Source organism: Sulfitobacter sp. SH24 (assembly GCF_965641895.1).
GTDB lineage: Bacteria > Pseudomonadota > Alphaproteobacteria > Rhodobacterales > Rhodobacteraceae > Sulfitobacter > Sulfitobacter dubius.
The window spans coordinates 229,449-284,347 of sequence record NZ_CBFFKK010000002.1 but is presented as its reverse complement, the minus strand read 5'-3'; the positions used below and the strand labels follow the sequence as shown (position 1 = coordinate 284,347).

The following is a 54,899-nucleotide window of genomic DNA, read 5'->3' as shown; positions in this document are numbered from 1 at the left end:
GCCTCGCCCGACATCAAAGGAGGGAATGAAAGCCCTTCGCTCATGCTGCGCCGGCGTCGATCAAGTGTTTCGCAATCGCGTGGAAAGCCGCGGCTTGTTTGCTGTCCGGTTGACTGACCGTAATCGGCGCGCCGCCATCCGACGCAAGCCGGATTTGCAAATCAAGCGGCACTTCGGCCAAGAGCGGCACGCCCCATTTTTCGGCCTCAGACGCGACACCGCCGTGGCCAAAGACATGTTCTTCGTGACCGCATTGGGTGCAGATATGGGTCGACATGTTTTCGATCATCCCAAGGATTGGCACCTTGAGTTGATTAAACATATCGATCCCCTTGCGGGCGTCGATCAGAGCCACATCCTGCGGTGTAGAGACGATTACCGCCCCGTCCACATGGGCCTTTTGCGCCAATGTCATCTGCACGTCGCCGGTGCCTGGTGGCAGGTCCACGATCAGTACGTCAAGCGCACCCCATTGCACCTGCGTCATCATCTGTTGCAAGGCGCCCATAAGCATCGGACCACGCCAGACGACGGCTTGATCTTCGTTGGTCATCAGGCCAATCGACATCATGGTGACGCCGTGGTTGCGCATCGGCAGGATGGTCTTGCCATCGGGCGAGGCGGGGCGGCCCGATACGCCGAGCATACGAGGCTGGCTAGGGCCGTAGACATCGGCATCCAGCAGACCAACGCGGCGGCCTTGCGCGGCGAGCGCGCAGGCGAGGTTTGCCGATACGGTGGATTTTCCGACGCCGCCTTTTCCCGAGGCGACGGCGATGATCCGGTCGACGCCGGGAATCTTCTGCGGGCCGGTTGGCTCCGCTTTACGCTGCGGCTTGAGGTCGGGCGGCGGGGCTTTCTCACTATGCCCAGTCAGCACGATGGAAACTTTTGAGACTCCGTCGACCTGCGCCAGCGCTGCTTCGGCTAGCGCTTTGGCTTTCTCATAGGCTTTGGCTTGGGCGGGCGGGATTTCCATCACGAAACGTACCGCGCCCGCGTCGTCCACATTCAGTGCACGCATCACGCCACTGGCCACGATGTCAGTCCCCGTGGCCGGATCCGTCACGGTCTTCAAGGCGGTTAGAACCGCTTCCCTGCTGGCTGTCACGTCGCTTATGCCTCGCCCTTATCCGCGCCGGCGATGGTGCCGTCGATTTCATGCTCCAGCCCAAGCTCGGGGATGGAGATCACGGCCTTAACCGGGAATGTTTTGCCGCTGGTGTCACCTTCGCGCATGGCCTTTTCGATGGCCTGCTGCGAGGTCACGCCGACCTGTTTGAGAAACTTGCGCATCGACATGTTGAAGTCTTCGCTCATGGGAGGCTCCTTTTTCTGGGGGCGGCGACCTAGTGGTCGCGCCGTTTGGAGAGGTAATCGTCGGTGGTGCGGGGGCGCGGGCGCTCATTGCCCGTCATCGGGTTGTTGGTGCTGTGATATTGCGCATTGATCCGGCAGTCATCGCACATCTGGATCATCCGCAGTTTTGCGTCATCGGCAAACATCGAATGGCTGCGCAGCTTGTCGGTGATCTTCTCAACAGTGGATTTCACCCCAAAGAGCGTGCCGCATTCGACACAAGGAAATGGCTCTTCTTCGTTCAGCACCCGTTGGCTCAATGCGGCATCAGTCAGATCAAGCTGCGGCTTGAGGCTTATGGCGTCTTCGGGGCAGATGTGCTCGCACAGACCGCATTGCAGGCAGGCGTCCTCCTGAAAGCGCAGCTGCGGCAAATCAGGGTTATCGCCAAGCGCACCCGACGGGCAGAGTGAGACACAAGACAAACACAGCGTGCAGGCACCTTTGTCCACCAGCACCGCTCCATAAGGTGCACCTTGAGGCAAGGGTAGAACTTGGGCTTCTGGTTGCAACGCGCGGGCAGCCTGCCGGGCAATCTGGCGGCGGCTGCCCATCGGGCGCACGGGCTGCGCGACCGGCGTGGGGGCTGTGCCGTCATAAAGCAGATCGGTCAGCGCGTCCGGATCAGGGGTATCGATCAACATCATCCGTGCGTCGCCTGCAATGGCACGGGCGAGGGCGATCTGGGCCTCAATTGCATCGCGGTCGGCCTTGGGGCCAAGCAGTAGGGAGACATCGGCGAAACCAGCGGCCAGTGCGGCCAGCGCTTCGGCGTGACCAAAGGCCGCGAGTGCGGGCAGGTGCATGGGGATCACATCGGCAGGCAAGCCGCGCCCGTGACGCGCGGCAAGGCGGATCATCTCAGCACCGTGGTCGTCATGCACCAAAAGACGTGGCGCTTCGCCATTTGCCTCAAGATAGGCGCGCGCAAGGGTCTGGACTCGCCGCATCGTGAAATCCACAGGTGGCGCGTCATAGCTGATCGCCCCCGAAGGGCAGGCAGAGGAACACGCCCCACAGCCCGCGCAAATCATCGGGTCCACGGTCACATGATCGCCGTCCGGTGTAATTGCCCCGGTGGGACATAGATCGAGACAGGCGGTACAACCTGTCTGCCCGGCGCGGCTGTGCGCACAAAGCAATGGCTCGGTGCGCACATAAAGCGGCTGCTCGAACGTGCCGACCAAATGCGATGCGGCCAGTACGGCGGCGGCGACAGCGGGCGGATGCGCAGGATCGGCGCGGAGATAGCCTTCGCGTTTCTCATGGGCCGGGAACAGCGGCGTGTCGCCGCGCAGGTCAAGGATCAGGTCACATTGGCTGCGTGCGCCGTCGCGCGGATCGGTCCACGTCAGGGGGCCACGACCCCGCGGGTCAACCTGCCGCAATGCGTCGATCACCACTTCGAATTGGCCAAGCGCTCCTTTGGCGCGGCGCAACTTGCCAGAGATCAGATCATAGCCGCGCAGTTCGGGGAGGTTGTCGTCGGCCTCGGTCATGCTGTCTTCGATCAGCAGGGTTACGCTGAGGTGGTCTTTAAGCTGGGCTGCGGCCTCCAACGCTGCCGGTCCACGTCCAAGGATCAGGCAAAGCCCTTCGGATCCAACATCGATGGTTTTCTCGGCGGGCGCCTCTAACAGCGCCTCTGTAGCGAGCGCGGACATTTTGGGCAGTTTATCGCGGGGGTCATCTGACCATCCGGCCCGGTCGCGCAGGTCCAAGAGGGGGGCAGAGGGCTGTCCCAGTTCTTCGGCCAATTCGGTAAAGACACGCTCTTCTTGGGTGCAGCATAAAATCGCATCCCCGGTGTTCAGTGCCTTGGCCGCGCGGTCGATCTGGGTGGTGCAGAGGGCCGAACAGGGCTGCATGACCGTCAAACCGGTGCTTTCGGCCAGCGCATCGGAATCGATACGCTGCGACCCTGCGCAATCGCATGTTATCAATGTCTTGGCCATGAATTTTCCCTTGTTTCGCGCGCCAATCCGCCGCCCCTGAGGGCGCGGTTGAGGCCCCAAGCTAGACGGGATTTAGCACCGCCCACAACCGGAATCGGGCAACTCAGAGCCATGACCTTCCAAGGCCACGCAGCTCGTAAAGCGCGCGGCGCGGCGCAGTGATTCGAAATCGGCCAACCCCGCAAATTCTTAGTGAAATACTCAAGTTAGACAAAACGTCCAAAGCATCATTGACGGCGCGAGGTCGCGGGTCATCTTGTCTGAATAGCCCGGTTTTTCAGGGGATCACGCGGTTTTACGCTTCCCCCTCGAGGGGGTTTGGGGCGAAGGTCTAAGCAACGGAGGAGCCAGTTGATTCATAACCCGAAAATGTACCGGACGATGCCCTTGGGTATTGTGCTGCGGCGCGCGCCGGGTGTGACCCGGTGGGCTAAGTGGAGCTGGAAAGCGACCGCTGTGCTGCCCGGTGCCGGGGAAGCGGATTGGCGTGAGCTGCGCCGTGAGGGCGATATCGTCGAATACCACGCCGCCACACTTCAGATTGAATTACACGGTGCCGAAACGGAAGCCTATGTTCACGGGCTGGGGGCTGACGTCCCCTGTGTCTATGTGGTGATGCGCCCCATTCCTGGCGCGACCGATAAACCGTTCAAATTGGCGCTGGTCACTGCCTCTCCCTATGAGGCGCAGGATTATTGCGACAGTGCCGAAGAAGTGGTCGAAAAAATCGCGATGACGCCCGGTTTGCTGGCATGGGTGCAAGAGTTTGTTGAAGAGTTTCACCAAGAGGAGGAGTTCGTAAAGCGGCGCCGTGACCGCCTGCGGACAGACCGCCAGCAAGACGGCATCGGTGATCCGCGTGTCAAGAAACCAGCAGACGTCTACGCCTCGCCTACACTGAAACGAAAGCGTCTGGCATGAGCAGCTTTTGGCAAAAACGCCGTGCCGCCGTGGCAGCAGAGGCCAGGGCCGAAGTCCGCGTGCAAGAAGCCCGCGTGGCAGAGGCCGAAGAAGCGGCATTGGCCGAGCGCAGCGATGACGATTTGCTGGCCGAGTTCGATCTGCCCGCGCCGGAGGATCTGGTCAGCGGCGAGCAACTCCGGGCTTTCCTCAAGGCGCAACTGCCGCAACGGCTCAAGACCCGTGCGCTGCGCAGCTTCTGGCGGACCAACCCGGTGCTTGCCTGTCTTGACGGGTTGAATGACTACGACGACGATTACACAGCCGCCGCGACTGCTGGCAAACCTGTGAATACGATCTATCAAGTGGGCCGCGGCATGGTGGCCAAGGTCGAAGAGATATTGACGGCTGAGACCGATGCTCCTGAGGCGGCGGACGAGGCGGTTGCGGAAGATGCGCCCGTTCTTGCATCGACCCATGATGTGGTCGTGCCTGCCCCGCGCCGAACAGAGACAGCACTGGCGCAAACAGCCCCTCAGCAGACCTATAGCGTACCTGTAGATCATGCCGAGGAAGAGGCCGAGCAACCCGCGCCGACCCACCGCCGGATGCGGTTTCAATTTGCCAGCGATCTGGCCGATGACATGGAAGGTAGCAGTGCATGACCCAATTGGCCGCGACAACCCTACTCGAAGAGGACCGCCTGCGTGCGGACCTCTATAACTTCATGGGGCTTATCCTTTCCGGCCCTCCGGATCAGATGCTACTGGATCAATGTGCGGGACTTTCCGGCGACGACAGTGATCTGGGGCAGGGGTTCAAAGCCTTGTCGCGGCTGGCATCTAGAACCAAACCGGCGGGGGCAGAGAGCGAGTTCAATCGGCTTTTCATCGGTCTGGGTCGGGGCGAATTGCTGCCCTATGCAAGCTTTTACCTTACTGGCTTCCTGAACGAAAAGCCGCTGGCTGCTTTGCGTCAAGACATGATCGCACGCGGACTCGAGCGGGCGTCGAATGTGTTCGAGCCTGAGGATAACATCGCCTCACTAATGGAAATGATGGGCGCAATGATCGCGGGCCGCTTCTCGGCTCCGGCCACGTTGGCGCAGCAAAAGACATTCTTTAATCGGCACATTGCCCCATGGGCCGGGCATTTCTTTGCTGACCTCGAAGGCGCGAAAAATTCGGTCTTCTACGCCCCCGTGGGCAAGATTGGCCGCGCTTTTATGCAAATCGAAGCCGAGGCGTTTCGCCTCAGCAAAGACAATTAACACATGCCGAGACCGCTGGGGCGCCCCGCCCTTGAACAAGAGACGTAACAGGAGAGACAACATGACACGCAAGCCAGAGGGTTCCACCGAAGCACCGGTTCGCAAAGATCGGCGCGATTTCCTGAAGTTCGCGGGTACCGCCGCGCCACTGGCCGCCGTGGCCGTGGCAACCACCGGGACTGCAGCCGAGGCGGCCAAAACGCCTGACCTGTCGTCGGACCGCATTCAAGACACCGAGCATACGCGCGCTTATTACGCCTCTGCTCGGTTCTAATCAGATACCAAGGGGCGCTGCCTCTTAAACTTGGCCGGGCGGGAAACGCTCGCCGTTCAATAGCCACCTCAGGCGGGGACCAGCCCGCGCACAGGGAGTGAAGATATGTTGAGGAAAAAGACCAATGGGGTCGCGCGGTCTGCGCAGCGGACAGGCATCATGTCCGACGTGGCGCGCAGCGGTATTGACCGGCGCGCATTTCTGCGCGGCTCGGGCCTTGCCATCGGCGGGTTAAGTGCCATCGCCGCAACCGCAGGCAGCGTGCAACAGGCATCTGCCGCCACTGCCGCAGTCAGCGGAAAGATGGAGATCAAGAAATCCGTCTGCACCCATTGTTCGGTCGGTTGTACAGTCATCGCGGAAGTGTCTGACGGTGTGTGGTTGGGGCAGGAGCCCGGTTGGGACAGCCCGTTCAACCTTGGCGCTCACTGTGCCAAAGGCGCGTCGGTCCGCGAACACGCCCACGGCGAACGCCGACTGAAGTACCCGATGAAGAAAGTCGGCGGCGAATGGCAGCGGATTTCCTGGGAACAGGCGATCGACGAGATCGGCGACAAGATGACCGCCATCCGCGACACCTCTGGCCCGGACTCGGTCTATTGGCTCGGCTCGGCGAAACACTCCAACGAACAGGCCTATCTGTTCCGCAAGTTCGCCGCCTACTGGGGCACCAACAACGTCGACCACCAGGCGCGGATCTGTCACTCGACCACCGTGGCGGGCGTGGCCAATACATGGGGCTACGGCGCCATGACCAACAGCTACAACGACATCCACAAGTCCAAGGCGATCTTTATCATCGGCGGCAACCCCGCCGAGGCGCACCCGGTGTCGCTTCAGCACTTGTTGAAATCGAAAGAAGAGAACAACGCGCCGCTGATCGTTTGTGATCCGCGTTTCACCCGCACGGCGGCCCATGCCGATGAATATGTGCGGATGCGTCCCGGTTCTGACGTGGCGCTGGTTTGGGGCATTCTCTACCACATCTTCGAAAACGGTTGGGAAGACGAAGAATTCATCCGCACCCGTGTTTGGGGCATGGATGAGATCCGCAAAGAAGTCGCCAACTGGACACCAGATGAGGTTGAGCGCGTCACCGGCGTACCGGGCGAGCAGCTTCAGCGCGTGGCGCGGACCTTGGCCAACAACCGTCCGGGCACCGTGATCTGGTGCATGGGTGGCACACAGCACACCAACGGCAACAACAACACCCGCGCCTACTGCATCTTGCAACTGGCTTTGGGCAACATGGGCACCGCCGGCGGCGGCACCAATATTTTCCGTGGCCATGACAACGTGCAGGGCGCGACTGACCTTGGCGTTCTTGCCGATACGTTGCCGGGCTACTATGGCCTGTCCGATGGCTCTTGGGCGCATTGGGCGCGGGTCTGGGATGAGGAACTGGAATGGCTCCAAAGCCGTTTCGCCTCTTGGACCGATGGCGCGGGCGAAGAGCAGAAAATGATCAACCTTACCGGCATTCCGGTATCGCGTTGGATCGACGGTGTGCTTGAGGACCGTGAGAACTTAGAACAGCCCGACAACACCAAGGCGATGGTGCTGTGGGGCCACGCGCCGAACTCGCAGACCCGCCAAAAGGAAATGAAGACGGCGATGGAGAAGCTGGACCTGCTGGTCGTGGTCGACCCATACCCAACCGTCTCTGCCGTTCTGCACGATCGGACCGACAACACCTACCTGCTCCCGGCCTGTACGCAGTTCGAAACTTCCGGTTCTGTGACCGCATCGAACCGCTCGCTCCAGTGGCGCGAAAAGGTTGTCGAGCCGCTGTTTGAAAGCCTGCCGGACCACACGATCCTCTATAAGTTTGCCAAGAAGTTCGGCTTTGAAGATCGCATGTTCCGCAACATTGAGGTGAATGGTGAAGAGCCGCTCATCGAAGACCTGACGCGCGAGTTCAACAAAGGCATGTGGACCATCGGCTATACGGGGCAGTCGCCCGAGCGGATGAAGATGCACATGCAGAACCAGCACACCTTCGACAAAACCACTCTGCGTGCCAATGGCGGCCCGGCGGATGGCGATTACTACGGCATGCCATGGCCCTGCTGGGGCACGCCCGAGATGAACCACCCCGGCACGGCGAACCTTTACGATATGTCGCTGCCGGTGGCCCAAGGTGGTCTGACCTTCCGCGCCCGTTTCGGGGTAGAACGTGACGGTGAGAACCTGCTCGCCGAAGGCGTCTATTCCGCCGGTTCGGAAATCAAGGACGGCTATCCCGAATTCACCATGCAGATGCTGATGGATCTGGGCTGGGACGGTGATCTGACAGCCGAAGAGCGAAGCATCATCGAAGCGGTCGCAGGCTACGAAGCGCCTGAGAACGCGGATGATGGTCAGGCGGAAGTTGGCGAAACCTCGCAACAGGGTGAGATCGATTCCGATTACGTGGCCCAAGTCGGCGGCATCAACTGGAAGACCGACCTGTCGGGCGGCATCCAGCGGGTGGCGATCGAGCATGGCTGCGCGCCCTTTGGGAACGCCAAGGCCCGCTGCGTGGTCTGGACCTTCCCCGACCCGGTGCCAAAACACCGCGAGCCGCTCTATTCCAACCGGCGCGATCTGGTGGCGGATTATCCGACCTACGAAGACAAGACCTTCTGGCGGGTGCCGACGCTTTACGCCTCGATCCAAAAGAACGACTTCTCGCAGGAATTCCCGATCATCCTCACCTCTGGCCGCTTGGTCGAATATGAGGGCGGCGGGGACGAGACCCGGTCGAACCCATGGCTGGCCGAGCTGCAACAGAACATGTTCATCGAGATCAACACCCGTGACGCCAACAACCTCGGCGTGCGCGACGGTTCAGATGTCTGGGTCGAAGGGCCCGAGGGCGGCAAGATCAAGGTGATGGCCATGGTCACCGAACGGGTGGGCGAGGGCGTGGCCTTCATGCCCTTCCACTTCGGCGGGCACATGGGCGGCGTCAGCCTGCGGGACAAATACCCCGACGGGGCCGATCCGATTGTTCTGGGCGAAAGCACCAACACGGTTCAGACCTACGGCTACGATTCAGTGACGCAAATGCAGGAGACCAAAGCGACTCTCTGCAAGATTATGCCAGCGTAAGGAGACAAGAGAATGGCAAGAGCAAAGTTTCTCTGCGATGCCGAGCGCTGCATTGAATGCAACGCATGTGTAACGGCTTGTAAGAACGAACACGAAGTCCCTTGGGGCATCAACCGCCGCCGCGTGGTGACCATTCAAGACGGCCAACCGGGCGAACGCTCGATCTCGGTCGCTTGTATGCACTGCTCGGACGCGCCCTGTATGGCGGTCTGCCCGGTGGATTGTTTCTACCAGACAGATGACGGCATCGTGTTGCACTCCAAAGACCTCTGCATTGGTTGCGGTTACTGCTTCTACGCCTGCCCCTTTGGCGCGCCGCAGTATCCCCAGGCTGGCAACTTCGGCAGCCGCGGCAAGATGGACAAATGCACCTTCTGCGCCGGGGGCCCCGAGGAAAATCACAGCCAAGCCGAATTCCAGAAGTACGGCCGCAACCGGATCGCAGAAGGCAAACTGCCCATCTGCGCCGAGATGTGTTCGACCAAGGCGCTTCTGGCCGGTGACGGTGACATGGTGTCCGACATCTACCGCGAGCGTGTCGTCGCGCGCGGCTTTGGCTCCGGCGCTTGGGGCTGGGGCACAGCTTACGAGCAAAAGGGCCAGTAACGGCTTTCGGGGCGGCCTGACCGGGCCGTCCCTTTTCTCCATATCTGTCTAGCCGGGGGATTACCCATGCTGCGCCACCTGATGGCTCTTTTCATTCTCGCCTTGGCCGCGCTGCCGGTCAGCGCCACGGCGCAGGACGTGCGCCTGCCCGAGAACGCGACCCCCTCGGCCATTGACCGCGCCAACACCGGCGGCGCGCAGAACTTGGCCGACATCGAACGCCGCCAAAACGGGGCCGAGATTGACGACGGGTTCCGGCGCAACAATCTGGGGGGCGACGCCGCTACGGTGCCGGGCCTTGGCCCGCTTGGCGGACGGTCGGACCCGGACCTGTGGCGCGGCATCCGCTATAACGAATTGCCCGTTCGCGTCAGCACGATGAACAAGACCGGCCGCGTGCTGGTGCAAGACAACGGCATGTGGTGGCAGCAGTTCCGCGAAGGGCCGCTGGCAACCTACGGCGCTTGGCTTCTTGCCGGGACGCTGGCCGTGCTCTTGCTCTTTTACCTTCTGCGAGGCCGGATCCGCATCGAAGGCGGCAAGGTCGGGCGTACCGTCACCCGCTTTAAAGCGATCGAACGGTTTGCCCATTGGATGCTGGCCGGGTCTTTCATCCTGCTTGCTCTGACAGGCTTGGCCACGCTCTTTGGCCGTAAGGTGGTCATTCCGCTCTTGGGGCATGAGTTCAACTCGGTCCTGCTGACCGGGTCCAAGTTCATCCACAACAACGTCTCATGGGCCTTTATGATCGCGCTCGTCATGGTCTTTGTAATGTGGATTTGGCACAATATCCCGAACAAGACCGACTGGGTTTGGATCAAGCAAGGCGGCGGTTTCATTGGCGACAAACACCCGCCCGCGAAGAAGTTCAACTTCGGCCAAAAGATTGTCTTCTGGGCCGTGATCCTCTTGGGCTTCTCTGTATCGCTCTCGGGCCTGTCGCTGTTGTTCCCCTTTGAGATCCAGCTTTTTGGCCATACCTTCGGCCTTATCAACGACATCGGCGTGGCAGACGCGGCGGGCCTTGGTCCCTTGCAGGACGATCTGACGCCTCATGCGGAAATGCAATATGCCCAGCTTTGGCACGCGATCATCGGCTTTCTGATGATGGCGGTAATCTTGGGGCACATTTATATCGGGACACTCGGTATGGAGGGCGCCTTTGACGCCATGGGCAACGGCGAGGTTGATGAACGTTGGGCAGAGCAGCACCATTCGCTCTGGCTTGATGAAGTCAAAGATGACAAGCGGACCCCCGCAGAATGATGGGCGGCGTTCAGGTAAAAGGATACGCGCAATGAAAGCCATGCTGGCAGGGTTTCTGGGCGTCGCGGTGATCGGCGTTGTGGCCTATTTCGGACTGCATGAGATGGGCTTTTCCTCGGCTGAGGTCTATTCAGGTGAAAACGTCCGGCTGGACTGACACCGAAGAGGCATATCATGGCGGCAGGCGATGAATACGGCGGCACGCTCGAAGGCGCGTCGATCCTTGTGATCGACGATGAACCGGGGATGCGCCATTTCCTCACCAAGATATTGGAGCCGCGTGTCAAGCGCGTGGCACAGGCCGCGTCGCCTGCAGAGGCGACCAAACTCTTGGACGAGGCGCATTTTGATGTGGTCGTTCTGGACAATGTCATGCCCGGCAAAACCGGGCTGGAATGGGTGGTCGAGCAACGCCGTAAAGGGTTTTACGCCGACACGGTTCTGATCACCGCCTATGCCGATCTGGAAACCGCCATCGCCGCGCTGCGCGCGGGCGTTAGTGATTTCGTGTTGAAACCCTTTCGGGCGAACCAAATCCTCGGGGCGGTGTCCCGCACGCTGGACCGCAAGAACCTGCGCCGTGACAATACGCTGCTTCGGCGCGAGTTGCATGGCGGCGCTGCGGTTCAAATGCTCGGCAAGTCCGAAGTGCTGGCAAAGGTGCGCGGCATGCTGAGCCGCCTCGCCCCTGTGCCGACCCCGGTTCTTTTCACCGGAGCCAGCGGCACGGGCAAGGAGTTGGCCGCGCGGCAATTGCATCAGATGTCTGACCGCGCTGACAATCCCTTTGTCGCGGTGAACTGCGCTGCCATCACGCCGGATCGGATCGGGCCGGAACTCTTTGGGGCGGTGGAAGGGAATGAAACCCTGCAACCGGGTCTGTTCCTTTTGGCCGATGGCGGCACACTGTTCCTAGATGAAGTAGCGCAGATGCCCGAACAGCTTCAGGCGGCGCTGCTGCGGGTGTTGGAAGACCAGCGTATCCGCCCCGAGGGGGCCGAACGGGAGATCCCGCTGAACCTGCGGTTTCTTTTCGCCACCAATGCCAACCTGCCGAAGGCCGTGGAAGAGGGGCGTTTCCGCGCCGACCTTTATCACCGCATGAACGTTGTCGAAGTGGCAATGCCGCCGCTCAAGGACCGCTCAGACGATATCGTCGAACTGGCGGCAATGTTCATGCGGCAATTCTCAACTGCGCTTGGGATGCCCGCGCTCCGTCTGGATGCGGAGACTTTGCTCAAGCTCCGGCGTTACGACTGGCCGGGCAATGTGCGAGAATTGCGCAACCTAATCGAACGCTCGGTCATCCTTGGCAGCTTGCCCGAAGCCTTCGCAGGGCATGGCACGGTTGACGGACCGCGGGCGATTGAAGACCTCGAACTCGTCACACAGCGCCACATGCTGCACATTCTTGACCTTTCGGGCGGCAACCGGGCCGAGGCCGCGCGGCGCTTGGGCGTCTCGCGCAAAACCGTTGACCGCAAGCTTGCCGCTTGGGCCGCCGAGGGCTTGGATATCGAGGTACTCTGACTGATATAAAGCTATGCGAAATGCGCATATCTGTTCCGCATGTGTGGAATCCCCGTTAGATTCTCAGAATATCATTCCGCCCTGGGTGCTATGAAGCGGAGTGATATCCTTCACTCGGCGCTCCTCTAAACCCATTATTCCATCTGAACCGATCCCGCCCGCCAAACGTTCCTGTTTAAGCGACGGTGTTGAAGCGGGCGGCCCCCGGTGACATCTGATGCTCAAGCTTTACAGGAGTAAATTCAATGCTGAAACAGATCGTTACCGCAACCGCGCTCGCCGCGGTATCCGGCACCGCAGCCTTTGCCCAAGACAATGAGACGCTGCGCGTCGGCATGTCGGGCGGCTATTTTCCGTTCACCTTTGTGAAACTCGACGAGCTTCAGGGGTTTGAAGTCGACGTGATGAACGCCGTTGGCGAAGAGGCCGGGCTTGAGGTTGAGTTCGAAACTATGGCCTTTTCCGGTCTGATCGGTGCGCTAGATGCAGGGCGCATCGACACGATCGCCAACCAAATCACCATCACACCAGAGCGCGAAGAAAAGTTCGCCTTCACCGCGCCCTACGTTTTTGACGGCGCGCAGGTCGTCATCAAAGAGGGCAACGAAGAGATCGGCAGCGTTGAAGATCTGCGCGGCAAAACCGTTGCGGTAAACCTCGGCTCGAACTTTGAGCAACTGCTTAACGAACTTGATTTCGCTGATGAGATTGAGATCAAGACTTATGAATCCAACATCGCCCAAGATACCGCGCTTGGCCGTGTGGACGCATTTGTCATGGACCGCGTCTCCTCTGCGCAACTGATTCAGGAAAGCCCCCTGCCGCTGGAACTTGCTGGCAAGCCTTTCTCTGAGATTCGCAATGCGCTGCCGTTCCAAGACAACGACGAAGGTCGCGCCCTGCGCGACCGCGTAGACACCGCACTGGAATCGCTGCGCGAAGACGGTACATTGGCCGAAATCTCGGACAAGTGGTTCGGCACAGACATCACCAAAGCGGAGTAACCCATGCGGGCGCTAGACCTTGACTACATGCTGGGGCTGGTGCCCGTCATATCGGGCTATGTACCACTGACACTGTTAATGGCGGCGGCGGGGATGGTGTGCGCACTCATCCTCGCCTCGCTTTTGGCGGTAGAGCGGGTGGCGAAGGTGCCGGTGCTCGATTGGTTCGTAGTGCTTTTCATCAGCTTTTTTCGCGGTACGCCGCTGCTGGTGCAACTGTTCCTCTTTTACTACGGCCTACCCCAAGCGCTTTCGTTCTTAACCAAGATCGACGGTGTGACCGCGACGATCATGGGGCTGACGCTGCATTTCGCGGCGTATATGGCCGAGAGCATCCGCGCTGCCATTGCGGGTGTGGACCGCAGTCAATGGGAGGCCGCGCAGTCTATCGGCATGACTCAAGGCCAGATGATGTTGCGTATCATCTTGCCGCAGGCCGCCCGGATCGCTGCGCCAACTTTGGTGAATTACTTCATTGATATGGTCAAAGGCACTTCGCTGGCTTTTACGCTTGGCGTGACCGAGATGATGGGTGCCGCGCAGAAAGAGGCGGCAGGCAGCTTTCTTTATTTCGAAGCCTATCTTGTTGTCGCGATGGTCTATTGGGTCATCGTCGAAGCGTTAAGCCAAGGCCAGAAACGACTTGAAACCTATCTGAACAAGGCGTTCGTACGATGATTGATATTTCTGGCCTGACCAAGCATTTCGGCGGCACGCCTGTGTTGGATGGCATCGACTTGCAGATCGCGGATGGGGAGCGGGTCGTGGTGATCGGCCCTTCGGGAACGGGCAAGTCGACCCTGCTGCGCTGTCTTAACTTTCTCGACGTGCCGCAGGCGGGGCAGATTTCCATTGGTGATGTGACCGTTGATGCTGCAAAGGCGCGCAAGTCGGATATATTGGCGCTGCGCCGCCGCACTGCAATGGTGTTCCAGAACTACGCGCTTTTTGCGAATAAAACTGCCAAGCAGAACATCATGGAAGCACTGGTGACGGTGCACAAGCGCCCGGTTGAAGAGGCTGAGAAACGAGCAATGGCGGTGCTAGCCGAAACCGGTTTGGCGGATAAAGGGGATAGCTTTCCTTCCGCTCTGTCGGGGGGGCAACAACAGCGGGTTGGCATTGGCCGCGCCATGGCGCTTGAGGCGGAGCTGATGCTGTTTGATGAGCCAACTTCGGCGCTTGATCCTGAATGGGTAGGGGAGGTGCTTGATCTGATGCGTGCAGTGGCGGAACGCAAGCAAACGATGCTGATCGTCACCCATGAGATGCAATTCGCGCGTGAGATCGCAGACCGGATCATCTTCATGGATGGTGGCAAGATCGTGGAAAGTGGTTCCCCATCGGAGATTTTCGGTGCCCCAAAAGATGCAAGGTTGCAGAAGTTTCTTAAGCGGGTCGGAGAATAGCCGGGGACGGAGTGAAGCCGGAACTGCCGGTTCAACAGATCCAAAAAGGCCCGCCAATTGGCGGGCCTTTTCGTGAGATTCTTACTCAACTCATTCCGCGCAGGCGCGGATTTTTTCGATGTCCGGACCGTTGGGCGTGCGGCCCAAGTTGAACGGGGCCGATGCATCACGCCATTTGGCGTAGTCGTTCAGATACTCCAACTGGCTCAGGTAAACCTTTGCGGAATCGGGGTTCTCACAGGCGGTCTCTTCGATGGTCTCATTGGCCATTTCCTGAACGGTCGCCAGCGTTTCATCGTCGTAGCGGTTGATTTCGATGCCCGCGTCGAGGAACTGCTGATAGGCTTCGGTCGCGCGCTTTTCGGTGAAGGAGAGCGACCAGACGAGGTTGGCCTGTGCCGCGATTTCAAGTGCTTCGCGGGTTTCGTCCGACAGCGCGTCCCACGCGCCTTTGTTGATCATCACACCGAAGATCGACGCCGACTGGTGCCAGCCCGGTGTCGCCCAGTATTTGGTGACCTGCTGGAAACCGCCCGAGAAATCGACGTTGGGGGTCGAGAATTCCGCGCCATCGATCACACCGCGCTCAAGCGACTGATAGATTTCGCCACCGGCCATGGAGACCTGCGAACCGCCCAGTTTTTCCAACAGACGGCCCTGCTCCAGACCCGACAGACGCAGACGCTTGCCCTTGAGGTCTTCCAGCGTGACGATCTGCTCGTTGGTGCGGAAGCCGGATTCGTTGTTGGTCACGCCGTAGGGCAGGTAGACCATGCCGAACTTGCCGTAGATCTCGTTATAGAGCTCTTTGCCGCCCCACTGCTCGATCCAGTTGACGTAATCAACCGCGTTGAACAGGCTCGCCGTGGTCGCCAGCGGCGAGAAGGCAGAGTTGCGGCCAGCCCAGTAACCGGGCCAGTCGGCGCCAGCCTGCACCGTGTTGGATTCAACCGCGCCAAAGACTTCGCCTGCGGGGACGAGCGAGCCGCCTTCGAAGAATTCGATGGTCAGGTCTTCGCCGGTCAGCTTGTTGGCCAGATCAACGAAGTGTTTGTCGATCTCGATCAGTTCCAGCGAAGTGGGCCATGTGGTGGTCATGGTCCAGTTGTCTTGGGCCGCGGCCTGCGTGCCAAAGCCTGCGCAGAGTGCCAGACCGGCAAGTGTTGATTTCAATTTCATAATATTCTCTCCTCCGTTGGTTTATTTTGTATAGAGCGTTTCCGGGAGCCAGGTGACAAGCTGCGGGAACAGGGCGATGGCCACGCACATCATCAGGATCAACCCGATGAACGGCAGCACACCGACGATGATATGCGACGTCTTGACCTCACGTGGGGCGATGGCGCGCAGATAGAACAGCGCATATCCAAAGGGCGGCGTCAGGAACGACGTCTGCAGGACCACCGACATCAGGACGACGAACCACAACAGGCTCACGTCCATCTCCTGAACGATGGGCAGGAAGATTGGGAAGGACAGCAGCACGATGCCGGTCCAGTCGAGGAAAGCACCGAGGATGAAGACGATGAACATCATCATCGCGATCAGCAGCCAAGGCGCCATGTCGAGGTTGCGGATGATCTCTTGGGTGGCGCGCAGACCCCCCGTGATGTTGAACACCCCGGTAAAGGCCGTGGCACCAACAACAATGAACAGGATCATCGCCGAGGTACGCCCGGTTTCGAGCATCGCGCCATAAAAACTCGCCCAAGTGAATTTGCGCCGCATAATGACGATCACCAACGCGAGCGCGGCACCAATGGCCGAGGCTTCGGTCGCCGTGGCGATGCCCGCCAGCAGCGAGCCAAGGATACCAAGGATCAGCACAAGTGGCGGCACCGCTTCGATCAGCAACATGCGGAGCAGAGCGGGCTTGGAGATTTTCTCATCCGGCTCGACCGCGGGGGCCATATCAGGGCGTACAACGGCAACGATAAAGACCCAGACCGCATAAAGCAGGCCCAGAACCACGCCCGGCACCATCGCACCGGCGAACAGTTCACCCACCGACAGCGGCGAATAGGAGGCCATAAGGATCAACATGATCGACGGCGGGATCAGAATGCCAAGGCAGCCTGAAGCCGCGATGACACCGGTAGTAAGCGTCGGACTATAACCATATTGCAGCATCGGGCGTAGCGCCATGACACCCATCACGGTGATCGATGCGCCAATGATGCCGGTGGTCGCCGCCAGTAGGATCGAAATGAAGACCACTGCCAAGGCCAGACCGCCGCGGATGTTCGACATCAAAAGCCGCAATGATTCGAACATCTTATCCGTCACGCCCGAATCAGAGAGAAATCTGGCCATCAAGATGAACAACGGAATCGCGATCAGGGTGAAGTTATCCAGCACATCGCCAAAGATGCGGTTGATGACGATACCCAGCACCATCGGCTTGCCAGCAATAACAGCGCCCAGAACAGCGGTGCCGCCCAGAACAAAGGCCAGCGGGTGACCCATGAAAAGGCCCAGCAACAGCAGGCCAAACATGGTGAGTGCAATAAGTTCAGGCGTCACGGGGCAGTTCCTGACGGTTAAGTACGAGTTTCAAAAATTCCGCCACGCCTTGCAGCAACAGCAAACCAGCGGCGAGCGCCATGGCCATCTTTAGCGGGTAGACCGGCAGTTGGACGGAGCCATAGGTCGTCTCGCCCTGAGCATAAGAGCGCATGGCGAATTCATAAGAGCGGGTGGTGAAGACCCAAGCAAAGGGGAAGAAAAAGATCACATAGCCCGCCGCTTCGACCCAGCGGCGCAGGGTGGGGGCAAGGGTTTCGGTGATCAGGTCAACCCGCACATGGGCCTGATGACGCAGCGCATAGCCGCCCAGCATGACGAAATAAAAGCCATATAGCTGTTTAGTCACATCAAAGGCCCAGCGTGTCGGATCGTTCAGCGCATAGCGCATGAACACGTCATAGATGATGATCGCAGCAAAGATGACGGCAACGACCGACACAATGCGCCCGACGAATTCGTTCATCTGGTCGATGAATTTTAACAAGATCTGAGCCCTCCCTGGCAGCTCGCACATTATTCACCTTTCTGCCGAAAACAAGGCGAAAGACTAATAATACTACCGCTTTACGTAGCACTACGTATGCGGCTTCGGGGGAGATTGTCTAGCAAGAGGCAGGTTCAATTCGTGTAGACCATGGACATTTGCGAAAACCGACGATTATCTGCTGAACATAGCCCTCTGCGCCGACGTCGGAGGATGCTTAACAATTATCCTTTGGGAGGAAAAACATGGATCGTCGTTCATTTATTCGCAAAGCCGGTGTGATGGGAGCAGGTGCTGCTGCTACGACGCTTGCAGCGCCCGCAATTGCGCAGGGCAACATCACGTGGCGTATGGTTACCACATGGCCCAAGAACTTCCCCGGTCTGGGTGTCGGCGCACAGCGCCTGGCCGACCGGATCACTGCCGCTTCGGGCGGCGAACTGACCATTCAAGTATTCTCGGCTGGTGAGATGGTTCCGCCGCTGCAGTCGCTGGACGCGGTGATCGACGGCACCGCCGAGATGAGCCACGGTGCGGCTTACTACTGGCAGAACAAATCGCCCGCGCTGTCCTTCTTTACCGGCGTTCCTTACGGCATGACCACGCCCGAGCTGACAGCTTGGATGCGTTACATGGGCGGTCAGGAAATCTGGGACGAGATCTATGACCAGTTCGGCGTTCAGGGCTTCCTGTCCGGCAACACCGGCACCCAAACGGGTGGTTGGTTCCGCGATGAGCTGAAGAGCCTCGACGATGTCAAAGGGGTGCGCTTCCGTACGCCGGGCCTTGGTGGCCGCGTGTGGGAAAAACTGGGCGCGACCGTGACAAACATGGCGGCGGGCGAGATTTTCCAAGCGCTGCAATCTGGCACGCTGGATGCCGCTGAATTCGTTGGCCCTTACAACGATCTGGCGCTCGGCTTCCATCAGGTGGCCAAGAACTACTACATGCCATCCTTCGTGGAATCGGGTCTGGCGACCGAGCTCGTCGTCGACAAGAAGAAGTATCAGGAACTTCCAGAGAACCTGCAGGCGATCATCCGCGATGTGAGCCAAGCGGAATACGACCAAGTCGCCGCCGACTTCTATGCCAATGACCCGCGCGCGCTGAAGACGCTGGTGGATGAGCATGGCGTGACCGTGCGCAACTTCCCCGACGACATCATGGAAGCCGGTGCCAAAGCCTCGGTCGAAGTGGTCGAAGAACTGCGCAACAGCGACGATCCGCTGGTCAAGAAGACCGCCGAGAGCTTCGTCGAAGCGCTGAATCTTGTCCGTACCCGGACTGAGAACATTGATAGCCCCTATGTTCAGGCACGTCAGAAGTTCCTGAAGTACTGAGCTTTGCAGTAAGAGATGAGGAAAGGCCCGGTGGAGACACCGGGCCTTTTTCTATTGGGGTAGGGGCCTAGTCTCTGTCCCGCCCGGTTGCACAACGGGCATCGCCCTCCCTCCCCCCGGAGGGCGATTTTGCAACGCTTCGCCAGCCGGATCGGTCAGCGGTTGATGCACCGGGGCAGCTACTTTCAAACGCGCGGATCGCCCCCCAAGGGAGGGCGATACACTTAGCGCGTCAAAAGACACGGAGGCTTTTAGCCCGAGATCACCTTCGGCAACCATGTCACGATCTGCGGGAAGGCAAACAGGATCGCAATCGCCACCACCTGCAAGGCCACGAAGGGCAAAATGCCTTTGTAAATCGCACTGGTCGGCAGATCCTCTGGGGCCACCCCGCGCAGATAGAACAGCGCAAAGCCAAAGGGCGGCGTGAGGAAGGACGTTTGCAGGTTTACCCCGACCAATACACCAAGCCAGATCGGATCAATATCCAGCATCAAGAGCACAGGCGCGGTGATGGGGATCACGATGAAGATGATCTCGAATGTGTCAAGGATGAACCCAAGGAAGAACATGATAACCATGACCACCGCCACAGCTGCCAAGGGGCCGCCGGGCAGGTTGCTTAGGAATTCATGAACCAGATTGTCGCCGCCCATCATGCGGAACACGATGGAAAAGACCGATGCGCCCAGCAGGATGATAAAGACCATGCTGGTGATCGTTGCCGTGGCAATCATCGTCTCACGCAGGATGCGGAAGGACAGACGCCAGCGAAACGTAGCTAGAATCATCGCGCCGACTGCACCGACTGAAGCGGCCTCTGTCGGGGTGGCGATGCCACCGAGGATCGAGCCCAGCACAGCGAGGATCAGCAACAGCGGCGGAACCAACGCCACAAAGAAATCACGCAGCAATTCGCCCTTCTCATCGGCGGGTACAGGGGTTGCGGGGCAAGATTCAGGCGCGGTCACAGCTTTGAACAGCACATAGCCGAGGTAGAGCGACACCAACAAGATGCCCGGCAAAAGCGCCCCAGCAAAAAGGTCACCGACCGACACGGGCGAAGGCGCAAAGTTACCCTTGGCCATCTGCACCTGAGAGTTGATGCCCGCCAGCATATCGCCCATGAAAATCAACACGGTCGACGGCGGAATGATCTGCCCCAATGTCCCGCTTGCACAGATTACCCCTGTCGCAAGCTTTGGATCATAGCCGGCCCGCAACATCGCAGGCAAAGAGATCAGCCCCATGGTCACAACCGTCGCGCCAACCACGCCGGTCGACGCAGCAAGCATCGCGCCCACGATCACGACGGAAAAGCCAAGGCCCCCGCGCATATTGCCGAAAAGTTTGCCCATGGTCATCAGCAGTTGCTCGGCAATCTGGCTGCGTTCCAGCATCACCCCCATAAAGATAAACAGTGGCACGGCAACCAGCACTTCGTTGGTCATAAAGCCGATATAGCGGTTGGGCAGTGAGCCAAAGTTCGACGGATCGAACACACCAAAGCCGATGCCGACCAACCCAAAAAGCAGCGATACACCGGCAAGGGTAAAGGCCACCGGAAAGCCGAGCAGCAAAAAGCCGATCACGCCAAAGAACATAAGCGCGGCGAGCATCTCGCCAATCAAAATCGGATCCATCAAACGGCTCCCTGCGGGTGGTCTGCGGGGATTTGATCCCGGCTATATTGGATGGATTTGGGAACCAGCTCGGCATTGCCGCTTAGCACCAGAACGGAGCGGATGATCCACGCGATGCCCTGAAGGGCAATCAGCGCGGCGAAACCGATGATGAACGCCTTAAGGATGTAGAGCCCCGGCATGCCGCCCACATTGGCCGAGGCCTCGCTATAGCCCCACGCCCGCTGCACGAATGGCATGGAATAAGCGTAGACGACCCAGCAAAAGGGAAGCAAAAACACCACCACGCCGATCAGATCAATCAGCGCACGGCGCGCCATTTTGGCGGGGCGGTAAAAGATATCGACACGCACATGGTCATCACGCAGCAGGGCAAAGCCCGCGACCGCAGTGAACATCGCACCATTCAGCCAGATATAGAGATCCTGCATCCAGACAAAGCTAATCGCAAAGACATATCGCTGCACGACGACAGCGAAACAGACAAGCACGATGCCGAGTGACAGCCACGCAAAGACATTGCCGATGATAATATTCACCGCACAGATAAGTTTGGCAATTCCTGCTAGAAAACGCACCCTTGTCCCCTCTCCCGTCAAGTTCGCTTGCACGTCAATCAAAGGGAGGGGGGAAAATGTCAAGATTTAGATGCTCTACGCGGCCCAAGCCTGCCAGCTGTGTTTGTGCGGCGACATGGGGGGCGACCCATCAATAGATACTAGTTTCAGGTGCTAACCCCTTGCGAACCATCCCGCGGTACATGCCCTGAGAGTTGAAAGGCATCGCGATATTGCCTGCCGGGTCCACCGCGATGACCCCGCCCGAACCATCGTGATTGGCAAGATCCTGCATCACAACATGATTGGCGGCCGTGGCAAGGTCTTCGCCCGCGTGGCGCATCCGTGCGGCAATCTCTCCGGCTGCGTTCCAGCGGATGAAGATCTCGCCATGCCCCGTGCCAGAGACAGCGCAGGTCGCATTATCCGCAAAGGTGCCCGCCCCGATCATCGGCGTGTCACCCATGCGGCCCGGTGCCTTGGCGGTCATCCCCCCGGTCGAGGTTGCCGCCGCGATATTGCCAGCTTCATCACGCGCCACCGCCCCGACGGTGCCATGCCGCCGCGCCGGATCGTCCGACACTTCACCCCGCGCGCGCAGCTCCAGCGTTTCTTGCAGCGCATCCCAACGGGATTGAGTAAAGAAATAGTCGTGATCGCCAAAGGGAAGCTCTGCTTGCTGGGCGATTTCTAATGCGTTGGGGCCAATCAGCGTAACATGTTCCGTCCGCTCCATCACCGCGTGGGCCAGCCGGATGGGGTTCTTTGGGCCAAACACGCCAGCCACCGAACCTGCACGTCGGTCGCGCCCGTCCATCACGGCGGCGTCCATCTCCTGTTTACCCTCAGAGGTATAGACCGCGCCGCGCCCGGCGTTGAACAGCGGCTCATCCTCCAGCGCGCAGACCGAGGCGACAACCGCGTCCACCGCGCTGCCACCATCGCGCAGCACGGCTTCCCCAGCTTCCACCGCGCGGGCCAGTCCGGCGTGATAGGCGGCCTCTTTTTCTGGGGTCATATTCCGTTTCAAAAGGGTTCCGGCACCGCCGTGAATGGCTAGGGAGTAAGTCATTTGCGCCCTTTCACCCTGCCACCCGGTGCAGCATTTGGCGGCCCGGAGTCAGCCCCTGCACTTTCTCAACAATCGACCGCGCGTCGATGCCGAAGTGTTGGTAGAGGTCCGCGATGGTCCCGGTCTGTCCGAAATGCTCGACCCCAAGCGGTACCGTCTGATGTCCGACGACCGAGCCGAGCCACGACAGCGTTGCCGGGTGGCCATCAATCACCGTCACCATTTTGCAATCGCGCGGCAGATCGGCCAGCAGGCTCTCAATGTGGCTTTCCGCTTCTGCATTGCCCCGCGCCCGGGCGCGCTGCGCCGCCGTCCATCCGGCGTTGAGACGATCCGCGGAGGTGACTGCCAGCACGCCCACATCGCGCCGACCTTCGGCGATCATCCCCGCCGCCTTGATCGCTTCGGGCGCTACGGCTCCCTGATAGGCGATCACCACGTCGCAGTTCGGCCCCGGCTTGCGCAGCCAATAGGCCCCGTCGATGGCACCTTGGCGGAAGTCTTCGTCGACACGTTTGCCGGGCTGTTCGATGGGGTTCGTCGTCAGCCGCAGATAGACCGAGCCGCCGGTCTCGTCGCGCAGCCAAGTGCGCTCGTCCGGGTCGCCCTCGCCATCACGCTGCAGGTAATCGAAGGCCCATTGCATGATCACGGCCAACTCGTCGGCGAAAGCGGGCTCAAAGCTCGCCAGCCCGTCTTGGCTCATGCCGATGAGCGGCGTGCCGATGGACTGATGCGCTCCGCCCTCGGGCGCCAGTGTCACACCCGACGGCGTACCGACGATCATAAAACGCGCGTCTTGATAGCAGGCATAGTTCAGCGCGTCCAAACCACGGGCGACGAAGGGGTCGTAAACCGTGCCGATGGGAATGACCCGCTTGCCAAAAAGCGAATGCGACAGACCCGCAGCACCCAGCAGGAGGAAGAGGTTCATCTCGGCGATGCCCAACTCGATATGCTGGCCCGTGGGCGTAAATTCCCACTTCGCGGTCGAGGGGATCTTTTCGTTGATAAAGGTATCGGCCTGTTCCTTGCGGGCGAAGAGCTTGCGCCGGTTCACCCAAGGCCCGAGGTTCGTCGTGCCGGTCACATCCGGCGACATGGTGACAATCCGCTCGGCCAGATCGCTGTCGCCCTTGGAGAGATCGTCGAGGATCTTGCCGAAGGCCATCTGGGTGGAGATCTCGCGGTCGCTGGAGAGTTCAATCTGCGGCACCGTCAGGGTTGCGTCTTCGTAACGGCGGCGGCCCTTTGCGAAGAAAGGCACGCGGTCGAGTGCGGCCTGCAAGGCGTCAGGGTCCGCGACGGTGGCGAACTTCTCCCACTCTTCGCCCTCGGCCACACCCATGTGCTTTTGCCACTCGGCCATCTGGCTTTTGTTCATCAGCCCGCCGTGGTTGTCCTTATGCCCCGCAATCGGCGTGCCCCAACCTTTAATCGTATAGGCAAGGAAACAGACCGGGCGGTCGTGATCGATGGCGGCAAAGGTCTCGGCCATGGTCTGCACGCAGTTGCCGCCGAGGTTCTCCATCAGATCGGCCAGTTCGTCATCACTGCGCGCCTCGATCAACGCGGTCACATCGCCCTGATCGCCAAGCGCGTCCATCAGCCGCTGCCGCCAGACCGCACCGCCCATGAAGGTCAGTGCCGAGTAGAGTTGATTGGGGCAGTTGTCGATCCAGTCGCGCAGCTTGTCGCCGCCCGGCTCCTCAAACGCCGCGCGTTGCAGGGCACCGTATTTCACCTTCACCACGTCCCATCCGAAAGCGTCGAAAATCTGCTCGATGCGTTTGAACAGCCCTTCGCGCACCACCCCGTCGAGCGATTGGCGGTTATAGTCGATGATCCACCATGTGTTGCGCAGGTCGTTCTTCCAACCTTCTTGCAGGGCTTCGTAGATGTTGCCTTCGTCCAGTTCGGCATCGCCGACCAGCGCCACCATCCGGCCGAGGGTCACGTCCTCCCCCCACGCCTTGGCGGTGATGTAGTCCTGCACCAGCGAGGCAAAGGAGGTCACGGCGACCCCAAGCCCCACGGACCCGGTAGAGAAATCCACATCGTCGATATCCTTGGTCCGGCTGGGGTAGCTCTGCACGCCATGAAATCCGCGGAAGTTCTCCATCTTCTCACGGGTCTGGTTGCCCATCAGATACTGCATCGCGTGGAAGATCGGCGAGGCATGGGGCTTTACCGCCACGCGGTCTTCGGGCCGCAGCGCGCTGAAATAGAGCGCCGTCATGATCGACACCATGGAGGCGGAGGACGCCTGATGCCCGCCCACCTTGATCCCATCCACCTTGGGCCGGATGTGGTTGGCGTTGTGGATCATCCAGTGCGACAGCCACAGCAAACGCTGTTCGATGGTCTTGAGATGGTTAGGGGCGAGAGCGGTCATGGCGGGTCTTTCAGATAGGTGACATCGCGGGCACGTCAGTTTGTGGCGCAGCCGGTGAGCGGGCCCGGATCAGGCTGCCTGCATGTTATGCGCCCCAAGCGCGGCGTAAAGGTCATCAATGATGTCATCGGCACTTTCAAGCCCGACGGACAGGCGCACGAGGCCCTCCGCGATGCCATGTTCGGCGCGTTCCTCTTGCGAATAGGTCGAATGGGTCATGCTTGCCGGGTGCTGGATCAGGCTTTCCGCATCGCCAAGACTTACGGCGCGCTGAATGAGGTTCAGCCGGTTCATAAAGGCGATGCCGCCCGGTTTGCCGCCCTTCACCTCAAAGGGGATCATGCCACCGAAGTTGCTCATCTGGCGCCGCGCAAGATCGGCCTGCGGGAAGCTTGGCAACCCCGGATAGGCGACATGCAGCACCGCCGGATGCGCTTCCAGCGCTTCGGCCACTTTGCGGGCGGTGGCGCAATGGCGCTCCATCCGCAGCTCCAGCGTCTTGATCCCGCGCAGCAGTAGCATGGCGGTCAACGGCGACATTACGGCACCTGTCATGTCTTTGAGGCCTACGAGCCGCACCTGCGTCATATCCTCTTTGCTGCCGACAACGAGACCCGCAATCACATCACCATGTCCAGAGAGAAACTTCGTCGCCGAATGGACGACGATATCCGCGCCATGCTCGATGGGGCGGGTGAGGACCGGCGTGGCATAGGTGTTGTCGACCACCACCTTGGCCCCGGCGCGATGCGCGATGGCCGAGATGGCAGAAATGTCGACCAGTCGGTTGTTCGGGTTCGCGGGGGTCTCGAAATAGACGATCTTGGTTTGCGCGCTGATCGCCGCTTCGAGGTTCGCAGGCTCGGTCATATCAACCAATGTCACCTTCACCCCAAAGCGCGGCAACCCGTGGGTCATGAATGCAAAGGTGCAGCCGTAGAGGGTCTTGTCGATGATGATCTCATCCCCCGCCTCAAGGAAAGACCACAGCGTCGAGGTGATCGCCCCCATGCCAGATGCCGTGGCGAGACCGGCTTCGGCCCCTTCAAGGTTGGCGATGCGCTTTTCCAGATGGTCGAGCGTGGGGTTTGAGATGCGGGTGTAGAAATGCCCCTCGCGCTCGCCCGCGAACATGTCGCCGCCAGCCTCAGCCGTCTCGAAGGTGAAAGTCGAGCTCATGTAGATCGGCGGGTTCAGCGCACCCTGCTCGCTTTGGGCGTCATAGCCGTGGTGAATGGCGCGTGTAGCAAAGGATTTCTGCGAATTGGTCATGGAGTGCCCCTCAAAGTTGTTAGGGGCATTATCGGATGGTCGCTTTGGCATTAGGTTGCTATTATATCCCCTGTAAGCAGGAGATTTGGCATATTATGCCCCAGATACCCCAATTGGACGGCACCGACCGCAAAATCATCCGCGTCCTTCAACGTAATGGGCGGATGACCAATCTCGACCTCGCGCAGGAGGTAAACCTATCGCCTTCGCCCTGTTTGCGCCGCCTGCGGGCCTTAGAGAAGAGCGGTGCGATCCGGGGCTATAGTGTGGAGGTCGATGCCAAGGCCTACGGCCTGCCGGTCACGGTCATGGTGCGGGTGACACTGGATGGCCATGACGAGGGCACGGTGAAACGCTTCGAAAGCCAGATCCGCGCAATCCCCGAAGTGCTGGAATGTTTCGTGATGAGCGGGCTGTCGGATTATCTGCTGCGCGTGGTGGTGGGCGATCTTGAAGACTACGAACGCTTCGTGCGCACGCGGTTGCATCCCATTGGCGGGATCGGATCGATCGACACCAGCTTCGTTTATGGCGTGGTCAAGCGCTCTCAGGTCTATCCCGACATAACCGGGTAAACCCCTGCAAAGGGTTGGATTTGCGGTTTACAAACGGTGCCCCCTTGGAAAGAGTTCGCCCGACCCCCGAGGAGAGCCAAATGACCTTCGCCGCCACCTCCGCCTTGCAGGCCGCCGTAGATCACGCCCTCGCGCATGAAACCGCTTGGCCGCGCGAGATGTACTACCCCGATGGCGCCTATGTCGGCAACCGCGAGTGGGATGAAAGCGGCCCGTGGACCGAGATCGTCGGCCCAGTCGCCCCGCGCGGTGGCCCGGCGGGTGTGGTCCTGCACCGGGGACAGCGCGTGGCGGATTGGGGCGACACGACGCGCATGGACATGACCTTTTCCATCGCCAAGAGTTACCTCTCGGTACTGGCGGGGCTGGCGGTGAAGGACGGGTTGATTGCGGACCTCGACGCCCCCGTGGGCGACAGCGTGCCGGGGCCGTATTTTTCGGGCGATCACAACGGGCGCATCACGTGGCGGCATATGTTGCAGATGAACAGCGAATGGCGCGGTGAGATTTTTGGCAAAGACGATCAGGTGGATCACTATCGCCAGATTGGCGTTGGCGCGGACAACAGCCGCAAGGGGCAGTTGCGCGAGGTCAGCGCGCCGGGGAGCCATTACGAATACAACGATGTGCGGGTGAACGCGCTGGCCTATGCGCTGCTGTGCCGATTTGGTCGCCCCTTGCCAGAAGTGCTGCGCGAACGGATCATGGACCCGATTGGAGCTTCCGCCGATTGGCGGTGGGAAGGCTATTCGACCTCTTGGGTCGAGGTCGACGGCACGCGCGTTCAGTCGGTCACCGGCGGCGGACACTGGGGCGGTGGGCTTTTCATCGGGGCCGAGGATCATGCGAAATTCGGTCAGTTCATCTGTCAGAATGGCCAGTGGGACGGCGTGCAAATCTTGCCTGAAGACTGGATGCGGCAGTCGCTGACGCCCACGCCGACCCTCGACAAATACGGTTTCCTGTGGTGGCTGAACCGGGGGCAGGACGCCAACTCGGCATTGCCTGAGACCGCCTTTAGCGCACAGGGTGCGGGCGGCCATATGATCTGGATCGCACCGGAGCAGGAGATCGTGGCCGTCATGCGCTGGCTCGCCCCGCCGCAGGCGCCCAAGTTTCTGGAACTGCTGATGGCGGCGTTAAACGGCTCGGCCCGCGGCTGATAATCAAGAGGATTGCACCATGGATATCAAAACCTTCGGCGTTGAAATGTGGATGAATGAATTCGAGAACCACTGCCGCTATAACCTTGCCGAAACCTGCGTGGATTCGATCACTCTAGGCGATTTGATCGACATGGCTGGGGTCGACAACAGCGTCTTAGGCGAACTGCGCGAGATGCGGATGGGATACGGCGCGATTGAGGGGTCCGACCGGCTGCGCGACGCGGTGGCGGGGCTTTACGAGGGTCAGTCCCGTGACAATGTGCTGACGACCCACGGCACCATTGGCGCGAATTCACTGGTACATCAGACGCTTGTTAGCCGTGGTGACCACGTCATCGCCATCGTGCCGACCTATCAGCAGCATTACTCCATCCCAGAAAGCATCGGCGCCGATGTTGAGCTGCTGCACCTGCGCGAAGAGAACGGCTTTCTGCCCGATCTCAACGCATTGCGCGCCATGATGCGCCCCGATACGCGGATGATCGCAACAAATAACCCCAACAACCCCACCGGCGCTTTGATGGACCGCGAGATGCTGACCCAAATCGCGGAGATTGCGCGCGGCAGCGATGCTTGGGTGCTCTGCGATGAGGTCTACCGCGGGACCGATCAGGCGGGCGACGGCTATACCGCGTCGATCTGCGATCTCTACGACAAGGGCATCAGCACGGCGGGCATGTCCAAAGCCTATTCACTTGCCGGGCTGCGCGTCGGTTGGGTCGCAGGCCCGCGCGATTTGCTAGAACGGATTATGATCCACCGCGACTATAACACCATTTCTGTCGGTCGGATTGATGAGTATTTCTCGGCCCTCGCGCTGGAGAACCGTGGGAAAATCCTTGAGCGTGCTCATCGCATCACCCGTGAGAACCTCGCGATCCTGTCTGACTGGGTTGAGGGCGAGCCGCTGATTTCTTGGGTGAGGCCGAAGTCCGGCACCACGGCGCTGGTAAAGTATGACCTGCCGCTCCCCTCGCGCGATTTCTGCACCCGGTTGCTGGAGGAGGAGGGGGTGCTTTTCACCCCCGGCAGCGCGATGGACATGGAGGGCTGGTTGCGCATCGGCTATGCCAATCCCACGGCGGATCTACGCGCTGGATTGGAACGCGTCTCGGCCTTCCTTGCGCGGCAGGGCGTCAACTCAGCGGAGACTGTCGATCAGCTTTGACAGGAAATCGGCTCCGCGGCGAAGCTCATCGGCGGTGATATATTCATCCGCTTGATGGGCCTGTGTGATGCTGCCCGGTCCGCAGACCACAGTAGCATAGCCCGCGCCCTGAAAATGCCCGGCCTCGGTCTGATAGGCGACGAGTGTGTCGGAGTTGTCGCCGGTCAGCCGCCGTACCAGTTCCTCGGCTGCGTTGCCGGGTTCGGGGGCCAGTGCCGGGGCGATGTCGATATCGCTCAGCGTTACGCTGGCCTCAGGGTGGCGGGCCTGCATCGCAGCTTCGACCTTGGCAGCCTCGGCCCGGTAGGCAGCGACCCAATCGTCGGCGGTCTGGGGCGGCACATAGCGGATGTCGCTCTCAAAGACGCACACGTCGGGCACGGTATTCAGGGCCGTTCCGCCGTGAAGAGTGCCTACCTGAAGCGTCGTAAAAGCGGGGTCGAAACCACTCGGCCTCGCCCTTGCGGCCTCTTGTTCCATTTGCCGTTGATGCCAGTCGATTAGCGGCAGCGCATGGGCGATGGCCGAAACCCCGCGCCCGGGGTTAGAGCTATGCGCCGCCAGCCCGCGCAGAGTGGTTTTAATCCCGATCCCACCCTTATGGCCGGTCACCACTTTCATCTGCGTCGGCTCGCCAACGATCACGCTTTCGGCACGCGGGTAATGCTGTGCCAGCGCGTCTATCAAGGGCAGGGTGCCAAGGCAGCCGGGTTCCTCATCATAGGAAAACGCCAATTGAATAGGGCGGACCAATGGCTGCGCCAGCATTTGCGGCACGGCAGCCAGAACCAACGCTAAAAACCCTTTCATGTCACAGGTACCGCGTCCGTAATAACGCCCATCCTCTAGCGTAAGTGTCCAAGGATCGTGCTGCCAAGATTGCCCGTCGGTCGGCACAACATCGGTATGGCCTGACAGAATGACCGCGCCTTCGACCTGCGGTCCGATATGTGCGATCAGCCCTTCTTTCTCACCCGTCTCGTCGGGAAAGACATGATGCTCGACGCCCAGCTCAGTCAGGTAATCCGACATGAAAGCAACCAGCGCGCGGTTAGAGCGATGCGAAGCAGTGGGGAAGCCGACCAGTTTTTCCAGCAGGTTGAGTGCCTTTGATATATCGCTCATTCTGCATCCCCCTCATTGCGGGCCTTTAGGTCGTTATAGATCGTCGCGCGGCTTACCCCGACCATGCGTGCCACATAGGCGGCGGCATGGCGTTCGGCCAACGCACCAGAGGCGGACAGCTCACCAATCAACACGCGGCGGTCATCGCGCCCGAGTGCATCAATCCTCAGTCCTCGGTCACGGCACCATGCGCTGGCATAGCTGTTGAGCCTGTCGTGCCAATCATTGCGCAGCAACGCCTGTGGCTCAACGTTCTCCAAAGGCGCGGGGCCAAGCGCTTCTGCCACTCGGCGCAATGCCAGCAGATCGGCCTGATCGTGATTGATGCAAATCACATAGGCCGCCGTACCATCCGCCCGTCGTTGCAGGATGCTGATCGACCGTAAGGTGGATCCGTCCCAGTTCACCTTTTCATAGGGGCCGATCACCGGGGCTTCGCCAAGGTCAATCTCATGCATGTTCGACGGATCGCCAATGCTGCGCTGTGACATCGGATTTGCGATATGGGCGATACGCTCGGCCGTCAGATCATGGACCACAACCTCCACCCGCGCGCCGAAGAGGCAGGCGATGGCATCTGCCGTGGCACAGGCATTGTCAAAGGTCGGCTCGGGCATCGGCGGGGCGTTCCATTGATTGACAGGAAATTGTAAATTAGATAATTCGATCCAGAAATCGGGTCAACCGATATTGCCAGTGATCCAAGGGGAGCCGTGTGTGATCGACCTGAACAAAAGTCAAATCCAGGGGCATTTCGATCTGACGGCGGCGGCACAGGCTATCGAAAACGCCTATATCGCCTCTGCCGAGGGCCGGGTGCAGGCGCCTCCAGTGACCTATCTGGGCTTTGACACGGCCAATGGGGATTGCCATGTAAAAACGGGCTATGTTCTTGGCACCGAAGGGTTTGTCATCAAGGTTGCCACCGGCTTTTACGACAATCCCGCTAAGGGGCTGCCCAGTTCAAACGGCCTTAACCTGATGTTCTCGGCCACCACTGGCGCCCCGCTGGCGATCCTGCGGGATGAAGGCTGGCTGACCGATATGCGCACCGGGCTGGGCGGGGCGCTGGCCAGCCGCGCGCTCGGCGTTGACGCGTTTGAGCGGGTGCTGATCGTTGGTACCGGGCTGCAGTGCCGCTTCCAAGCGCGCTGTCTGAAGGCGCTGCTGCCCGAGCGGAAGCTGACCTTCACCATCTGGGGGCGCGATGCGGCCAAGGCAGAGGCGGCCGCAGGAGAGCTCGGAGCCGAGGGCCTTAACGCCACCGTCGCCCCCGACCTCGAAACCGCCTGCCGGGCGGCACAGGTTATCATCACCACCACACCTGCGAAGACCCCGCTCATCGCACGCAACTGGATCGCCCCAGGCACCCAAATCACCGCCGTCGGTGCGGACAGCCCCGGCAAGCAAGAACTGGCGACGGACCTTGTAACTTCGGCTGACCTGTTGGTTTGTGACTTGGCTGCGCAGTCTCTGCATCATGGTGAATTCGCCACGGCGGAGGCTGAAGCCGGGATTGCTGAGGATGTTGTCGCCCTAGGATCAGTCCTATCTGGCGCGCATCCGGGCCGGGCCGATGAGGCGCAGATCACCATCGCTGACCTCACGGGCCTTGCGGTTCAGGATGCCGCGATTTCGCTCGCTGTGCTTCACGCCGCTCACCCTGATCTCACTTAATCTGATGGAAACTGCCATGTCCCCTGTCTCTGACCTGATCTCCCAATCCGCCGCGCGTTCCTGCGCGGTTCACCGCAAGATCGCAGGCGCAATTTACCGCACGCCGGTCATCGCGTCGCGCCTGCCGATGGCAGAGGGGACGCGGCTTTTCTACAAAACTGAGAACTTCCAGCACACCGGATCCTTCAAACTGCGCGGGGCCAGTGCCAAGCTGACCACCGTGCCGCTCGACCGTCCGGTCATCACCGCGTCGTCGGGCAACCACGGCATCGCCTGCTCGCTTGCCGCGCAGACAACGGGGCATGAGTTGATCGTCGTGCTGCCTGAAACCGTCGTCGCCAAGAAACGCAAAACCATCGAAGGTTTCGGCACCAAGGTTGTGATCCATGGCGCCGATGCTTCGTTGTCGGAACTGCACGCACAGCAGTTGGCTGAGGCCGAGGGATATACCTATATCTCGCCCTATAACGACGCCGAGGTGATCGCAGGCCAAGGCACCGCCGCGCTGGAACTGTTCGATCAGGTTGAGGGGGTAGACAACGTCTTCATCTCAATGGGCGGCGGCGGTCTGATTTCGGGCATGGGGTCGGTGATCAAGGAATTCTCACCTCAGACCCGCGTCATCGGTGTCAGCGCTACAAACAGTTGCGCCTTGGCCGCCTCGATCAAAGCGGGCAAGATTGTCGAGACCGAGCATCTTGATACATTGGCTGACGGCGTGGCGGGCGGGGTCGACGCAGACTCGCTTACCCTGCCGATGGCCAGCGAGGTGATTGACGAGATCGTGCACTGCGACGAAGAGCAAATCGCCGCCGCGCTGAAGCTGTTGGCGTGGGAAGAAAATATGCTCGTTGAAGGTGCAGCCGCTTTGGCGCTGGCGGCCTACTTGGGTGACTCGCAGAAATACGCGGGCCAAACCTCTGTCGTGCTGCTTTGCGGTGGTAACTATGAGGTCGAGCAATTGCGCGGGATAATCTAAATGCCTTCCGGCCCGCTGTGCTAATGGCGGGCCGGGGTAAGGGGATCATCGCGTTGGCGTGTCAAACCGAAGGTCAACCCAACGGCCTTTGGGGATGTCACAGGGCTGACCTGCGGCCCAGCCGTCTTGCCAAATCACCTTGCTGGTCTCGACATGCAGCGCGCCCAGTTTCGCGTCATAGTCACAATCGACATAGACCAAGCGATTGCCATTCGCGTCCTGCGGTACTTCAACCTGCCAGCCTTTTGAGGCGAGAGGCGGAACACCTGTCAGGGCATATTGCCCAACCGCCAGCCGCTCGAACGTTGCGTTCAAAGGCACCGCGGGCTCTTCGGAGGTATCACTGAACAGCCGCAGGATCGGACTCGCTTCTTTGATGAAACCATTGGCATCGACAGTCGTGTTGGCCCCCGACCACAGACCCTGCCAAGCCCCCCAAACACCATTCGCCCGCACCCGAAAGGCCAGCCCGGGCGTGTCGATCCCGATCGCGATTTGCCACAGGTAAGCGTTCTGCCCGCCCAAGGTGCTATTGCCGCAATGCAGGCCAAAGACCCCGTCTAAAGTGGGAAAGGGATTATCGCCCAGAGGTGCCTGCACATGGCCGCCGCCATAGCCCGAATAATTGCCGGAAAGCTGGTGCGCATCGAGGTCGGTCACAAGTGGCCCGGCATCCGCCCCAATGCCGAAATCACCTACCCGGATCAAGCGGCCCACTGTCGCGTCGTCCACAGTTTGGGTCAGCGCCATGCCCGACGCCATGCCCGTAGTTGCGTCAAAGGCAAGCGCGGTGGACCAAACACTGCCATCCGCGCTGACCTTAATGGAAAAATCATCTGCCCCCGCCGTGCCCATTTCGGCCCGGCCCGACCAATCCGTTTGGAACAACAAGCTCACCGTATCGCCTGTGCTGGCTTTGTTCAGCTTTAGTTGATGCCCCGCCCCCTCGTGATTGAGCAATGTCGCGTTAGAAGAGACCGCCAAGCGATTGGCGCTGTCGTAGCTTGTGTTGACCCCCACACCGGGCAGGGCCGTCAGATCGGGCAAGGCAACATCCGACCAACCTCCCACATTGCGGCGGCGCAACGTGCCTGTGGATTTGTCCAGTGCCTGCCAGCCTTCTTGCGGTTCTATGAATTGCCAGTTCCCCTCCGTCCAAGCGGCCAGTTCACCAGCATGGCCCGCCCAAGCGTCGGTGGGCACGCCGCCAAGCGCATGAATCTCCCCCGCCTGCGGCAGGGCCGGCGGTGTGTTGGCATCAAAGCTCTCCACCGCAAGCTGCACCAAAAGGTCAAGCCGGTGCAGCGCCTCATTGTGGGTTACATGTTTCTGCGCCTGTGCTGGCATCAAATAGGGAAGGGACAAGCGTTCAGAAGCGTCGGGCATCGGGGTTCTCCGCGTTGTGGGTTGCAATGAATTTGCGAAGGAAGCCTTGCCAGCCTCACAACAGAGCGTACGCAAGCAGGGCAACAACGCGGCCTGTGGCGTCGCGCAGTGCGGTAAGACGGTAGCGTTTCAGTCGTCTCAAAACTGGGTTAAAGAGCGCTAACGCCTTGCCAGCCTGCGCCTTTTCAAAAGTGAGGACGCAGTTTAACATCACAGCCACGGCTCACAGGAAAGGCCCATGTATATGACTATGACCAAGATCGCCGTGGTCGGTATCGGCTATGTGGGGCTGTCAAACGCCGTACTTCTAGCGCAGCATAATGACGTGACGGCTGTCGACTTGAACCCCGACCGGGTGGCGCAGGTGAACGCCCGGCGTGCGCCTATCGTCGACCCTGAGATTGAGCGGTATCTGGCGGAAAAGCCGCTTAATCTGCATGCTACAACGCAGGCGGCCGACGCGTTTCGAGACGCCGAGTTTGTGCTCATCGCTACGCCGACAAACTATGATCCGCGCACTAACGTTTTTGACACCTCCAGCGTGGAGGCGGTTGTGCGGGACGTATTGGCCGTTACAAAGACGGCCACAATTGTCATTAAATCCACGATCCCCGTCGGCTATACGGCAGGTTTGGCGGCCTCCTTTGAAACGGATCAACTGATCTTTAGCCCTGAGTTTCTGCGCGAAGGTCGGGCGCTTTACGACAATTTGCACCCCTCACGCATTGTCGTGGGCGAAGACAGCCCTAGGGCCCGGCGATTTGCGCAGCTACTGGCAGAAGGGGCGATTGACGACGAAATTCCGATGCTCTTTACCGGTCCGTCAGAGGCCGAAGCGGTGAAACTCTTCGCCAATACCTTCCTCGCCATGCGGGTTGCATATTTCAACGAGATGGACAGCTACGCACTAACCAATGGGCTCGACACACGGCAAATCATTGATGGTGTCTGCCTCGATCCGCGCATTGGAGAACATTATAACAACCCCTCGTTTGGCTATGGCGGCTATTGTTTGCCAAAGGATTCCAAGCAGTTGCTCGCCAACTATTCTGATGTCCCACAAAATTTGATTAACGCGATTGTAGAGGCCAACCGCACCCGCAAGGATTTCATCTCGGAGCAAATCCTGGCCCTCGCGCCGCAGCGGGTGGGTATTTACCGACTGGTGATGAAGGCTGGCTCCGACAATTTTCGTCAAAGTTCTGTCCAGGGCATTATGAAGCGGCTTAAGGCCAAGGGGATCGAAGTGATCGTATACGAGCCCGTGTTGCAGGAGGATAGTTTCTTCGGTTCTGAGGTGATGCAGGATCTCGACCGCTTCAAGGCGCGTGCAGATGTGATCGTTGCAAATCGCAATCATCCCGACCTCGCCGATGTTCCTGAGAAGGTCTTCACCCGCGATCTGTTCGGTGCAGATTAAAGTGAGCCACCAATCACCTAAGTGAAAATGCGCGACGAGGTTAATCGACAGTAAATCTGGTTGGACCCTCCCCAAGGGCCCGGAAACCAGACCTAATCAGTCGCCGAAGGCGTCTTCGGTGCGAGGTCCAATCCGCCAATCCGTGCCAGATGCCCCAGCAATTCGTCGATACCCTCGCCTGACTTCAGCGCGCAAAAGACCGTTGGCAGACTTGGACGCATGCGTGCGCTGTCATGCTTCATAACGTCAAGGGACGCGCCCACATGCGGTGCGAGGTCAGTCTTGTTGATGACTAGGATGTCAGATTTTGTAATGGCCGGTCCGCCCTTGCGGGGGATTTCTTCGCCCGCTGCGACATCAATGACATAGAGGGTCACATCGGCAAGCTCAGGGCTGAAAGTGGCCGAGAGATTATCGCCTCCACTTTCGATCAAGACCACTTCGACATCCGGGTGGCGCGCGACCATCTCTGCAACGGCGGCAAGGTTAATCGAAGCATCTTCTCGGATCGCCGTATGCGGACAGCCGCCGGTCTCGACCCCGATGATCCGGTCTTGGGGCAACACCTGCATCCGCATCAGCGCTTCGGCGTCTTCTTGGGTGTATATATCATTGGTGATGACGCCCACCGAAAGCCTGTCTCGTAGGGCGCGACACAACGCGGCTGTCAGTGTGGTTTTACCCGCGCCCACAGGGCCGCCGATGCCAACGCGCAGAGGGCCATTGTTGCGTTTCATGTGCGGAAAATCCTTGAATACTGGGTTTCGTGTTTCATGGCGGCGATGTCACTTTGAAAGGCGGTGGAAGAGAGATCGTCGAGCGTGCTTCGATGCGCCTTGTTGGCGAGTTCAAGACAAGACGGAGCAATGTTGCGAATGACGATCTGGCCCTCGGTCTGCCCCAAGGGGATAAGCCGCATGCCCGCGGTGGCGAGATTGGCCGCAAATGCGTGCAGGAACATCTCAAGCGTCTGGCGCAGTGGAAGCTGCTGCAGACGGGCGGCCCGGCCAACGGCCACCGGGTAGCAAAGCGGGGGGATCTCGATCTGCCAGATTGCAGCGCTCGCACGGGCGAAAGCCTCGCCTTGCAACACGGTCTCTTTCAGCCGTTCCGCCGAGGATGCAAAAGCACGGGCCTGCGCATCAATTTGGGTCGGGTCTTCGGCGTGATAGGCGGCGTTCAGATAGATCGCATCAGCCAGTCCTGTGCCGTACTGCAACACGGTCTTCAGCCACTCCGTAAGGCTACTTTGGTCATCCACCGCCCCATTCTGCACGGCCCATTCCAGCCCGTGACTATAGGCGAAAGCCCCCACAGGATAAGAGGGGGAAAGCATCTGCACCAACGTCAGAAGCTGTTCAGCCTGTAGGGCTTCAGGCATCTGCGTGGTCGTGATCATGGGAGGCGTGATGAGAGTGGCTATGGTCATGCCCATGGGTGCGCCCATGGCCATAGGCGCCGCCTTCCGGGCGGAAGGGGGCGGTGATCTCGCGTGTTGCTGCGCCAATTTGAGCCAGCATCTTGGCAATCACATGATCGCGTTGGATGACCAGACGATCGGCTTCGATCTGGCAGGGGGTGTGGCGGTTGCCAATATGCCACGCAATGCGCGGCAGGTCGGGGCCAGTCACTTCAAGTAGGTCTTCGTCGGCGGCCACAACGTGAACCATCTGCCCATCAGCCAAGACAAATGCATCACCATGATCAAGCGAGGTCGTCTGCGCCAGATCGACGAGAAACGGCAGCCCCCCCCTACTCGTCAGAACCTTCCGGCGCAGAAACCGTCCGTCATACGTAAGTGCTACGCTGTCAGCGGCATCAGACCAATCGCCGTTGCGGCGGATGTCTTGGCAAAGGATTGGGGTCATCTGGGTCTTTCAGAACAGGAAGTAACGTTGTGCCATCGGCAGAATAGAGGCGGGCTCGCAGGTCAGCAATTCGCCGTCGGCGCGGACTTCATAAGTTTCGGGGTTCACTTCTACCTTGGGGAGCGCATCGTTCAGTTTCAGGTCGCGCTTGCCGATGTCGCGGGTGTTGCGCACGGCGATGGTTTGCTTCGCAAGGCCAAGCTGTTTGCCGGTGCCCGCAGCCTCTGCAGCTTCGCTGACGAAAACCACGGCAGAATTTTCTACAGCGCGGCCATACGCGCCAAACATGGGCCGCGAATATACCGGCTGTGGCGTGGGGATGGACGCGTTCGGATCGCCCATCTGCGCACAGACAATACTGCCGCCCAATAGAACCATTTCAGGCTTCACCCCGAAAAAGGCGGGGTTCCACAGCACCAGATCGGCGCGCTTGCCCTCTTCGATGCTGCCGATATGGGTTGAGATGCCATGCGCGATGGCCGGGTTGATCGTGTATTTCGCGATGTAGCGGCGGACGCGGAAGTTGTCGTTCTCGCCCGTCTCCTCGGCCAGCCGCCCGCGCTGCTTTTTCATCTTGTCGGCGGTCTGCCATGTGCGGATCAAGACTTCTCCGACCCGGCCCATGGCCTGACTGTCGCTGGCGATGATGGAAAACGCGCCCATGTCGTGCAGGATATCTTCGGCGGCGATGGTCTCGCGCCGGATCCGGCTTTCGGCAAAAGCGACATCTTCGGGGATGGATTTATCAAGGTGGTGGCACACCATGAGCATGTCGAGATGCTCTTCCAGCGTGTTCACGGTAAAGGGCCGCGTGGGGTTGGTTGAGGAGGGCAGTACATGCTCTTCGCCGCAGATCTTGATGATATCCGGCGCATGGCCGCCGCCTGCGCCTTCGGTGTGGAAAGCGTGGATCGTGCGGCCTTTCATGGCTGCGACTGTGTGTTCGACAAAGCCGCTTTCGTTCAGCGTATCGGTGTGGATCATCACCTGCACATCCATCGCATCGGCCACGCTGAGGCAACAGTCGATGGTGGCAGGGGTTGTGCCCCAATCTTCGTGCAGCTTTAGCGCGCAGGCGCCTGCATTGATCTGTTCCTCAAGGGCAGCAGGCTGGGAAGCGTTGCCTTTGCCTGCAAAGGCGAGGTTCATCGGAAATGCGTCGGCAGATTGCATCATGCGCCCGATATGCCAGCCGCCGGGTGTGCAGGTGGTGGCCAGCGTTCCATGCGCAGGGCCGGTGCCGCCGCCGAGCATGGTGGTCAGCCCTGAATGCAGCGCGTCTTCGATCTGTTGCGGGCAGATGAAATGGATGTGGCTGTCAAACCCACCTGCGGTCAGAATGCGCCCCTCGCCCGCGATCACTTCGGTTCCCGGCCCGATGATGATGTTCACACCCGGTTGCGTGTCGGGGTTGCCTGCCTTGCCGATCTTGGCGATACGCCCGTCTTTCAGCCCCACATCGGCTTTGTAGATGCCGGTATGGTCGACGATCAGCGCATTGGTGATGACCGTATCAACGGCCCCGCCTGCGCGGGTCACCTGCGATTGGCCCATGCCGTCGCGGATCACCTTGCCTCCGCCGAACTTGACCTCTTCGCCATAGGCGGGAGCGTTTTGGCCGCTGCGTTCGGTGGTCAGGTCGCGCTCAACTTCGATGATGAGGTCCGTGTCGGCCAGCCGCACCCGGTCGCCCACCGTGGGGCCGAACATGGCAGCATAGTCACTGCGTTTGATCTGTGCAGGCATCAGAGGTCTCCCATCACCGCGCTGTTGAAGCCAAAGATACGCCGATCACCGCTGAACGGGATAAGCGACACCTTGCGGCGCTGGCCGGGCTCAAAACGCACGGCGGTGCCTGCGGCGATATCAAGCCTCAAGCCCCGTGCGGCGGCGCGGTTGAAATCAAGCGCGGGGTTGCTCTCGGCGAAATGGTAGTGGCTGCCAACTTGCACCGGGCGGTCGCCGGTGCTCGCGACCATCAGGGTAATCGCCTCGCGGTCAGCGTTAAGGGTCAGCATACCCGCCGCAGGAAAAACCTCGCCCGGTATCATGCTTTGGCCGTTTTCAAGCGTCGAGAGAGGGCAATTAAACCCGACAAAACAAAGGCCAGGCCGGCGACGGCATACACGATCGGCGATGTTTCCGCCTCGGCCCCGTGGCTGTGCGGCAGGGGGGCAGAATGGGCAAAGGCCGCCATAGCGCAGGACATCAACGGGAGGGCGAGAAGGGGGGCGAAACGGGGCATGATATGTCCTTATCTAATGGGGTTGTGAACGGTGACGAGCTTGGTCCCGTCGGGGAATGTCGCCTCAACCTGCACTTCCGGGATCATCTCAGACACCCCTTCCATACAGTCTTCGCGGGTGATCACATGGGCGCCGGCCTGCATCATATCGGCCACGCTGCGCCCATCGCGCGCGCCTTCGACCACTGCGTCGGTGATTAAGGCGATTGCTTCGGGGTGGTTCAGCTTGACCCCCCGCGCTAGGCGCTTGCGCGCCACTTCGGCGGCCATTGAGATCAGCAATTTGTCTTTTTCTCTCGGGGTCAGTTGCACGTCAGGTCATCCATGATCTGGGAAGGGTGTCACCGCTAAGGTCGCGCAGGATGGGCACGAGCGATTGGCGGAGGTCGAAGCTGTCGTGGGCAAGGATGCGCGCGACCAGCAAGTCAGGGCCGATCAGGCTGGCCCCGGCGCTGTCGGGCAGCGCGGCACGCAGCCGTGCCAGCCGCGCTTCGGCATCGGGGGCGACATAGATCAACGTGGCCAAAGCACCTGCGCCCGCCGCGATATGCGCTGCGGCAAGATGCTTGGTCACGTCGCCATGCAAGGTCATCGCATCAAGGAATAGTGGCTGGCCCGCGCGGGTGATCTCAATCCGGTCCCGGAAATTGGCGTCGTGCAGGGCTTCGCCCATGGCGGCGCGGCCAAAGACCAGCGGTTCGACCAGCAGCAGAGAGGCATCATGGGCAAGGTCGACACAGAGGCTTCGCCGCAGCGCGCAGCCGTCGTAAAGAATTGTCTCTTGAGGCAGCCAATGCAGTGTTCCACCGGGTTCTACAGTGACACTATTGCGGACGCTGGCCACCTGACCCGGCTGCGCGCGATAGGCGCGTTCGGCCGCTTGGGTCGTGAGGCTGAGCATTGCATTCTTTTCGGCGTTTGCATTGAGGGCAAAGACATCGCCCCCCGTGATCCCGCCTGCGGAATTGATGACGATTGCTTGCAACGCCTCTCCGTCAGGGCGTGGAAAGAGCAGTTTCATCGCGCCGGATTGACGGAGATCGCTAAGCGTAGATCGGCCCCGCGAGGCTTTGGCCGAAACCATCGCCGCGCCAATGGCGCGCGGTTGCACGGGTGCAGCGCATGGCGTGTTTATGGTGGCTTCAACGAGGATAGGAGTGGCTCCGCCCGCAGGAATTCTGGTCAATTTTTAATCAACACAGAGACGGGAGAGAGTCACCGTTTGGGCAGTTTCTGAGCGCCTGACCGGCGAATTTGCCTAATTAAACGGCAAAATATTCCTGAGGCGAACTATTTTTAAGCACTTCGAAATTTAAAGCCGAACGAGGGGCGGCGGCCCCAATCCGCAGGGCCGCCGCCAAGAGTCAGATGCAAATTATGGGCGCAACATAACCTTGCCACCCCGGCCCGTGGTTAGCGCTGCATTCATTGCTTCGGTTACCTCTGCCAGCGGGTAGATGCCGCCAGTGTCGAGGGGCAGCTGACCCTTGGCCGCAAGTTGCACCAACTCACCGATCAGCCGACCCCGTGTCTCAGGTGCCATTTCGCTGCTGACACGCGAGCCCCAAAAGCCTTTGACGGCGATATGCTTCATAATCAATTCGCCCGAGGATAAGGTGAGCGGCTGGCCCGTGGCTGTGCCGAAGACGATCAACTCGCCATCCTTACCCAGAAGCTCGACCAATTGACCGCCCAACTCGCCGCCGACCGAGTCGATGGCCGAAACCGCGCCTTCTTTGCCGATCAGTTCACGCGCTTTGCTCTGCCAATCCGCATCCTCGGTAGAGAGAACGTGTTCCGCGCCAGTGTCGCGCATCTCTTCGGCGGCCCCTTCGCGGCGCACGAGGTTCAGCAGGTTGATACCGCGCGCTTTGGCCAGACCAACCATAATCTTGCCCACCGCGCCATTAGCAGCGGTCTGGATCAGCCATTCGCCTTCGCCGACTTTCAGGGTCTCCAACAGGGACAGGGCGCTGAAGGGCATAGCGATCAACTGCGCACCGGCCTCGTCCGAGATCGCCTCGGGCAGGGGCAGCAGGCCCGCGGCGGGGGCGGTGAAATACTCGGCCCATGCGCCGTGGAATCCAGCCGCGGTGACGCGCTTGCCGATCAGCGCTTCGTCAACGCCTTCGCCCACGGCCTCGACGATACCAAGCGCTTCAGAGCCGCCGATGGCGCCGGGCAGTTCGGGCTTGTAGCCATAGTTGCCGCGCACGGTCCAAAGGTCGTGGTTGTGGATGGGCGACAGCACCATGCGGACCAGCGCTTCGCCAGGGGCGGGCGCGGGCTTGTCGGTTTCGCGGGTGGTCAGAACCTCGGCGGGTTCGCCGAATGTGTCGTGGATGGCAGCGAACATGCTGTTTCCTTTCAGGTTGGGAATTGGCCCCCAGTGGGGGAGAGTTGGGCAGAGGTTTCAGCGCAGGCCATGCGCAGGGCCGCATCGCTGCGCGCCAGTTTGGCCAGCACTGCAGCGCCGAGCCATTTGGCGTAGAGCATGCGGGCGGTGTTTTCGGGGTCAGACAACGCCCGTACGGTCCCGTCCTGTGCGCCTTGGCGCAGCAATTGAGCAATCCGGGCGACCAGAGCATCGACACCCTGATCCAGCGTTTCGCGCATCGTCTCCGACAGGTCGGCGACCTCGGATCCGAGTTTCACCACCAAACAAGCGCTGGCGATCCCCGGGGCGCTGGATTGGCTGAGCCATGCATCCCAGAAACTGTCGAGCTTGTCGCCCGCCGTTCCCGGGGCCGCGATCAACGCATCGACGCGGGCGAGATAGGCCTCGACGTAATCGGCCAGCATCGCGGTGCCAAAAGCCTCTTTCGACGCGAAGTAATAGTAGAACGAGCCCTTGGGCACGCCGCTTTCGCTCAGAATGCGCGACAGGCCAACGCCAGAGAACCCGTGCCGCAGCACGAGGCTACGTCCGCTGTCCAAGATGCGTTGCCGCGTCTGATCTGATTTCTTTGCCTCTGTCATGGGTTGGCATCTACGCCGTAATAGACCGGTCGTCTAGTGCGCTCGCGTGAATGTGAGGCGCGGACCCCGTGATGACTGAAAGCGGTGAAAAAACCTATCCCTGTGCGATCTTATATATTAGATTCCACACAACGGTCTGCAGGGTGTCAAAAGGGATGGAATGAGAAGATGAACCAAAAGATTGCTTTGATCACAGGGGCCGGGAGCGGCGTCGGCCTCGCCTGCGCGCATCGGTTGGCGAAAGACGGTTTCACTCTCGTTCTCACCGGGCGGCAACAGGATAAGATCGACGCCGCCTGTGCTGCGCTTGACGGACAGGGGCATATCGCCGTGGCTGCGGATGTGGGAGTTGAAGCGGAAGTCGACGCGCTTTTCGAGCGGGTGGAGACGACCTTTGGGCGGCTGGACCTGCTGTTCAACAATGCCGGGCGCAATGGTCCGGCGGTTGAGGTAGACGCGCTCAGCATCGCGGAGTGGAACGACATCGTCGCGACCAATCTGACCGGGTCATTCCTCTGCGCCCGCGCGGCCTTCGCCTTGATGAAGCGCCAAAGCCCGAAAGGCGGGCGGATCATCAACAACGGCTCGATCAGCGCGCATGTGCCGCGCCCGCTCTCGGTGCCCTATACGGCGACGAAACACGCGATCACCGGGTTGACCCGTGCGCTGTCGCTCGACGGGCGGGCGCATGACATCGCTTGCGGGCAGATCGATATCGGCAATGCGGCGAGCGAGATGACCGAGCGGATGAAAGAAGGCATTCTGCAGCCCAACGGCAGCCATATGTCCGAGCCGCGCATGGACGTGAACGACGTGGCCGAAACGCTGTCTTACATGGCGAAGCTGTCGCTCGACTCCAACGCCATGTTCGTCACCGTGATGGCCACCAAGATGCCGTTTGTAGGGCGCGGCTAAGCGGTCAAAGCACCTTGCCCGGGTTCATCAAATAACCCGGGTCGAGGGCAGCTTTGATCTGTTCCATCAACTCCAGCGCGACCGGATCTTTATATCGGCGCAGCTCGGCACGTTTGAAGGTGCCGATCCCATGTTCTGCCGAGAATGATCCGCCCATTTCATGTACGATATCATGCACGATCCGGTTGAAGGCCCCGTATTCGGCAAGGAACGTCGCATCCGCCATATCCACCGGGCGCGACAGGTTGAAATGCAGGTTGCCGTCGCCGAAATGGCCAAAGGGGCAGGGCCGCAGCCCGGGCATGTGATCCATACAGGCTTGGGTCGCCTCGCGGATGAAATCCGCCACGCGGGACACGGGGACCGAAACGTCGTGTTTGATCGACGCGCCTTCAGGCTTTTGCGCCTCTGACAGGTTCTCCCGCAGCGCCCAAAGCGCGTCTTTTTGCGCCTCCGATGAACCGATCACGGCGTCGATGATCTCTTCTGCCTCGAAAGCCGCTTCCAATGCGGTTTCCAGCCGGGCATCAAGGTCGGTCTGCGCGCCATTGCCGGTGAGTTCGATCAGGCAATAGGCGGGATGCGGCTCGGCCATTGGATCGCTACAGCCGGGCGCGTGGTCGATCACCATTTGCAGCCCCAGCCGGTCGATATACTCGAATGTCGAAAGCGTATCAGCGGTTTGGCCGCGCATCCGCGCATAAAGCGCGAGTGCGGGGTCGGGGCCGGTGCAGGCCACCATCGCGGTGGCTCGGGCGGTGGGTTTGGGGAAAAGCTTGATCACTGCTGCCGTGATGATGCCAAGCGTGCCTTCGGCGCCGATAAAGAGGTGTTTGAGGTCAAAGCCAGTGTTGTTTTTCCGCAGGCCGTTCAGATCATTCAGCACCCGGCCATCGGGCAACACTGCTTCGATCCCGAGCACCAGATCGCGGATATTGCCATAGCGCAGCACCGCCGTGCCGCCCGCGTTGGTCGAAAGGTTGCCGCCGATCTGGCAGGACCCTTCGGAGGCGAGCGACAGCGGGAAGAGCGCGTCGACCTCATCCGCCGCCGCTTGGATATTAGCGAGGATACAGCCCGCCTCCACCGTCATGGTGGCGTTGGTCGGATCGACTCCCCGAATGCGGTTCAACCGGTCAGTCGTGAGAATGATCCCGCCGTCCGGCACGCCGCCCCCCGCCAGACCGGTGTTGCCGCCCTGCGGTGTGACCGGCACCTCAGCGGCATGGCACAGGCGCATGCAGGCGGCGACCTCCTCGGTGGAGCCGGGGCGGATGAGGGCCAGCGCCGTGCCGCGCCGGAGCCCGCGATCTTCGATCAGCCGCGCGTCGAAATCCTTGGCGTCGGTCACGACATGGGCGGCGCCGATGGCTTGGCACAGATCGTCGAGCAGGGCGCTATGGTTTTGCCCGTTGGTTTCGGGCGCGCGGCGCGGCGCGGTCAGAGTGGTCATCTGGGTCATCCTTTAGCGCTGGTCGGCGTCGACTTTTTTCTGGGCCGCCGCGCGCAGCTTGCTGATCGTGGTGCGGGTCGAGATATGCTCGGGGTCGGTCACCAGTTCGATCAGCGCCGGGCGGCCACTCTCACGGGCGCGGGTGAAGGCGGCGGCGAAATCCTCGGTCTTGGTGACACGTTCGGCATGGGCGCCGAGCCCCTCGGCCATTTTGACGAAGTCTTGGTTCTGGAGGGTTGTCCCTGAGATACGCTCGGGGTGGTCGCGTTCTTGGTGCATGCGGATCGTGCCATAAATGCCGTTGTTGAACAGCAGCACGATGGGCCGTCCGCCATATTGGGCGGCGGTGGCCAGTTCATTGCCGCTCATCATAAAGCCGCCATCACCGACAAAGGACAGCGTCAGCCGTTCGGGTTCTGCAATGGACGCCGCAACGGCGGCGGGCACGGAATAGCCCATCGCACCACAGGTGGAGCCGACGATCCGGCCCGGACGCCCAAAACGCAGGAAGCGCTGTGCCCAGCCGGTGTGGTTGCCCGCGTCGAGCGTGACCACCACATCGTCCGGCAGCTCATCGCGCAGCTGCGCAAGGGCCACCCCCATGTCGAGGTCCCATTCCCCGCCATTGGGCGCTTCGGTGTCCGTCAGATAATCGACGTGGAGTTTCTCGCACCATGCGCCCCATGCGTCTGCTCGGCCCAGATTGACACCGTCTAAGGCGGCAGCGACTGAAACGGGTGCTGCGGCAATGCCCAGATCTGGCGAATAGACCCGCCCAATCTCATCCGCGTCGGGATAAAGATGTACCAGCCGGGTGTCTGGATTGGGCGATTGCATGGTGGTGTAGGTCTTGGTCGTCATCTCTCCCAAACGTGCGCCGATCACCACGAGCAGATCCGCGTCGCGTTGATGCGCATAGAGGCTGGGCGCGGTAGAGGTGCCGAAATCGCCTGCATAGACGGGAGAGAGGTTGTTCACGATATCTTGTCGCCGGAAAGAGGTGGTGACGGGGATCTTGTTGGCCTCGGCAAAGCGCGTGATGGCCGCGGCACTCTCATCCGACCAGCCAGAGCCGCCGAGCAGCAACAGGGGCCGTTCGGCCTGCGCGATCTCGGTCTTGAGCATGTCGAGGCTATCGGGCGATAGTCCCGCATGGGTGGCCGTATAGGGCCGGGCATCGGCCACGGAAACCACCTCGGTCAGCATGTCCTCGGGCAGGGAGATCACCACCGGGCCGGGGCGGCCCGAGGTCGCTACGCGGAACGCGCGGGCCATATATTCCGGCACCCGCGCCGGGTCGTCGATCTGGGTGGCCCATTTGGCAATGGGGCCGAACATGGCGCGGTAGTCGACTTCTTGAAACGCCTCGCGGTCAGTCGTGTCGCGGGCGATCTGGCCCACGAGCAGGATCATCGGCGTGCTGTCTTGTTGCGCGATATGCACGCCGATCGCCGCGTGGCAGGCCCCGGGGCCACGGGTGACCATGCAGATGCCGGGCTTGCCCGTAAGCTTGCCATAGGTCTCGGCCATATTGGCGGCCCCGGCTTCGTGCCGCGCGTTGATGAGGGTGAAGCGGTCCTGCACGTCATGCAGCGCATCCAGCACCTCAAGGTAGCTTTCGCCGGGCACGCAATAGGCGGTGTCGGCACCGTGGATCAGCAGTTGATCCACAAGGACCTGTCCGCCGGTCCGCGCCTTGAGGGAAGTTTTTTGCAGCATGGAGAAGGCTCCGTTTCGTTCGATCTAAAATTTAAGTATTTGTGGCCGCTTGGTTTTTCGGGCTGGGGTTCCTGGCCTTTTGGAAGGCCAGGATAACGCCCGCGATGACCAACCCCGACGCGGTGAGCCGCAGATCGGGGTAGATCAGCAGCAGCGACGCCCCGAACAGCACCACCGACAGCACATTAGACAGTCTGCCAAAGTAGTAGCGCTGCAACGCGGCGGCCAGCAGGATGACCCCGATTGTGGCCTGCAAAAGGACCAGCGTGATCTGCGTGACCGAACCCTGCATTAGGATCGCCGGTTCATAGACGAACATGAAGGGCACGATAAAGCCGGTGGCACCGAGTTTCACCGCAGCCCAGCTCGCCTCGACGATCTTGGCATGCGACAGGGTGTTGGCCGCATAGACCGCCATGGCGACGGGGGGTGTGATGGCCGACAGGATGGCGAAGTAGAACACAAAGAGGTGCGCCGCTTCGACCTGAACGCCCAGTTTCACCAGCGCCGGCACCAGCAGGGCGACCTGCACGATATAGGCGGGTGTTGTTGGCATCCCCATACCAAGAATGATACCCGCAATCATCGACAGGAACAGCGCGATGACCAGCGTGTCTTGAGCCGCTTCGATCACAAAGTTCGAGAAAGTCAGGCCAAGGCCGGTGATGTCGATCACGCCGACCACGATGCCCGCACAGGCACAGGCCGCGGCAATCGCCAACACGTTGCGCGCGCCGCCCTCAAGCGCTTCGAGGATGTTGTCGACCGTGACGTAATGCCGTGTCGTCTTGCGCAGCGCCGCGACCGGCACGACCGAGATGATACCGCAAAGTGCTGCATAGGGTGCAGAGTAGCCCATCATCAGCACGCCCACGATAATCGCCAACGGCAAGAACAGGTGGCCGCGTTCAAGCAGCACGATCTTCAGCGGCACTTGATCCTCTTTCGGGACCGAGCCGATGCCCTTGCGCTTGGCCTCAAAGTGGACCGCAGCAAAAAGAGCCACATAGAACAGGATCGCGGGGGCCAGCGCATATTTCGCGACCGTCAGGTATCCCACGCCGAGATATTCCGCCATGACAAAGGCCGCAGCCCCCATCACGGGCGGCATGATCTGACCGCCCGTCGAGGCCACGGCCTCAACCGCGCCCGCGAAGGCGGGTTTGAACCCCATGCGTTTCATGAGCGGAATAGAGAAGGTGCCGGTCGTCATCACATTGGCCACGGCAGAGCCGGAAACGGAGCCGAAGAGGCCGGAGGTTACACAGGCCACCTTGGCCGGGCCGCCTACCTGGCGCCCCGTAAGTGCTACGGCGAAGTCCATGAAGAGTTGGCCGACGCCCATCCGTTCGACCAATGAGCCGAAGAGGATGAACAGCACCATATAAGTCGCCGAAACCGCGATCGGGATGCCGAAGATGCCTTCGGGCGTCATAAACAATTGCTCTAGGATCACCGAGGGCAGGGTCGAGGTGAAGGCCAGACCGTAGCCTAGAAACAGAAGCGCGGTGATCGGCAGCATTGGCCCAAGCATCCGCCTGGTTGCCTCAAGCAGCAGAACCACAAGGGTGATCCCCACCACGATGTCCATTGGCATCAGCGGATCGACATAGAGGAACCGCTGCGTGATGTAGTTAAGGTTGAACGAAGGATAGAGCGCAGCACCCGCCGCGATAAGCCCGATGACCACATCATACCAACTGGGCACATCATTTCGCAGACCCTTGCGGTTCACCGTCAAGAAAATCAGCAGAAGCGCCAGAGCGACGTGTACGCCGCGCATAATATAGGGGTTAGGCGGGCCAACGAAGGCGACGTAGAGATGCCAGGCAGCCATGCCGATCAGGATCAGCCTTGCTATACGGGTAATCAGGGGCATCTTGTCCAGAAGGATCGACAGTTGCATGGGGGTTCTCGCGTCTAGAGTGGAAGGCGGCCATCTTGCGTCAGCGCGCGGAACGCGTGGGGCGCAGGGACCTTATGTATGTGGGCCGGGCGAAGCTCTTGGCTCCGGCCGACCCGTTTCGTGTCGGAAGGGAATTACATCCCCGAGACACCACGCTCTGCGTAGAACTCTTTCGCGGCGGGGTGGAAGGGCACGCCGATGTCGGTGGCCATTTCCTCAACTGTCAGGTTTGCCATTGACTTGCTGATTGCGGCAAAGCTGTCGTTGTTGTCGGCAATTGCGCCAAGCACGGATTTGATGATTTCACCATCATAATCACAGGGCGCGACCATATGGGTGTCATAGCTGATCGCGTGCACGGTCTCATCAAAACCGGGGTAGGCGCCCGCTTTGACTTCACGACGTTGGAAGGCAGCGTTTTGGTCTTTGAAGTAGGCGAAGGTCTCTTCATCCACGTCGACCAGGCGGATTTTGCGCGAGGATGCCAGATCCATAACCGAGCCGGTTGGCAGGGACGAACCCAGTGTGAAAAAGTCGGCCTGACCGTCTTTCATCTGCGAAGCGGAGTCGGAATAGGAGGTGTTCGCCACGCTATCGAGGTCATCAAAAGTCATGTCGGCGGTCGACAGCAACTCACGCGTCAGGAACTCGCCGGTGTTGCCAAGCTGCTGTGTGGTCAGGCGCTTGCCCTTCATATCAGCGACAGTCTTGATGCCGGAATCTTCGAGGGCGACGATCTGGAAATACTGCGGATAGAGAATGCCAAGGTTGCAGACATTGGTGGTCGCCTTGCGGAATGGTTCTTTGCCCGACAGGCTGTCCACGGTTGAGATCGAGTTCGCGAATGCGATGCCAAAGCGGCCCGCGTCCACGCCAACAACGTTCGATACGCCCGCGCCCGGCGTGACGGTGATGTCCATGCCGGGGTTCTCACGCTCGACAATCGCCTTGATCGCGCCGCCAACGGGATACCACGACCCGCCCTGCTGGCCGGTGGCCATGACAAAGCTTTGTGCATGTGCGGCGACGCCGGCGACGGTGAAAAGGATGGTGGCCGCGGCTGTGCGGCGCAGTGATTTCATCATTGGTGACATAGAAACTCCTCCCGAGTTTTAACTGTGTATCGGCAGTAACTGGATGGGTTCCGGGCTCCCCCCTGACATCCTCTTGCCGTAGGACCGCAGACTGCGGGGGAATCGTCAGCCTGTCAATTAAAAATACAAATTTAGGGGGATTTCCTCTTACTTGTAATGTTGTATTCTGCTTGTAATACCTTAAACGGCTCTATCTCCTCGTTATTGACAGCTTGTCATACAGGTGCTCCAATTGGCGAAAAGAAGGTGCAAACATGACTGGAAATCTTCAGGCGACTGCGCCCCTCGTTGATGGAGCCACGCTGAGCGATCAGGTGACCGAAGTCCTGCGCCACAACGTCGTCAATGGCGTGTGGAGTGTGGGGGATGTATTGCCCTCCGAAACCGCATTGGCGAGTGATTTTGACGTCAGCCGCACGGTGATCCGTGAGGCGGTTTCGCGCCTGAAGGCGGAGGGCATGTTGTCGAGCCGTCAGGGGCGTGGGGCTTTCGTGGCTAGCGACCGGCCCCGGCAGGGTTTCGCGATTCCTGAGCGCGATATGGAAAGCCAGCGCAAATTGGAGCAGATCCTAGAATTGCGCATGGGTCTTGAGATCGAAGCCGCCGCCATCGCGGCCGCCCGTGCCACGCCCGAAGCACGCGAAGAAATACAGCGCGCCGCCGCCGCCTATGATCAAAGCAACAAGATTGGCGGCCCGGCGGTCGCGGCGGGGGTCAGTGCTGACCTTGGTTTTCACCGCGCGGTCTGCGAAGCGACCGGGAACAGCTATTACCTCAGCCTTTTCAACTACCTCGTCGCCAGCCTGCGCGATACGATGCTGGCCGGACGGCTACAGGCGCTGAAACGCGGCGGCGAAAGCCGGGACGCCATTCAGGAACACTATGACATTGCCGCCTCTATTGCTCAGGGGGATGCCGAACGGGCGCGCCAGCGGATGCGCGATCACCTTCAAATGTCGAGCGGGCGTCTCTTGGCGCGACTCAAGACAGAGGATGGATTGGGCGAGTGACGGTTCCTGCCGCGCTCCAAGCCGCCCTCGCGCGGCCCGCATCGTTGACCATCGCGCTTAGCGGGGGGATCGATAGCCTCACCCTCTCTGCCGCCGCGGCCAAGGTGCGGGGGGCGGAGGGGGTTACGCTTTGCCACGCGGTTTCGGCTGCGGTCCCTTCGGCGGCGTCCGCGCGGGTGAAAGACTTTGCAGCCGCTTGGGGCCTGCCGCTTAAACTGGTGGACGCGGGCGAATTCGCCGATCCGTCTTACCGCGCCAACCCGGTGAACCGCTGCTATTTTTGCAAGTCGAACCTCTATGGCACATTGGCGCGCATGGGGCCGTTGGTGGCGGCGGGCACCAATACCGACGATCTGTCAGACTACCGCCCCGGTTTGCAGGCCGCGGCGGAGCATGGCGTGCTGCACCCGTTCGTCGATGCGCAGATGTCAAAAGCCGATGTGCGCGCCTTGGCGCGGGCGCTCGGGCTGGGGGATCTGGCGGAACTGCCAGCGGCCCCCTGTTTGGCCAGCCGGATCGAGACCGGCATGCGGGTGGAGCCTGCGGACTTGGCGGTGATCGACCGGGTCGAGACTTTGCTGCGCGCGGAGTTGGGCAATATCACCCTGCGCTGCCGCCTCCTGCGCGGGGGCTGGGTGGTGGAGCTTGATCCGCGTGTTTATGAAGACCTTTCCGCGCAAAAGCGCAGGGCTATCATAGCGCAGGTCCGGCGGGCCACGGATGACGGGCGCGCGGTTGATCTGCGGGCCTATTCAAGAGGAAGTGCATTTGTCCATCAATGAGAAAGGCCCCGACGGGCATCCAGACGTGACCTTTGACCGAGGCCGCGGCGGGCGTATCGGCATCGAAGAGGCCGTGCTTTGCGAGCATAAAGCGGTGGCGCAGATCGCCGCGATCATCGGCGATGCGGCAGCGGAGGACCGTAGGCTTTTGCTGACCCGTCTGACGGCAGAACAGTTTGACGGCTTGCCTGCAGAGCTGGTCCAATCGGTCGATTACTGCACCGCGTCACGCACGGCCATTTTGGGAGAGATCGGGCCTTTGGCCCGCGATCCCCGCATCGCCCTCGTCAGCGCGGGCACGTCTGACTACGCGCCTATGGCCGAAGCGCGGCGCACGCTGGCCTATGGCGGGATGGACGCGACCGAAGTGTCGGATGTAGGCGTGGCCGGGCTGTGGCGGCTGCTCGCGCGGGAAGAAATGCTGCGTGAAATGGATGTCGTGATTGTCTTTGCCGGGATGGACGCGGCCCTGCCGTCGGTCGTAGCCGGGCTTGTGCCGGGGGTGGTGATTGGTGTGCCGACCTCCGTGGGCTATGGTGTGGCCCGCGGCGGGAGGGTCGCGCTCGATTCGATACTCGCCAGCTGTGCGCCGGGGGTGACGGTGGTGAATATCGACAACGGCTATGGGGCTGCGACTTCGGCCTTGCGGCTGGCCAATATGATGCGCCGCGCCGCGGCGGGAGGGTAGCCGGTGACAGCACCGAAACTGAAGATCAAGAAACGGCAGACCTTGGCCGACCAGCTTTACGGGCAGGTGCTTGAACAGATCGTGTCGAACAAACTCGCCCAAGGCGAGAAGCTGCCGTCGGAAAACCAGATCGCCACGGCCTTCGGCGTGTCCCGCCCCGTGGTGCGTGAGGCGCTGCGTAAGTTGCAAGAGGACGGGCTGGTCGAGGCGCGGCGCGGCGTGGGCACTTTCGTGCGGCGGCGGCCTTCGGAAAAGCTGATTGAATACGCCACGGCGGGGTCGGTTGCCGGGCTGATGCGCGCGATGGAGGCGCGGATCACGATTGAAAAGGCCACCGCCCACATGGCCGCGCAGCGTGCCAGCCCCAAGGATATCGCCCGGATTGAGGCAGCCTTGCAGGCGCTGGAGGCATCCATGCAGGCGCGCGATCCGTCTTTTGACGCCGATTACCAATTCCACCGCGCCATCGCGGCGGCCTCGGGCAATGAGGTCTTCGTGCAAATGCTCGACTGCGCCCGCGGATCGATCGAACAGGGGATCGATGTGGCGCAAAAACTGACGCGCCAAGGCTCGCAGGCGCGGATCGACGTGGTGATCAGCGAACACCGCCAAATCCTCGAGGCGATCCGCGCGGGCGATAGCGAAGTCGCGGGCGTGTCGATGGCCTATCACCTATTGCAGGCGCGGGCCCGGATCACCGACCACGCCGGTATCGCATGACCCAAGCAAACAGAAAGACCACCCCATGATCTACGACCACCGCACCTATTGCTGCCGCCCCGGCACGATCAAGAAACACCTCGCGCTCTATGCCGAATTCGGCTTCCCGGCGCAGCGCCGCATCCTGGGCGAGCCGGTGATCTATGCGCAGGTCGAGACGGGCGACGTGAATTCCTTCGTGCATATCTGGGCCTATGAGGACGCCGCCGACCGTGCTGCGCGCCGCGCGCAGATGGCGGCGGATCCTGAATGGCAGGCCTATCTCAAGAAAAGCGCCGAGGCGGGGTATCTGGTGAGCCAGACCAATAAGATCCTCATGCCCGTTCCGCTCGAAGCCTAAGTGGGGTGCCCTCGGCCTGAGGGTTCAGGCCGAAGGCTCGTTTCAAGTGACGATGCAGCTTTCGTCGATCCCGCGCCCTTCGTGGAAAGCGCGGATGTTGCTGGCCCAATGGTTGACCATACGTTTGAGGTTATCCTCGCTATGGCCGCCGATATGAGGCAGGGGCAGGACGTTATCGAGCCGTAGAAGAGGGTTGTCCGGCTCAACGGGTTCTTCGGTGAAGACATCCAAGGCCGCCCCGGCGATACGTTTGTGGGTCAGCGTGTCGATCAGGGCCGCTTCGTCGATCAGCCCGCCGCGCCCGGTGTTCACCAAAAGTGCATCCGATTTCATCCGCGCCAGTTCCTCCGCGCCGATGGTGTGGTGCGACGCCTCCGTCAGCGGCATGTGCAGGCTGACGATATCGCAGGTCTCAAGAATTTCGTCGCGCTCGGCATAGCGCGCGCTGGTGCTCTCGGCCTGCCCCGAACGACGGTAATAGAGCACCTCGCAGTCAAAGCCGGTCAACCGCTTCGCCACGAGTTGCCCGATGGCACCAAAGCCGATCAGCCCGACCTTTTGACTGCTAAGGTCCCGCGCGCCGGGGACGATCTCCGGCACGATCCACTTGCCCGCGCGGGTATTGTTGTAATGCAGCGGGATGCGGCGCAGGGCGGCGATCATCATACCGATGGTGAGATCCGCAATGGTGGGGGCGTTAACACCGGGGCTGCGTGCCACGGTCACGCCCATTTCCTTGGCCAGATCCACCGGGATCTTGTCATACCCGGTGCCCCATTGATGCACGAGGCGCACGCTATCGGCCCCGCGCAGAACCGAGGCCGGAAGCCCCTGCCCGCGCGGAACGATATAGGCGGCACCTTTCACCGTTTTGGCGAAATCCTCTTCGGAATAGGACGCCGCAAAGCGCAGGTCGAGCCCGTCGGCATAGCTGCGCACTTTGTTCTGCATATCCTCCGGCATCGCGTCCAGCACGGCGACGGGGCCGATCAGATCGCCGCTCATGTCGATGCCCCGCGCAGGTCTTCGGGCAGCAAGGCCTCGGGCAGGTTCTGGTAGGAGACCGGTCGCATGAAGCGGCGGATCGCCATGGTGCCGACGGAGGTCGCGCCAAAGTTGGTGGAGGCCGGGTAGGGGCCGCCGTGCACCATGGCGTCACACACCTCGACCCCGGTGGGGAAGCCGTTCACCAGCACCCGGCCCGCCTTGCGTTCAAGGATCGGCATCAGCGCCTTGGCCGCTTCGGTGTCGCCGTCGTCCATCTGGATTGTCGCAGTCAATTGACCCTCAAAACCCTTGGCCAGTTCTTGCATCTCATCGCTCGAAGACACCCGCAGCACCAGTCCCAGGGGGCCGAAAACCTCTTCCCCAAGGGCGTGGTCTTGCAGGTAGGTCTCGGCGTCGGTTTCAAAGAGGTTCGGCTGGGCACTGCGGCCTTCGCTGTCATTGCTCAGCAGAGCGCGAACGGCGTTGCGTCCGGTGAAACGTTCCTTGCCATCGCGGTAGGCTTTGGCGATGCCATCGGTCAGCATGACCTGCGGGCCGACCTGCTCAAGCGCCTCTTTCGCGGCCGCGATGAATGCGTCACCTTCAGCCCCCTTGGCCACGACCGCGATGCCGGGATTGGTGCAGAACTGCCCCGCGCCCATGGTCAGAGACCCGGCCCATCCTGCGCCGATTTCCGCGCCGCGATTGCGGGTGGCCTCGGCCAGAACGAACATCGGATTAA

The 54,899-nt window shown here is 60.6% G+C and carries 56 protein-coding genes (2 of these 56 cut by a window edge); 25 read left to right on the top strand and 31 right to left on the bottom strand.

Going from position 1 to position 54,899, the window contains the following annotated elements:
* The 4 genes in view from ACSQ16_RS02355 to ACSQ16_RS02340 are tightly spaced (at most 29 nt apart) and all read right to left on the bottom strand, a layout consistent with a single transcriptional unit that may run on beyond the window.
* Positions 1 to 44 carry the 5' portion of a biotin/lipoate--protein ligase family protein gene (locus ACSQ16_RS02355; RefSeq protein WP_243263633.1) on the bottom strand. 673 nt of this gene lie to the left of the window's left edge, so 44 of the gene's 717 nt are visible here — the first part of the coding sequence; it begins with the start codon at positions 42 to 44; its stop codon lies beyond the left edge, outside the window.
* Positions 41 to 1,111, bottom strand: a complete 1,071-nt coding sequence (locus ACSQ16_RS02350) for an Mrp/NBP35 family ATP-binding protein (RefSeq protein WP_243263631.1) — start codon at positions 1,109 to 1,111, stop codon at positions 41 to 43. Before ACSQ16_RS02350 ends, ACSQ16_RS02355 begins: the two co-directional genes overlap by 4 nt.
* 5 nt (positions 1,112 to 1,116) lie before the next feature.
* A complete protein-coding gene (locus tag ACSQ16_RS02345; RefSeq protein WP_093928745.1) occupies positions 1,117 to 1,320 on the bottom strand; it encodes a DUF6494 family protein in 204 nt (67 codons plus the stop codon).
* Positions 1,321 to 1,349: 29 nt separating this feature from the next.
* The gene (locus tag ACSQ16_RS02340) at positions 1,350 to 3,314 is read right to left on the bottom strand and encodes a 4Fe-4S binding protein (RefSeq protein WP_243263629.1); all 1,965 of its coding nucleotides are present in this window, start codon (positions 3,312 to 3,314) and stop codon (positions 1,350 to 1,352) included.
* A gap of 381 nt (positions 3,315 to 3,695) precedes the next feature.
* Here ACSQ16_RS02340 and ACSQ16_RS02335 point away from each other — a divergent pair, with 381 nt between their 5' ends.
* The 12 genes from ACSQ16_RS02335 to ACSQ16_RS02280 all read left to right on the top strand — a co-directional run bounded on the left by ACSQ16_RS02335 (position 3,696) and on the right by ACSQ16_RS02280 (position 14,666).
* Positions 3,696 to 4,235: a DUF3305 domain-containing protein gene (locus tag ACSQ16_RS02335; RefSeq protein ID WP_243263763.1), complete on the top strand. Its 540-nt coding sequence runs from the start codon at positions 3,696 to 3,698 to the stop codon at positions 4,233 to 4,235.
* The gene (locus ACSQ16_RS02330; RefSeq protein ID WP_243263628.1) at positions 4,232 to 4,879 is read left to right on the top strand and encodes a DUF3306 domain-containing protein; all 648 of its coding nucleotides are present in this window, start codon (positions 4,232 to 4,234) and stop codon (positions 4,877 to 4,879) included. The genes ACSQ16_RS02335 and ACSQ16_RS02330 overlap by 4 nt, the downstream gene beginning before the upstream one ends.
* On the top strand, positions 4,876 to 5,484 hold the full coding sequence (locus tag ACSQ16_RS02325; protein ID WP_243263627.1) for a TorD/DmsD family molecular chaperone: 609 nt from the start codon (positions 4,876 to 4,878) through the stop codon (positions 5,482 to 5,484). Before ACSQ16_RS02330 ends, ACSQ16_RS02325 begins: the two co-directional genes overlap by 4 nt.
* 61 nt (positions 5,485 to 5,545) lie before the next feature.
* Complete coding sequence (locus ACSQ16_RS02320; RefSeq protein WP_243263626.1) at positions 5,546 to 5,758, top strand: twin-arginine translocation pathway signal protein; 213 nt, start codon at positions 5,546 to 5,548, stop codon at positions 5,756 to 5,758.
* 105 nt (positions 5,759 to 5,863) lie between these two features.
* On the top strand, positions 5,864 to 8,851 hold the full coding sequence (locus tag ACSQ16_RS02315) for a formate dehydrogenase subunit alpha (protein WP_243263625.1): 2,988 nt from the start codon (positions 5,864 to 5,866) through the stop codon (positions 8,849 to 8,851).
* A 12-nt stretch (positions 8,852 to 8,863) separates the two neighbouring features.
* Positions 8,864 to 9,457 (top strand): formate dehydrogenase FDH3 subunit beta, encoded by a 594-nt coding sequence (fdh3B, locus tag ACSQ16_RS02310; protein ID WP_067266580.1) that lies wholly within the window; start codon positions 8,864 to 8,866, stop codon positions 9,455 to 9,457.
* A gap of 66 nt (positions 9,458 to 9,523) precedes the next feature.
* Positions 9,524 to 10,723 carry a formate dehydrogenase subunit gamma gene (locus tag ACSQ16_RS02305; RefSeq protein ID WP_317406505.1) on the top strand — a complete coding sequence of 400 codons (1,200 nt, stop codon included), beginning with the start codon at positions 9,524 to 9,526 and terminating at the stop codon, positions 10,721 to 10,723.
* A gap of 31 nt (positions 10,724 to 10,754) precedes the next feature.
* The gene (locus ACSQ16_RS02300) at positions 10,755 to 10,880 is read left to right on the top strand and encodes a hypothetical protein (RefSeq protein WP_269343110.1); all 126 of its coding nucleotides are present in this window, start codon (positions 10,755 to 10,757) and stop codon (positions 10,878 to 10,880) included.
* A 17-nt stretch (positions 10,881 to 10,897) separates the two neighbouring features.
* Positions 10,898 to 12,253 (top strand): sigma-54-dependent transcriptional regulator, encoded by a 1,356-nt coding sequence (locus ACSQ16_RS02295; RefSeq protein ID WP_435988485.1) that lies wholly within the window; start codon positions 10,898 to 10,900, stop codon positions 12,251 to 12,253.
* Positions 12,254 to 12,498: 245 nt separating this feature from the next.
* Positions 12,499 to 13,257, top strand: coding sequence for an amino acid ABC transporter substrate-binding protein (locus tag ACSQ16_RS02290; RefSeq protein ID WP_093928737.1), 759 nt, complete (start codon positions 12,499 to 12,501; stop codon positions 13,255 to 13,257).
* Between the two features lie 3 nt (positions 13,258 to 13,260).
* Positions 13,261 to 13,935, top strand: a complete 675-nt coding sequence (locus ACSQ16_RS02285) for an amino acid ABC transporter permease (protein ID WP_243263622.1) — start codon at positions 13,261 to 13,263, stop codon at positions 13,933 to 13,935.
* The gene (locus tag ACSQ16_RS02280) at positions 13,932 to 14,666 is read left to right on the top strand and encodes an amino acid ABC transporter ATP-binding protein (RefSeq protein WP_243263621.1); all 735 of its coding nucleotides are present in this window, start codon (positions 13,932 to 13,934) and stop codon (positions 14,664 to 14,666) included. The genes ACSQ16_RS02285 and ACSQ16_RS02280 overlap by 4 nt, the downstream gene beginning before the upstream one ends.
* A 90-nt stretch (positions 14,667 to 14,756) precedes the next feature.
* Here ACSQ16_RS02280 and dctP read toward each other — a convergent pair whose 3' ends face one another.
* From dctP to ACSQ16_RS02265, 3 genes are read right to left on the bottom strand one after another with little or no spacing between them, the layout of a single operon-like run.
* A complete protein-coding gene (gene dctP / locus ACSQ16_RS02275) occupies positions 14,757 to 15,845 on the bottom strand; it encodes a TRAP transporter substrate-binding protein DctP (protein WP_067941242.1) in 1,089 nt (362 codons plus the stop codon).
* Positions 15,846 to 15,866: 21 nt separating this feature from the next.
* Positions 15,867 to 17,162: a TRAP transporter large permease gene (locus ACSQ16_RS02270; protein WP_093928840.1), complete on the bottom strand. Its 1,296-nt coding sequence runs from the start codon at positions 17,160 to 17,162 to the stop codon at positions 15,867 to 15,869.
* 16 nt (positions 17,163 to 17,178) lie between these two features.
* A complete protein-coding gene (locus ACSQ16_RS02265) occupies positions 17,179 to 17,706 on the bottom strand; it encodes a TRAP transporter small permease subunit (RefSeq protein ID WP_394805097.1) in 528 nt (175 codons plus the stop codon).
* A 215-nt stretch (positions 17,707 to 17,921) separates the two neighbouring features.
* On the opposite strand from ACSQ16_RS02265, the gene ACSQ16_RS02260 reads away from it, so the two are divergent.
* Entirely contained in the window at positions 17,922 to 19,016 is a 1,095-nt protein-coding gene (locus ACSQ16_RS02260) for a TRAP transporter substrate-binding protein (RefSeq protein WP_093928733.1), read from the top strand.
* A gap of 251 nt (positions 19,017 to 19,267) precedes the next feature.
* On the opposite strand, the gene ACSQ16_RS02255 is transcribed toward ACSQ16_RS02260, so the two are convergent.
* The 5 genes from ACSQ16_RS02255 to ACSQ16_RS02235 all read right to left on the bottom strand — a co-directional run bounded on the left by ACSQ16_RS02255 (position 19,268) and on the right by ACSQ16_RS02235 (position 25,955).
* Positions 19,268 to 20,659: a TRAP transporter large permease gene (locus tag ACSQ16_RS02255; RefSeq protein WP_243263620.1), complete on the bottom strand. Its 1,392-nt coding sequence runs from the start codon at positions 20,657 to 20,659 to the stop codon at positions 19,268 to 19,270.
* Complete coding sequence (locus ACSQ16_RS02250; RefSeq protein WP_243263619.1) at positions 20,659 to 21,237, bottom strand: TRAP transporter small permease subunit; 579 nt, start codon at positions 21,235 to 21,237, stop codon at positions 20,659 to 20,661. Before ACSQ16_RS02250 ends, ACSQ16_RS02255 begins: the two co-directional genes overlap by 1 nt.
* 130 nt (positions 21,238 to 21,367) lie before the next feature.
* Positions 21,368 to 22,288, bottom strand: a complete 921-nt coding sequence (locus ACSQ16_RS02245) for an isoaspartyl peptidase/L-asparaginase family protein (protein ID WP_243263618.1) — start codon at positions 22,286 to 22,288, stop codon at positions 21,368 to 21,370.
* 10 nt (positions 22,289 to 22,298) lie between these two features.
* Positions 22,299 to 24,683: a transketolase-like TK C-terminal-containing protein gene (locus tag ACSQ16_RS02240; RefSeq protein WP_243263617.1), complete on the bottom strand. Its 2,385-nt coding sequence runs from the start codon at positions 24,681 to 24,683 to the stop codon at positions 22,299 to 22,301.
* A 69-nt stretch (positions 24,684 to 24,752) separates the two neighbouring features.
* The gene (locus tag ACSQ16_RS02235) at positions 24,753 to 25,955 is read right to left on the bottom strand and encodes a methionine gamma-lyase (protein WP_243263616.1); all 1,203 of its coding nucleotides are present in this window, start codon (positions 25,953 to 25,955) and stop codon (positions 24,753 to 24,755) included.
* Between the two features lie 95 nt (positions 25,956 to 26,050).
* Between ACSQ16_RS02235 and ACSQ16_RS02230 the strand changes: the two genes are divergently transcribed.
* From ACSQ16_RS02230 to ACSQ16_RS02220, 3 genes are all read left to right on the top strand, one after another.
* On the top strand, positions 26,051 to 26,530 hold the full coding sequence (locus ACSQ16_RS02230; RefSeq protein WP_243263615.1) for an Lrp/AsnC family transcriptional regulator: 480 nt from the start codon (positions 26,051 to 26,053) through the stop codon (positions 26,528 to 26,530).
* A gap of 80 nt (positions 26,531 to 26,610) precedes the next feature.
* Positions 26,611 to 27,693, top strand: coding sequence for a serine hydrolase domain-containing protein (locus ACSQ16_RS02225; protein WP_243263614.1), 1,083 nt, complete (start codon positions 26,611 to 26,613; stop codon positions 27,691 to 27,693).
* Positions 27,694 to 27,712: 19 nt separating this feature from the next.
* A complete protein-coding gene (locus tag ACSQ16_RS02220) occupies positions 27,713 to 28,864 on the top strand; it encodes an aminotransferase (RefSeq protein WP_093928725.1) in 1,152 nt (383 codons plus the stop codon).
* Here the strand turns inward: ACSQ16_RS02220 and argE are convergent.
* Positions 28,838 to 29,989 (bottom strand): acetylornithine deacetylase, encoded by a 1,152-nt coding sequence (argE, locus tag ACSQ16_RS02215; protein WP_243263613.1) that lies wholly within the window; start codon positions 29,987 to 29,989, stop codon positions 28,838 to 28,840. The genes ACSQ16_RS02220 and argE overlap by 27 nt on opposite strands.
* On the bottom strand, positions 29,986 to 30,606 hold the full coding sequence (locus tag ACSQ16_RS02210; protein ID WP_243263612.1) for a helix-turn-helix transcriptional regulator: 621 nt from the start codon (positions 30,604 to 30,606) through the stop codon (positions 29,986 to 29,988). The genes argE and ACSQ16_RS02210 overlap by 4 nt, the downstream gene beginning before the upstream one ends.
* 100 nt (positions 30,607 to 30,706) lie before the next feature.
* Between ACSQ16_RS02210 and ACSQ16_RS02205 the strand changes: the two genes are divergently transcribed.
* Together ACSQ16_RS02205 and ACSQ16_RS02200 are read left to right on the top strand one after the other, a co-directional pair.
* A complete protein-coding gene (locus ACSQ16_RS02205; protein WP_243263611.1) occupies positions 30,707 to 31,666 on the top strand; it encodes an ornithine cyclodeaminase family protein in 960 nt (319 codons plus the stop codon).
* A gap of 16 nt (positions 31,667 to 31,682) precedes the next feature.
* Positions 31,683 to 32,645, top strand: a complete 963-nt coding sequence (locus ACSQ16_RS02200; protein ID WP_243263610.1) for a pyridoxal-phosphate dependent enzyme — start codon at positions 31,683 to 31,685, stop codon at positions 32,643 to 32,645.
* A 45-nt stretch (positions 32,646 to 32,690) separates the two neighbouring features.
* Here ACSQ16_RS02200 and ACSQ16_RS02195 read toward each other — a convergent pair whose 3' ends face one another.
* A complete protein-coding gene (locus tag ACSQ16_RS02195) occupies positions 32,691 to 34,031 on the bottom strand; it encodes a DUF2793 domain-containing protein (protein ID WP_243263609.1) in 1,341 nt (446 codons plus the stop codon).
* Positions 34,032 to 34,275: 244 nt separating this feature from the next.
* Between ACSQ16_RS02195 and ACSQ16_RS02190 the strand changes: the two genes are divergently transcribed.
* Positions 34,276 to 35,451, top strand: a complete 1,176-nt coding sequence (locus ACSQ16_RS02190; RefSeq protein WP_093928839.1) for a nucleotide sugar dehydrogenase — start codon at positions 34,276 to 34,278, stop codon at positions 35,449 to 35,451.
* A 92-nt stretch (positions 35,452 to 35,543) separates the two neighbouring features.
* Here the strand turns inward: ACSQ16_RS02190 and ureG are convergent, their stop codons facing one another.
* The 10 genes from ureG to ACSQ16_RS02140 form a co-directional block, all read right to left on the bottom strand.
* Positions 35,544 to 36,188 (bottom strand): urease accessory protein UreG, encoded by a 645-nt coding sequence (gene ureG, locus ACSQ16_RS02185; protein WP_243263608.1) that lies wholly within the window; start codon positions 36,186 to 36,188, stop codon positions 35,544 to 35,546.
* Positions 36,185 to 36,850 (bottom strand): urease accessory protein UreF, encoded by a 666-nt coding sequence (locus ACSQ16_RS02180; RefSeq protein ID WP_243263607.1) that lies wholly within the window; start codon positions 36,848 to 36,850, stop codon positions 36,185 to 36,187. Before ACSQ16_RS02180 ends, ureG begins: the two co-directional genes overlap by 4 nt.
* Positions 36,825 to 37,319 (bottom strand): urease accessory protein UreE, encoded by a 495-nt coding sequence (ureE, locus tag ACSQ16_RS02175; RefSeq protein WP_093928717.1) that lies wholly within the window; start codon positions 37,317 to 37,319, stop codon positions 36,825 to 36,827. Before ureE ends, ACSQ16_RS02180 begins: the two co-directional genes overlap by 26 nt.
* A 9-nt stretch (positions 37,320 to 37,328) precedes the next feature.
* Entirely contained in the window at positions 37,329 to 39,065 is a 1,737-nt protein-coding gene (gene ureC, locus ACSQ16_RS02170; protein ID WP_243263606.1) for an urease subunit alpha, read from the bottom strand.
* Entirely contained in the window at positions 39,065 to 39,370 is a 306-nt protein-coding gene (locus ACSQ16_RS02165) for an urease subunit beta (protein WP_243263605.1), read from the bottom strand. The genes ureC and ACSQ16_RS02165 overlap by 1 nt, the downstream gene beginning before the upstream one ends.
* A complete protein-coding gene (locus tag ACSQ16_RS02160; RefSeq protein WP_243263604.1) occupies positions 39,367 to 39,564 on the bottom strand; it encodes a hypothetical protein in 198 nt (65 codons plus the stop codon). Before ACSQ16_RS02160 ends, ACSQ16_RS02165 begins: the two co-directional genes overlap by 4 nt.
* A gap of 9 nt (positions 39,565 to 39,573) precedes the next feature.
* Positions 39,574 to 39,876 (bottom strand): urease subunit gamma, encoded by a 303-nt coding sequence (locus ACSQ16_RS02155; RefSeq protein ID WP_093928713.1) that lies wholly within the window; start codon positions 39,874 to 39,876, stop codon positions 39,574 to 39,576.
* A gap of 1 nt (position 39,877) precedes the next feature.
* Positions 39,878 to 40,648, bottom strand: coding sequence for an urease accessory protein UreD (locus ACSQ16_RS02150; RefSeq protein ID WP_243263761.1), 771 nt, complete (start codon positions 40,646 to 40,648; stop codon positions 39,878 to 39,880).
* Between the two features lie 291 nt (positions 40,649 to 40,939).
* Positions 40,940 to 41,920 (bottom strand): zinc-binding dehydrogenase, encoded by a 981-nt coding sequence (locus tag ACSQ16_RS02145; protein ID WP_243263603.1) that lies wholly within the window; start codon positions 41,918 to 41,920, stop codon positions 40,940 to 40,942.
* Between the two features lie 11 nt (positions 41,921 to 41,931).
* Positions 41,932 to 42,543, bottom strand: a complete 612-nt coding sequence (locus tag ACSQ16_RS02140) for a TetR/AcrR family transcriptional regulator (RefSeq protein WP_243263602.1) — start codon at positions 42,541 to 42,543, stop codon at positions 41,932 to 41,934.
* 168 nt (positions 42,544 to 42,711) lie between these two features.
* Between ACSQ16_RS02140 and ACSQ16_RS02135 the strand changes: the two genes are divergently transcribed.
* The gene (locus ACSQ16_RS02135) at positions 42,712 to 43,458 is read left to right on the top strand and encodes an SDR family oxidoreductase (protein ID WP_243263600.1); all 747 of its coding nucleotides are present in this window, start codon (positions 42,712 to 42,714) and stop codon (positions 43,456 to 43,458) included.
* A 4-nt stretch (positions 43,459 to 43,462) separates the two neighbouring features.
* Here ACSQ16_RS02135 and ACSQ16_RS02130 read toward each other — a convergent pair whose 3' ends face one another.
* From ACSQ16_RS02130 to ACSQ16_RS02115, 4 genes are all read right to left on the bottom strand, one after another.
* On the bottom strand, positions 43,463 to 44,911 hold the full coding sequence (locus ACSQ16_RS02130) for an FAD-binding oxidoreductase (RefSeq protein WP_243263599.1): 1,449 nt from the start codon (positions 44,909 to 44,911) through the stop codon (positions 43,463 to 43,465).
* A 12-nt stretch (positions 44,912 to 44,923) separates the two neighbouring features.
* A complete protein-coding gene (locus tag ACSQ16_RS02125; RefSeq protein WP_243263597.1) occupies positions 44,924 to 46,630 on the bottom strand; it encodes a thiamine pyrophosphate-binding protein in 1,707 nt (568 codons plus the stop codon).
* A 31-nt stretch (positions 46,631 to 46,661) separates the two neighbouring features.
* Positions 46,662 to 48,536 (bottom strand): TRAP transporter permease, encoded by a 1,875-nt coding sequence (locus ACSQ16_RS02120; protein WP_243263596.1) that lies wholly within the window; start codon positions 48,534 to 48,536, stop codon positions 46,662 to 46,664.
* 134 nt (positions 48,537 to 48,670) lie between these two features.
* The gene (locus ACSQ16_RS02115; RefSeq protein ID WP_243263595.1) at positions 48,671 to 49,630 is read right to left on the bottom strand and encodes a TAXI family TRAP transporter solute-binding subunit; all 960 of its coding nucleotides are present in this window, start codon (positions 49,628 to 49,630) and stop codon (positions 48,671 to 48,673) included.
* Positions 49,631 to 49,884: 254 nt separating this feature from the next.
* Between ACSQ16_RS02115 and ACSQ16_RS02110 the strand changes: the two genes are divergently transcribed.
* The 5 genes from ACSQ16_RS02110 to ACSQ16_RS02090 are packed head-to-tail and all read left to right on the top strand — an operon-like array spanning position 49,885 to position 53,170.
* Positions 49,885 to 50,640, top strand: a complete 756-nt coding sequence (locus tag ACSQ16_RS02110) for a FadR/GntR family transcriptional regulator (RefSeq protein ID WP_243263594.1) — start codon at positions 49,885 to 49,887, stop codon at positions 50,638 to 50,640.
* Positions 50,637 to 51,422, top strand: coding sequence for an adenine nucleotide alpha hydrolase (locus ACSQ16_RS02105; protein ID WP_243263593.1), 786 nt, complete (start codon positions 50,637 to 50,639; stop codon positions 51,420 to 51,422). The genes ACSQ16_RS02110 and ACSQ16_RS02105 overlap by 4 nt, the downstream gene beginning before the upstream one ends.
* Complete coding sequence (gene larB, locus ACSQ16_RS02100; protein ID WP_208604108.1) at positions 51,409 to 52,110, top strand: nickel pincer cofactor biosynthesis protein LarB; 702 nt, start codon at positions 51,409 to 51,411, stop codon at positions 52,108 to 52,110. The genes ACSQ16_RS02105 and larB overlap by 14 nt, the downstream gene beginning before the upstream one ends.
* Before the next feature lie 3 nt (positions 52,111 to 52,113).
* The gene (locus ACSQ16_RS02095) at positions 52,114 to 52,830 is read left to right on the top strand and encodes a FadR/GntR family transcriptional regulator (protein ID WP_243263592.1); all 717 of its coding nucleotides are present in this window, start codon (positions 52,114 to 52,116) and stop codon (positions 52,828 to 52,830) included.
* A gap of 25 nt (positions 52,831 to 52,855) precedes the next feature.
* Positions 52,856 to 53,170 carry an NIPSNAP family protein gene (locus tag ACSQ16_RS02090; RefSeq protein WP_243263591.1) on the top strand — a complete coding sequence of 105 codons (315 nt, stop codon included), beginning with the start codon at positions 52,856 to 52,858 and terminating at the stop codon, positions 53,168 to 53,170.
* A 42-nt stretch (positions 53,171 to 53,212) separates the two neighbouring features.
* Here the strand turns inward: ACSQ16_RS02090 and ACSQ16_RS02085 are convergent, their stop codons facing one another.
* Both ACSQ16_RS02085 and ACSQ16_RS02080 read right to left on the bottom strand, forming a co-directional pair.
* Positions 53,213 to 54,175, bottom strand: coding sequence for a 2-hydroxyacid dehydrogenase (locus ACSQ16_RS02085; protein WP_243263590.1), 963 nt, complete (start codon positions 54,173 to 54,175; stop codon positions 53,213 to 53,215).
* Positions 54,172 to 54,899, bottom strand: partial view of an aldehyde dehydrogenase (NADP(+)) gene (locus ACSQ16_RS02080; protein ID WP_243263589.1) — the 3' portion only. It continues 814 nt past the right edge of the window; only the last 728 of its 1,542 coding nucleotides appear in the window; its start codon lies off the right edge, out of view — the gene reads right to left on this strand; the stop codon is at positions 54,172 to 54,174. Before ACSQ16_RS02080 ends, ACSQ16_RS02085 begins: the two co-directional genes overlap by 4 nt.

Bases quoted from the DNA above. Each gene is read 5' to 3' on its own strand.
- ACSQ16_RS02245 (WP_243263618.1), bottom strand. From the start codon at position 22,288: ATGACTTACTCCCTAGCCATTCACGGCGGTGCCGGAACCCTTTTGAAA.
- ACSQ16_RS02335 (WP_243263763.1), top strand. From the start codon at position 3,696: ATGCCCTTGGGTATTGTGCTGCGGCGCGCGCCGGGTGTGACCCGGTGG.
- ACSQ16_RS02230 (WP_243263615.1), top strand. From the start codon at position 26,051: ATGCCCCAGATACCCCAATTGGACGGCACCGACCGCAAAATCATCCGC.
- ACSQ16_RS02160 (WP_243263604.1), bottom strand. From the start codon at position 39,564: ATGCCCCGTTTCGCCCCCCTTCTCGCCCTCCCGTTGATGTCCTGCGCT.
- ACSQ16_RS02190 (WP_093928839.1), top strand. From the start codon at position 34,276: ATGACTATGACCAAGATCGCCGTGGTCGGTATCGGCTATGTGGGGCTG.
- ACSQ16_RS02300 (WP_269343110.1), top strand. From the start codon at position 10,755: ATGAAAGCCATGCTGGCAGGGTTTCTGGGCGTCGCGGTGATCGGCGTT.
- ACSQ16_RS02325 (WP_243263627.1), top strand. From the start codon at position 4,876: ATGACCCAATTGGCCGCGACAACCCTACTCGAAGAGGACCGCCTGCGT.
- ACSQ16_RS02260 (WP_093928733.1), top strand. From the start codon at position 17,922: ATGGATCGTCGTTCATTTATTCGCAAAGCCGGTGTGATGGGAGCAGGT.
- ACSQ16_RS02235 (WP_243263616.1), bottom strand. From the start codon at position 25,955: ATGACCAATTCGCAGAAATCCTTTGCTACACGCGCCATTCACCACGGC.
- ACSQ16_RS02135 (WP_243263600.1), top strand. From the start codon at position 42,712: ATGAACCAAAAGATTGCTTTGATCACAGGGGCCGGGAGCGGCGTCGGC.
- ACSQ16_RS02315 (WP_243263625.1), top strand. From the start codon at position 5,864: ATGTTGAGGAAAAAGACCAATGGGGTCGCGCGGTCTGCGCAGCGGACA.
- ACSQ16_RS02330 (WP_243263628.1), top strand. From the start codon at position 4,232: ATGAGCAGCTTTTGGCAAAAACGCCGTGCCGCCGTGGCAGCAGAGGCC.
- ACSQ16_RS02140 (WP_243263602.1), bottom strand. From the start codon at position 42,543: ATGACAGAGGCAAAGAAATCAGATCAGACGCGGCAACGCATCTTGGAC.
- ACSQ16_RS02085 (WP_243263590.1), bottom strand. From the start codon at position 54,175: ATGAGCGGCGATCTGATCGGCCCCGTCGCCGTGCTGGACGCGATGCCG.
- ACSQ16_RS02290 (WP_093928737.1), top strand. From the start codon at position 12,499: ATGCTGAAACAGATCGTTACCGCAACCGCGCTCGCCGCGGTATCCGGC.
- ACSQ16_RS02225 (WP_243263614.1), top strand. From the start codon at position 26,611: ATGACCTTCGCCGCCACCTCCGCCTTGCAGGCCGCCGTAGATCACGCC.
- fdh3B (WP_067266580.1), top strand. From the start codon at position 8,864: ATGGCAAGAGCAAAGTTTCTCTGCGATGCCGAGCGCTGCATTGAATGC.
- ACSQ16_RS02295 (WP_435988485.1), top strand. From the start codon at position 10,898: ATGGCGGCAGGCGATGAATACGGCGGCACGCTCGAAGGCGCGTCGATC.
- ureC (WP_243263606.1), bottom strand. From the start codon at position 39,065: ATGCCTGCACAGATCAAACGCAGTGACTATGCTGCCATGTTCGGCCCC.
- ACSQ16_RS02110 (WP_243263594.1), top strand. From the start codon at position 49,885: ATGACTGGAAATCTTCAGGCGACTGCGCCCCTCGTTGATGGAGCCACG.
- ACSQ16_RS02115 (WP_243263595.1), bottom strand. From the start codon at position 49,630: ATGTCACCAATGATGAAATCACTGCGCCGCACAGCCGCGGCCACCATC.
- ACSQ16_RS02320 (WP_243263626.1), top strand. From the start codon at position 5,546: ATGACACGCAAGCCAGAGGGTTCCACCGAAGCACCGGTTCGCAAAGAT.
- ureG (WP_243263608.1), bottom strand. From the start codon at position 36,188: ATGAAACGCAACAATGGCCCTCTGCGCGTTGGCATCGGCGGCCCTGTG.
- ACSQ16_RS02280 (WP_243263621.1), top strand. From the start codon at position 13,932: ATGATTGATATTTCTGGCCTGACCAAGCATTTCGGCGGCACGCCTGTG.
- ACSQ16_RS02125 (WP_243263597.1), bottom strand. From the start codon at position 46,630: ATGCTGCAAAAAACTTCCCTCAAGGCGCGGACCGGCGGACAGGTCCTT.
- ACSQ16_RS02130 (WP_243263599.1), bottom strand. From the start codon at position 44,911: ATGACCACTCTGACCGCGCCGCGCCGCGCGCCCGAAACCAACGGGCAA.
- ACSQ16_RS02265 (WP_394805097.1), bottom strand. From the start codon at position 17,706: ATGTGCGAGCTGCCAGGGAGGGCTCAGATCTTGTTAAAATTCATCGAC.
- ACSQ16_RS02220 (WP_093928725.1), top strand. From the start codon at position 27,713: ATGGATATCAAAACCTTCGGCGTTGAAATGTGGATGAATGAATTCGAG.
- ACSQ16_RS02345 (WP_093928745.1), bottom strand. From the start codon at position 1,320: ATGAGCGAAGACTTCAACATGTCGATGCGCAAGTTTCTCAAACAGGTC.
- ACSQ16_RS02340 (WP_243263629.1), bottom strand. From the start codon at position 3,314: ATGGCCAAGACATTGATAACATGCGATTGCGCAGGGTCGCAGCGTATC.
- ACSQ16_RS02120 (WP_243263596.1), bottom strand. From the start codon at position 48,536: ATGCAACTGTCGATCCTTCTGGACAAGATGCCCCTGATTACCCGTATA.
- ACSQ16_RS02150 (WP_243263761.1), bottom strand. From the start codon at position 40,648: ATGGTTTCGGCCAAAGCCTCGCGGGGCCGATCTACGCTTAGCGATCTC.
- ureE (WP_093928717.1), bottom strand. From the start codon at position 37,319: ATGACCCCAATCCTTTGCCAAGACATCCGCCGCAACGGCGATTGGTCT.
- ACSQ16_RS02165 (WP_243263605.1), bottom strand. From the start codon at position 39,370: ATGATACCGGGCGAGGTTTTTCCTGCGGCGGGTATGCTGACCCTTAAC.
- dctP (WP_067941242.1), bottom strand. From the start codon at position 15,845: ATGAAATTGAAATCAACACTTGCCGGTCTGGCACTCTGCGCAGGCTTT.
- ACSQ16_RS02305 (WP_317406505.1), top strand. From the start codon at position 9,524: ATGCTGCGCCACCTGATGGCTCTTTTCATTCTCGCCTTGGCCGCGCTG.
- ACSQ16_RS02195 (WP_243263609.1), bottom strand. From the start codon at position 34,031: ATGCCCGACGCTTCTGAACGCTTGTCCCTTCCCTATTTGATGCCAGCA.
- ACSQ16_RS02270 (WP_093928840.1), bottom strand. From the start codon at position 17,162: ATGTTTGGCCTGCTGTTGCTGGGCCTTTTCATGGGTCACCCGCTGGCC.
- ACSQ16_RS02210 (WP_243263612.1), bottom strand. From the start codon at position 30,606: ATGCCCGAGCCGACCTTTGACAATGCCTGTGCCACGGCAGATGCCATC.
- ACSQ16_RS02240 (WP_243263617.1), bottom strand. From the start codon at position 24,683: ATGACCGCTCTCGCCCCTAACCATCTCAAGACCATCGAACAGCGTTTG.
- ACSQ16_RS02090 (WP_243263591.1), top strand. From the start codon at position 52,856: ATGATCTACGACCACCGCACCTATTGCTGCCGCCCCGGCACGATCAAG.
- ACSQ16_RS02180 (WP_243263607.1), bottom strand. From the start codon at position 36,850: ATGATCACGACCACGCAGATGCCTGAAGCCCTACAGGCTGAACAGCTT.
- ACSQ16_RS02200 (WP_243263610.1), top strand. From the start codon at position 31,683: ATGTCCCCTGTCTCTGACCTGATCTCCCAATCCGCCGCGCGTTCCTGC.
- ACSQ16_RS02285 (WP_243263622.1), top strand. From the start codon at position 13,261: ATGCGGGCGCTAGACCTTGACTACATGCTGGGGCTGGTGCCCGTCATA.
- argE (WP_243263613.1), bottom strand. From the start codon at position 29,989: ATGAGCGATATATCAAAGGCACTCAACCTGCTGGAAAAACTGGTCGGC.
- ACSQ16_RS02255 (WP_243263620.1), bottom strand. From the start codon at position 20,659: ATGGATCCGATTTTGATTGGCGAGATGCTCGCCGCGCTTATGTTCTTT.
- ACSQ16_RS02145 (WP_243263603.1), bottom strand. From the start codon at position 41,920: ATGTTCGCTGCCATCCACGACACATTCGGCGAACCCGCCGAGGTTCTG.